Genomic DNA, 50,808 nt, shown 5'->3' with positions numbered 1-50,808 from the left:
CTCCCAGCCCATGCCTACAATTGCCTCGCTTCCGTTGCCGGAGTGTTTCGCGAGACGTTCGCGGGCAGGCGGGAGCCGGCGCTTTCATCGGAACCGTAACGTGCGGGAAAGGTGGAAGAGGTGAAAGCCATGGCGGCGATGTCTTCGGATGGAGCCGCCTATCAAGCCTCCCCCGGACAGCCATGTCCGGTTCGGTTGAGCCGTGCAAGTGGCATGATTTCCCGAAAGGAAGTCGCGAACAAAGCCACGCAGCGAGGCGAGATGATCACCTGTAGGGGCCGGAAGCCCCGAAAGAACGCCGAAGGCCACGCGAATGCGGGCCATACTATTATTTTACTATGAGGTTCCGCATTCGTGTGGGCTCTCCGATCTTTGAAAACCACGGCAGGCGACTGCGCGGGGCTCCGGAATGTTGGCCGAAGGCTTTTGATCCTCGGTGATCGGATCCTCGGGTCAAGCCCGAGGATGACGAGTGTGTGTGGCTGTCTCTCACAAAAGCACCGTTTCAGCCCACTGCACTGCTTACTTTGGCACACCTCTCCGTCGTCATCCTCGGGCTTGACCCGAGGATCCAATCACCGACGACAGGCTTGTGCCGACTGCAAAACAAGAAACCCGGCCCCAAATGGGACCGGGCTTCTCTTTCCTGCTTGGGAGGCAGAATAAACGGTTCACTCGACCAGGTTGGCGTTGATGAACTCGAAGTTGATGTCTTCGCCCATGCCCGGCTTGTCGGAAATATGAACGAAACCGTCTTCGTCCATCGGGTCGACGAGGGCGTTCAGGTATTCGAAGCCGTCGTCATATTCGAGGAACGGGTGCAGCAGGCCGCGCTCGTACCATTTCGCGTTCTTGGTGCAGGCCGCGACGATCAGGTTCGGAGCGCCATTGCCGTGGATTTCGCAGTTCATGCCGAAGGATTCGGCCAGATGCATGGTCTTCATTGCCGGGCTGATGCCGCCGACGTCATGGACGCCTGTCCGCAGGATGTCGCAGGCCTTCGAGGTGATCCATTCGGCGCGGCTGAAATGCTTGCCGCCGGCGCTTTCCGGACCGAGGACCGGAATGTCGAGGTTTTCGGCAAGCCAGGCGTAGGAAGCCGAACTCTGCTCGTCCATCGGCTCCTCGATCCAGTCGAAGCCGAGCTTTTCGAGGCCCCTGCCGAGTTCCAGCGCTTCCGTCCGGGTATACCAGTGGAAGGCGTCGATCATCAGGTGGATATCCGGGCCGACCGCCTCGCGGACTGCGGCGCAGGCCTTGAGATCCATCTTGACATCAGGCGCCCAGGAGACCGGCGGCATCCAGGTGTGCAGCTTGATGCCCTTGTAGCCGCGCTTGACGAGCTTTTCGCCGAACCGGCCGTAATCTTCCGGCGTGGCGAGGCCGTTCTCCAGTTCGTCGCCACACATGATCGAGCCATAGGCCGGGATCTTTTCGCGGTAGCTGCCGATCAGTTTGTGAACCGGCATGTTCAGCTTGCGACCGGCAAGGTCCCACAGGGCGCAGTCGACGATCGCGAGCGCCCGGTCGGTCAACTGCATCGCGCTGCCGCGCTGCCAGTGAGCGAGGTCCTGCCACAGCCTTTCGCGGGCGAACGGATCTTCGCCGATCAGCACCTTCTTGACGAACTTGTCGATCACATGCGGGCGAACGACTTCCGGCGGGGCAAAACAATAGCCTTCCGCACCGTCGTCATCGACGATGGTCAGCAGCGCCAGGTTGACCTTGTGCGGCGGGCCCGGATGGGCATGGCCGGCGGTATCCTGGTGGCGGCGCGTGGTGTGGGAGAATACGCGCACATTGACGTCTACGATCTTCACGAAATTCCTCCTGTCAGAAGCAGAGGGACGACCCTCCACCATTTCATTTCGAGACCCGGCGAGGGCCGGATCGGAGCCGCCCGTCGGGCGGCGGAAGTCTGTCTTTCACGCATCGTCCGGATGGCCGGCCGATGCGAAGGCGCCGCCTTGATAGATGACGGCGGGATCGGTCGGGTCTTGCCTGCCGGCTGCCGCTTCCACTTCGACGCGCCACCTTGCGGATGTGTCCTCGGGTTTCCAGCCGAGGAAAGCGGCATTGCGATTGTCCCACCACTGCTCGTCGTTGGCAGAGGTGCCGTAGACGATGGTGTGGGCGATCCGCGGTGCAGCAAAGGCGCGCCGGCAGAGGGAAAAGAAATCACGGTAGCTGAGCCAGGTCGCCAGCATGCGCGTGTTGGCCGGCTTTTCGAAGCACGAACCGATGCGGACGGACAAAGTCTCCTGTCCGAATTTCTCGAAATAGAGGCTGGCAATCGCCTCTCCGAAGACCTTCGAAGCCCCGTAGAGCGAGTCCGGCTTCGGCACGACCGTGTTGTCGAGCCGTTCATCGCACCGATAGTAACCGACGACGTGGTTGGAGCTTGCGAAGACGATGCGCGGCAGGCCGTTGTGGCGGGCGGCTTCGTAGAGATTGTAGAGGCCGACGATATTGCCCTGGACGATGAGGTCGAACGTCTTTTCGAGGGAAATGCCGCCGAGATGAATGATGCCGTCGACGCCCTCGACCAGTTTGGCGACACCCGCGGCATCCGCCAGATCGCATTGAACGAAGGTTTCGCCGGCGCCCGTATCGGCGATCTCACCGATATCCGACAGCACGACATGCTCGGCGATCTCCCTCAGCATCGGCCGGATTGCCCGGCCGACACCCCCCGCGGCGCCGGTTAAAAGCAGTCTCTTGAGCATTCTTCCCTCATGGGCGGGCCGTCGGTGAATATGCGCCGGTTCGCCTTGTCATCATACCTCATAGGTCATCTCATACTATAGGTCCATGGCTGGGCGTCAATAAAATTCTTGCTCGGCGCTTGACAACTAGGGCAGGTTTTACCCCTCTAAGTAGCTGAAATGGCAAAGCGAGAGAGCGGGCTGACATTGAAGAGAGCAGATAACATCACCGGGGAGGCACCCTCGCGAAAAGGCCGCAATCTGGTCGAGACGGTTGGCCGGCGGATGCGGGATGCGATCGCGAGCGGCGCGTTGAAGCCTGGTGACAAACTGCCCACCGAAAGCGGGCTGACGCTGCAATACGAGGTCAGCCGCACGGTCATCCGCGAGGCGATCGCTTCGTTGCGGGCCGATAATCTCGTCGAGGTCCGCCACGGCGTCGGCGTCTTCGTTCTGGCGCCGCAAGGCGGGCTGCAGGCGGGCTTCCGCACCGTGGATGCCAATCGCGTTTCCTCCATCATCGAAATGCTGGAAGTCCGCGCTGCCATCGAGATAGAGGCTGCGGGTCTTGCTGCGATCCGTTCGTCGCCGGCGCAGCAGGAACTGATCTTCGAATGTCTCGAGACGATCAAGCGGCAGATCGCTGCCGGTGCGGCAACGGTTGAAAGCGACCGGGCTTTCCATTTGGCCATCGCGGACGCGACCAACAACCCGCGTTTCCGGGAACTGCTGGAGGCGATCGGCAAGCAGATGATTCCGCGATCGCTGCTGCAGGAGGGTGAAGTGGAGATTTCGCCGCCTGAATACCTGGCCCAGATCCAGGATGAACATGCCCGTATCGCCCGCGCAATCACGGATGGCGATGATTCGGCTGCTCGCGACGCCATGCGCATGCATCTCAAGGGGAGCCAGCAACGCTATCGCTCGCTGATACGGCGGCCCTGATGTGCCCTTAAAGATAATACAAGTCTTGACAGTCATAATATGACTTGGTAGCCTTCTGGAAATCAACCAGGAAGGGACTGCCATGTCTATGGATCCAAATGAACTGAAGCATGCGCTCGGCGCCGGCCTCCTGTCGTTCCCCGTCACGCCGTTCGGGAAAGATGGCCTCTTCAACCGCAAGGCTTACGAGCAGCATGTCGGCTGGCTGGCCGGTTTCGATGCTTCGGTGCTTTTTGCCGCCGGCGGCACCGGCGAGTTCTTTTCACTGGAGCCTTCCGAAATTCCGGAGATCATCGTCGCCGCCAAGGCTTCGGCCGGCAGCACGCCGATCGTTGCCGGCTGCGGTTACGGCACGCGCATCGCGGTCTCGATCGCCAAGTCTGCCGAAAAGGCAGGCGCCGACGGCATCCTCCTGCTGCCCCACTACCTGATGGATGCCAGCCAGGAAGGCCTTTACCAGCATATCAAGACCGTCTGCCAGTCGGTCGGCATCGGCGTGATGGTCTATAACCGCGACAATTCGATCCTGACGGCGGAAACGCTGGCGCGCCTTTGCGAGGCCTGTCCCAATCTGGTCGGCTTCAAGGACGGTTCCGGCGATATCGGCCTGGTGCGCAAGATCACCGCCGTCATGGGCGACCGCCTGACCTATCTCGGCGGCATGCCGACGGCCGAACTTTTTGCCGACGCCTATCTCGGCGCGGGCGTCAGCACCTATTCGTCGGCGGTCTTCAACTTCGTCCCGGCGCTGGCTCAGAAGTTCTACAAGTCGCTCCGGGCCGGGGATACGGCCGCCACCAACCAGATCCTTATCGACTTCTTCTATCCGTTCATGGAGATCCGCAACCGCCAGAAGGGTTACGCGGTTTCCGCCATCAAGGCCGGCGTGCGGCTGATGGGCTTCGATACGGGTCCGGTTCGCGCGCCGCTGACCGACCTGAATGCCGAAGAAGTCAAGATGATGGAGGCTCTCTGCGAGCCCTACCGCAATGACGCTCTCGGGGTGCAGGCGGCCGAATAGGCGTCCTCCTCTCCAACCCTCTCCCCGAGTGCATCAGCCGGCAGGTCCATCCTGCCGGTTTTTTCGTGTCCGCGGCCGAGCATTGGCGGCCCATAAAAAACGCCCGCAACCGAGGTTGCGAGCGCTCGTCCTGGGAGGGACTTATCGCTTGATCGGTCAGCGCTGCTTGGACACGCTGCGCAGACGAACCGTCCAGCCGTAGTGGTTCACGTAACCCTTGACGTCGGCGCGATAGACGACGCTGTCGATGACCGCCGAGATTGGCTGCAGCGCGGGAACGAGTTCCTCGTATCGCTTCTGGATGTCTTCATAGGCCGTCTTCTGCTTCGCCTGATCGCGCTCCACCAGTGCCTTGGCGGACATGTCGTTCAGCTGCTGGTCGAAGAAGGACGTGCGCCAGCCAATGATGCCGCTGAGCTTGGCGTCGTCGGCGTTGTTCGGGTTGATGACGAGGGCGCGCAGGTTGGAATGTGGATGCGGCTCCTGGCCGCCGCCGCCGCGACCGACGAGCATTTCGAACTTGCGCTCGCGCATCGGACCATAGATCTGGTCACCGGCGCCCTGGACGATTTCGGCCTTGATGCCGGCCTGGGCAAGGGTTGCCTGGATCGCGGTGGCGGTGTCCGTGAAGGGCGGCTCGTTGAGCGTCAGCAGCCTGACCGGGAAGCCGTCGGGATAACCTGCCTTGGCGAGCAGTTCCTTTGCCTTTGCGACATCGAGCTTGTAGTCCGGATCGGCCAAGCTGCCGATGACGCCGTCGGCGACCGGGCGAAGACGCTTCGTGCCGTAGTTCGGCATGATCGACTTGTTGATGCCGTCGTAGTCGATCAGATGGCGGATCGCGAGGCGCACATCCGGGTTCTTGAAGCGCTCGTCCTTCATGCTCACGGCGAGGAAGTAGAAGCCCGAGCTCGGCGTGCTCTGCACCTCGACGTCCTTGTTCTTGCCGAGCGCGGCGATATCGGGAACCGAAAGGCCGACCGCGACGTCCACGTCGCCCTTTTCCAGCATCAGCCGCTTGGTCTGGGATTCCGGCATGTGCCGGAAGATCACGCGCTTCATCTTGGGCTTCTCGCCCCAGTAATCGTCGAACCGCGTCAGGATGAGCATTTCGTTGGAGGACCAGCGCGTCAGGCTGAAGGCGCCGGAACCGGCGACATTGATCTTCAGCCAGGCCGCGGCCTTGTCGCCGTTCGCCTCGTGGCTCATGGCGGTCTTCATGTCGATGACCGCGCTGGCGTCCGGCTTGCCAAAAATGTCGAGCGTGAGCTGCGGATCGGTCGGCTGAGCCGGCTTGAGGGTGATCTTGTTGCCATCGGCCGTCAGCAGCTGGTCGATATTGTTGGCCTTGTAACCGAAGGACGACCAGACGCCCGCGCCGACCAAGCCAAGGCTGATGTTGCGTTTGATCGACCAGACGACATCTTCGGCCCGGACCGGGTTGCCGGACGTGAACTTCGCGCCTTCCCTCAGTATAAAGGTGATCGAGCCGTCATCCGCGACCGTCCAGGCGCTGGCGAGACCTGGATTGACGGTCTTCTTGTCCGGCGCGAGTTCCACGAGCGTATCATAGAGATTGGCGATGACGCCCGTCGCCTCGCGGCCCGAAATCGCCGCCGGGTCGAGTGTCAGGATATTGTTCATGCTGAGGCCGACGATCAGCTGGTCTGCGGGGGTATCGGCGTATGCGCCGACCGGCGCAGACAGCGCCAGAGCCGTGGCCAGAGCCACATGCTTCATCCATTTCATCTGGGGTTCCTCCATTCCAGGCACTCAAGTGAGTATGACGTCACATGACTGCTGCGTTGCATGAAGACGGAAAAGATACCCCTCGTCAACTGAGGCGGCCCCAGAAAATAATGCGTCTCGGTCCATTTTTGACCTCGGAGTGGCGCGGCCGATGCCTTTATATCCTATTTCGAGCTTGCAGTCATATTATGAGTTGACGTGCATTCGAGGCGCCTTCTAGATTGAAGGCAGCATGTCGAGGAGGAACGGGGATGAAGCGGCTTCTGATCACCGGGGCGGCCGGCAACATGGGCAAGGCCATGCGCCAGCGGCTGGGGCACCTGGCGGAGGTCATCCGCGTTTCCGACATCTCTCCTCTGGACGACGTCGGGGCCAATGAGGAACCTTTTGTCTGCGACCTGGCGGATTCCGATGCCGTCCTGCGCATGGTGGAAGGGTGCGACGGCATCCTGCATTTCGGTGGCATTCCTTCCGAGAACACCTTTGCCAGCATTCTCGACAGCAATATCCGCGGCCTGCACAATCTCTACGAAGCGGCGCGAAAGCACGGAAAACCGCGCATCCTGTTTGCCAGCAGCAACCATACGATCGGCTTCTATCGGCAGGACCAGTTCATCGGGGTCGATCGGCCTGCGAAGCCGGACGGCCTTTATGGCGTCTCGAAATGCTTCGGCGAGGGATTGGCGCAGATGTATTTTCACAAATTCGGCCAGGAGACGGCGATCGTCCGCATCGGTGCCTGCTGGCCGAAGCCGACGACGGTGCGGATGCTGTCCATCTGGCTGAGCTTCGACGACATGGCTTCACTTGCGGAGAGGGTCTTCAAGGCTCCCTATCTCGGTTGCCCGACGATCTGGGGCGTTTCGGACAATCAGCCGAAATGGTGGGACAACTCCGCTTCCGCCTATCTGGGCTGGGTGCCGAAGGACAGTTCCGAGATCTATCGCTCGGAGGTGGAACGCAATCCGGGCATTCCGGACAAGGGATCTTCACAAGCCAAGTGGCAGGGCGGCGGTTTCGTCGACGATCCCATCTACACCGAACCTCCCCGTTCCCTGAATCGGTAACGACCCCATGAAAATCACCGACCTCACCACCACCGCCGTCAGCCTCCCGCTTGCAGAACCGCTCGGCAATGCCACGGCGACCATCCATCAATTCTCCTGCATCGTGATCGATCTCGTCACCGACGAGGGATTGCGGGGTGAAAACCTGATATTCACCATCCGGCCGGAGCAGTTGAAGCTTCTGGACAGCATGGTGCATGTGCTGCGGGATGCGGTGATCGGGCGCGATCCGGACGATACGGGCGCCTTCTGGCAGGACGCCTGGCGACGTATCAACTTCATCGGTTTCACCGGCGTCTCGATCATGGGCATTTCGGCCATCGATGGCGCCATGTGGGATCTGAGAGCCAAACGCGCCGGCCTTTCGATCTCGCGGACGCTGGGACGGTGCCGTGAGACGATCCCGGCCTATGCCAGCGGCGGTCTATGGCTCACTCAGGATATTCCCTCGCTCGTCCGGCAGGCGGAAGGTTTCGTCGCGGCCGGCTTCAAGGCGATGAAGCTGCGGCTTGCCGGGCGGATCGATGTCGACCTGCCGCGTGTGAAGGCCGTTCGGGCAGCGATCGGCAGCGATATCGGGCTGATGATCGATGCCAACCAGGTGCTCGACGTCGATGCGGCGATCAGGCTCGGCGATGCGCTGGCGCCGTTCGATATCGCCTGGTTCGAGGAGCCGGTGTCGGCCCACGCATTGGAGGATTCGGCCAAAGTGGCAAAAGCCCTGCGGATGCCGATCGCGTCCGGTGAGAACGAATATACGCGCTACGGTTTCCGGCGGATGATCGAGACGGGTGCCGCCTCCATTCTCATGCCGGATCTCCAGCGGGTTGGCGGCGTCACCGAATTTTCCCGCGTCGGCGCACTGGCGGCAAGCTTTGACCTGCCGATCTCGTCGCATCTTTTCCCCGAAATGAGCCTGCAGTTGCTGGCGCATGTCCCGACCGCCCATTCCCTGGAATACGTGGAATGGTTCACGCCGCTCTACGAGGAGAAGATAAAGCTCGTTGACGGGACGGCCCAGATCCCGGATGCCCCCGGCTGGGGGATGTCCTTGGACCGGGATGCGATCCACCACCACGCTCTTTAGGTTGAAACCCGCATAGGACTAGATTTGCCCCGTTTTCTTGCGAAAGCGCAAGCAAATGCCCATGCCCTGTTTGTTTCACGTCAAAGAGAAGAAGTTGGTGTGGACATAAATTCTATTTCCAGAGGACGGCGATTTACTCCGCCCCTTGTTCCGAAGGAAAGAAACCATGACCGACAAGATTCAGATGACCAGACGCTCGATCCTTGCGGGGGCAGCCTTTGTTGGCGCGATCGCACCGGTCGTGCAGGCTTCCTTTGCCCATGCAGACGAAGCGCCCCCCGCAAAGATGAAGCCGGGCGACCTCTCGCGCCTCCGCCGCGAGAAGGTCGAGCTCGTGAAGCCGCCTTTCGTCCATGCCCATGCTCAGAAAGCCGATGGCCCGCCGAAGGTCGTCGAATTTACGCTGACCATCCAGGAGAAGAAGCTCGTTCTCGACAAGGAAGGCACCGAAATCAATGCGATGACCTTCGATGGGTCGGTTCCGGGTCCGCTCATGGTCGTCCATCAGGACGACTACGTCGAACTCACCCTCATCAACCCCGATACAAACGAACTCCAGCACAATATCGACTTCCACTCGGCCACCGGCGCCTTGGGCGGCGGAGCGCTGACGGTGGTGAACCCCGGCGAGAAGACCATTCTCAGGTTCAAGGCAACCAAGGCCGGCGTCTTCGTTTACCACTGCGCACCTCCCGGAATGGTGCCGTGGCACGTTACCTCGGGCATGAACGGCGCCATCATGGTGCTCCCGCGCGATGGCCTCAAGGACGGTAACGGGAAACCGCTGACCTACGACAAGATCTACTACGTGGGTGAACAGGATTTCTACGTCCCGCGCGACGAGAACGGCAAGTTCAAGAAATACGCTAGCGCCGGCGAAGCTTATGAGGACACCCTAAAAGTCATGCGGACGTTGACCCCGACGCACATCGTCTTCAACGGAGCCGTCGGCGCTTTGACGGGCCAGAACGCCATGACCGCCGCAGTCAACGAGAAGGTGCTGATCGTCCATTCGCAGGCGAACCGCGATACGCGGCCCCACCTCATCGGGGGCCACGGCGACTATGTCTGGGCTACGGGCAAGTTCGCCAACCCTCCGGAGATCGACCAGGAAACATGGTTCATCCCGGGCGGTGCGGCAGGCGCTGCATTCTACACCTTCCAGCAGCCCGGCATATACGCCTACGTCAACCATAACCTGATCGAGGCCTTCGAGCTGGGCGCTGCGGCGCATTTCAAGGTCACCGGTGATTGGAACGACGACTTGATGACGTCGGTCCTGGCGCCGAGCGGCACCTGATCCGAAACGGCCGGGAGCATGAGCTATGCATGCCCCCGGCCGACCTTCATCCCCCTGCAAGCTGGATTTCGCCTCGGGAGGCGAACATGCGATGGACATACGACAGGCCAAAGCTCTCGCTCCTCCATACCGGGCTTCCGATCACGCTGATCGCCGTGCTGGCGGCGGGTATCTTCCACCAGGTGGGTTTCATGAAGCCTGCGCCCCCAGAGGGCGCGGTCTATGAGCCCGCGACGGTCGTTGTTCCTCCCCGCAGCTACAGCTACAGGAGCGACGGAGAGTTCCTGAAGGGCACGGCGCCCATCGATCCGCCGATGAAGACGGTGGTTGCGGCGTCGAGCCTGACGATCACGAAAAATCACGTCACCGCCTCGGAATACCGGGAGTGCGTCGCCGCGCGCGCCTGCAAATCCTCTGAAGCGACCTCGTCGAGGCGGGACGTTCCCGCCACGGGCGTGAGCTTCGACGATGCCGCGGCTTACGCCCGCTGGCTCTCGGATGTGACCGGCGAATACTGGACCTTGCCAACCGACGAACAATTGGCTCAGGCCGCGGGCAAGCGGTTCCCGGACGATGCTCTCGGCCTCGATCCGGACAGCAAGAACCCCGCGCTGCGATGGCTCGCCGACTACGAACGCGAAGCGCGTGAGCGGGCGACAGGCGATCCGGTGCCGCGGCCGACGGGAAGTTTCGGGGAGAACGAATATGGCCTGGCCGACTTTGGCGGCAACGTCTGGGAATGGACGTCCACCTGCCATCGCAGGGTCCATCTCTACGTGAACGGGTCCGTTCGCGCCTCCGAGGAGATTTGCGGCGTCTACGTGACCGTGGGTCCGCATCGCTCGCCGATGAGTTCCTTCGTCCGCGATCCGAAAGGCGGTGGCTGCGCGGTCGGGACGCCGCCGGACAATCTGGGCTTCCGCCTGGTCAAGTCCACCCGGTGGTATGCGCCGCTTCTCAAGACGCTTCGCCAAGCCGGTTGGACAGCGTGATCGTGATCACGCCGACCGGGTCTAGGCCGACGTCAAAGCGGGCCGCGAGCAAACTCCGAACCGTTTGTCGTAGGTCAAAGAGGACCGGCTTTTTTGCCCTAGTGTGAATTCAACGAAGCCGAGGGCTTTCGAGAAAAGGAGTAAGGAAATGAAGAAGATTTTGGCATCCCTGGTCGGCGCGGCAATCGCTACGGCTGTCTGCGCAACGGCGGCTTCTGCTGCCGATTTCCAAGTGCAAATGCTCAACAAGGGCAAGGACGGCGCGATGGTATTCGAGCCGAGCTCCCTCAAGGTCGCCAAGGGCGATACCGTCACCTTCGTTCCGACCGATAAGTCCCACAACGCCGAAACCATCGACGGGCTGATCCCGGAAGGCGCAAAGCCTTTCAAGGGCCAGATGAACGAAAGCGTCAAGATCACGTTCGACGTCGAGGGTGCCTATGCCGTGAAATGCGCGCCGCATGTCGGCATGGGCATGATCGGCCTCATCGTTGTCGGCAATGCTCCCGCGAACCTGGAAGCCATCAAGACCGCGAAACTGCCCAAGAAGGCTCGCGAACGTCTCGACGCGGATATTGCTGCTTCCGGCGTTTGAGCCGGAGCGCCCGGCGGCGGCCATTCCCTCTCCCCCTGGCCGCCGCCGCGCTTACCGTCCCAGCCTCATCTTGCGCGAAATCCGGCACAGTTGGTCAGCGCATCAGGCCAGCCATACGAAGCGCATTCTCGATGATCTGCTGGATGCCTTCAGGTTCTTTTGCCTTTTGGGAAGAAGCGGATGCCCGCTTGGCGCCGTCGCCCTTCGCCCGCAGTGGCTCGACGCCTTCGCGAAGCAGGCCCCAGCTTTTTGCCGAATGAAGCGTCGACGATATGCCGACATCCAGCAGATAAGGCGCGGCATTCTCGTCGCCGAGCGCGGGGTCGATCGGCGTTCCGTGGCCCATTCCGGCAATGCTGTAATATTCGATTGCCCGCCGGCCGCGGACGTCTTTCCACACGGTTCTCGACTGGCCGTCGACCGTTTCCGACAAGTCGGGCCGTGCGTCGACGTCGTGAACGGCCCGCCACTGGTCGATGATCGCCTGCGCATTCGCCTCTGCGACCGTCTTGTCCTGGGTGCCCTGCCACACCGAGACGGTCGGCCATGGCCCCTGATGGGTGGAAGCGGCCCTCAGCCGCGACTGAAGCGTCGGTGGTGCCGGCAGGCCGTGACCGCGCATCCGGTCGAATGCTTCGGGCACCGTCGAGGTGACGCCATAGGGCAGGCCTGCGATGATCGCTCCGCCGGCGAAGACCTCCGGATAGGTGGCGAGCATCGTATTGGCCATCGCACCACCCGCGGACAGGCCGCTGACATAGACGCGCAACGGGTCGACCCCGTGTCGGGAGACCACCGCCTCGATCATCTGGCGGATCGAGTGCGCTTCGCCCTGGCCGCGGCGCGTGTCGCCCGGAAGGAACCAGTTGAAACAGAGATTGCCGTTATTGGCGCGGACCTGTTCCGGCAAGAGCACCACGAACCCGTGCCGCTCAGCGAGTTTCGACCACCCGGTGCCGTGGTCATAACCGGAGGCGGTCTGCGTGCATCCGTGAAGAACGACGACAAGGCCGGGGTTCTTGGGAAGCAGGGAGGGCACGTAAACCTTGGCTGCCAGCGCTCCGGGGTTGGATCCGAAACTTTCAAGCGCCTCCAGATGGCTGGGCGCGTCGGTCTGCTCTCGACCCAGTGATTTCAAGCGGGCGAGCCGCTCCAGCGTATCCGACAACGATCTCATCATGCCTCCTGGCAATCATTGCCGGGGTGGCAGTGATCAACGACAACGTCCCCTATATGGGAAGCGTTGCTGCACTGCACAATTATTTTTTTGGTAAGGTATGTTTGATCACGAGCCGGCGGGCTTGTTGCCGGTCCGCCAATTTCATTTGGCAGTGTCGGAAATCCTGTAGCTCGAAGACCGGACGATCAGTTCTCCGGGGAGCCGTTTGATCGTGATCGGCCGCCCGGGATAACAGGAGCCATCCTCGATCATTCCGACGGCGACCGCTATGATCTCGTCGACGGGCTGGCGGAATGTGGTCAGTGCGTAATGTGGCCAGCTGGCGAGCGCGATGTCGTCGAAACCGGCGACCGCGATATCGTCGGGCACGCTGAGCCCGGCCTCTTCCCGCAGGGCGTCGAGGCCGCCTGCCGCGAGAATGTCGTTGGCGAAGAAGATCGCATCCGCGCCGCCGCGATCGACGATTTCTATCGCGGCCCGCCGGCCGGCCTCATAGCTGTATTCGCCGGCATCGACGCGGGCGCAAAGCACCATGCCGAGTTCGGCAACACGCGTCACGAAGGCGTTCTGTCTTTCGCGATTGGTGGTCGTGTGGCTGAGGCCGGACACATAGGCGACGCGACGCCGGCCGGTCTCATAGAAATGGTCTGCGATCGCCCGGCTGCCCGCGACATTGTCGCAGATGACGCAGCTTAAGTCCGCATCCTCGACGACGCGGTTGATCAGCAGTGCGGCGCGGCCCTCGGTTGCCCAGCGCAAGGTCTGGCCGGAGAGGATCGTGGCGGAAATAATGATCACGGCATCGACGTTGTAGCGGCGCAGGGCCGAAAGCTGCTCTTCGAGGTTGGAACCCTTGGTGATGTTGAAGAGCAGGCTCTGCAGCCCGACGCGCTGGAGGCTGCGGGAGAGCTTTTCGATGAGCGCAGGGTAGAAGGGGTTCTGCATGTCGGAGACGACGATGCCGACGATATTGGTGCGGCTCTTCGACAACATGCTGGCTATGGCGTTCGGGTGGTAATCCACCTCTTCCGCAAACTGCTTGATCCTGTCGCGCAGGTCCGGGGCGATGCTGGCGCCCGGGGTGAACGCGCGGGAGACGGCGGACTGGCTGACGCCGAGCATACGGGCGAGCTGGCGCGCGGTGATCGGCCGACGCTTCGCCTTGTCATCCGGTATTTCTGGCTTGTCCAAGAAACTCTCCAACTCCCTGCCGGCGGTCGGCGCTGCTGTCGATACCCCTGGCGCAGTCACGGATCAATATCATCAAATGCGTATCCGTGTCTTGCATCCGTATGCAATGGCGTCTAGTCTTTCTTTCAGGATCGGGAGGAGAGCCGTCGATCATGCTTTTGAAGGAAATGGCCGAGCCAGGCGTCTCGGCCGTGGACGATCTTCGCGTGCTGGATTTGTCCGACACGTTTTCAGGCCAATACTGCGCGCGGCTTCTGGCGGACTATGGCGCGGAGGTCATTCTCGTCGAGCCGCCGGCGGGATCGGCGATCAGGCGAATGCCGCCGTTCTCGGTGACCGATCCACAATTGTCCTTGCCGTTCTGGCATCTGAACACCGGAAAGAGGTCCGTCATCCTGGACCGGTCGACGGAGGCCGGGCGGGAGGAAATGAAGGCGCTGATCGCTGGCGCGGATGTCGTTATTCCGCCTGCGGACCTAACGTTCGACGAAGTCGCGGACATCAATCCGCGCTGCATCACCGCTTCCGTCACCCCTTTCGGGACCGACGGGCCTCTTGCCGATTGGAAGGGGCCGGAGATCGTGCTGCAGGCGCTTTCCGGGATGATGTACAATAACGGCCAGATCGGGCGAGAACCCCTCTATGGTGTCGGCGATAGGGCATCCTATGCCGCAGGGCTCGCCGCCTATATCGGCGTTATCACCGCTCTGATTGACCGACGCACGACCGGGCTTGGTCAGGCTGTGCGGGTGGATTCGGCCGAGACCGCAGTATCGATGTGTTTCCCCTATGTGCTGCGCCATATCTACAACGGCTCGGTCCATAGCCGGCGGGACCAGACGATCCCGGCAGGGCAGGTGAAATGCCGTGACAGCTGGGTCTGCATCTGGATCTACAATCATCGCTGGGAAGCTCTCTGCACGGCACTGGATCTTCCGGATATCCAGCACGATCCCCGCTTCGCCGAGCCGGGCCCGCGCCGGCAGCACTGGGATGTGCTCTACGAGATCATCCAGGCGAAGGTCGCGGAGATGGACGCGGAGGACCTGGTCGACCGGCTGCAGCGCGCCCAGATCATCGCGGCCAAGGCCTATCGTCCCGCCGAACAGGTCCGCAACGGCCACCTCACCGCCCGCCATTATTGGGAAACCGCCGACGACCGGCTCATTCTTGGGCCACCCTTCCGGATGAGTGCGACACCTCGCAGGGTTCGAGGTGGAGCGCCCCTTCCTGGCGAGGCGCAGGGGCGGATTCCGCCGCGACGAACCGAACCATTCGAGACGCCAAAACCGGCTGCGCCCGGCCGGCCGCCACTCGAGGGGCTGCGGGTCATCGAGATTACCACCGCCTGGGCCGGGCCCATGGCCGGACGGGTGCTTGCTTATTTCGGAGCCGAGTCCATCCATGTGGAATCGCCCAACCGGGTGAATTCCTGGCGGTTGAACAAGGAAAGGCCAAACCCGGTCAATTTCCCCGGCGGCGAGCCGGGCGAGCGGCCATTCGACCGGTCTTTCCTGTTCAATTCTCAGAACGTCAACAAGCTCTCCTGCATCCTCAACCTGAAGACCCAGGAAGGGCGAAAGACACTGGAGCGGCTGGTTGCGAAGGCCGATGTGCTGATCTGCAATTTCCGGCCGGGCACGCTTGCGAAGCTGGGCCTGGATTACGAGCGGCTTTCGGCAATCAAGCCGGATATCATCGTCGCGGAGCTTCCCGCCTTCGGGCGCGACGGGCCGATGTCGGGATATGCGGCCCTCGGTCCGACCATGGAAATGGCGACCGGAATGTCGGCGATGATGAGTTATCCGGACGGGCAGCCGGAAAACAGCGGGCCTTCCTATCTCGACCCGATCGGCGGGTTCAATGCGGCGGCGGCGATCCTGACCGCACTCTACTGGCGGGAGCGGACCGGCCGCGGCCAATATGTCGAGGTGCCTCAGGTCGAAGCGGCGATGCAGTTCATCGGCGCCGAACTGCTCCTGGCGGCAGAGACGGGAAAAGACCCGGTGCCGAACGGAAACCGGCTCGCGGGCATGGTGCCCCACGATGCCTTTCCGGCCCTCGGGGAAGACCAATGGGTCGTCATCGCAGCGCAGGATGAGGCGCAGTGGCAGGCATTGTGCGAAACGATCGGCATGCCGCAACTCGCCTCCGACCGGCGTTTTGCGACGCTCGAGGCGCGCCGGCGGAACGAGGATGCGTTGACGGAAATTCTCTCGGATTGGACGCGCGGCCGCGACAAGCACGATATCGCCCGGTTGCTCCAGGGCAGGGGAGTTGCCGCGGCTCCGGTCAACGACGCCGGCGATCTGGCACGCAGCGACTATCTTGCTCATCGCCGGTTCTTCACCGAACTCGAACATCCGGATGCCGGGTTGCACCCCCATCCCGGCCTGCCGATCCACTTGAGCCGGACGCCTGGAGGGCAGCGCAGGCCGGCGCCCCAGTTCGGCGGCGATAACCGGTTCGTGCTCGAGCGAATCCTGGCGCTGCCGCCGGAAGAGGTCGCCCGCATCATGGTCAGCGATGCGATGACCACCGTTCCCTTTCCGGATGGATAGACCGATGAAAACCGAGACAGAAGCGCTGTTTCCGCGAAGCCTTGTCGTCGATATCCGCCTCGACGACGACCCGCGATACAGGGGCAGCATCCACGACGACGCAGTGGCGCGGGCGCGGGGTTACAAGGCAGCACTGGTTCCCGGCGCCTTCGTTTATGGCCATGTGGGCCGCGTGGCGGTGGAAGCCTGGGGTCTCTCCTGGCTGGAGCGCGGCGGCATGGGCGCGAGTTTCCGGCGCCCGGTCTACAATGGCGACCGGCTGACGATCCGCGCCTCGGCGCTGTCGGGCGATGCCGATATGCGCAAATCCGCCATCGTCGCGACAAACACGGACGGCGAGGAGGTCGCGAGCGGCTGGATCGGCCTGCCGGACCTGTCGCTGTCGGTTCCGGACCTTTCAGCCTTCGCGGTGCTGTCGCGTCCTGATCCGCCGCTGACAGTCTCGATCGGCCAGCTGAAACCCGGAATGCCGTTGACGACCGCCGACAGGGTGCTGACCGAAGAGGAATTCAGGCGATCCCTCTCTGCCTTCGACGAGCAGCATGCCCTGCATGTGCGAGACGGGATCGTGCATCCGGGGTGCCTGATGCGGCTCGCCATGGGCGATACGCACAACAGTTTCCGGTTCCCGTCCGCGATCGTGCTGACCGCTGTCGAGGCGCAGCATTTCGGCTGCGTTCGGCCGGGGCAGAGGCTGATGACGGTGGGCAGAATAGCGGACGCCTGGGTCAGGAACGGCAAGCACTATTTCCAGAGCGAGGAATTTCTTCGCGCCGACGGACGTCTCGCGGCGCGCTTTTTGCGGACGCAGATCTACGGCTACGAAAACGTTTAGGGGCGGTGGCGTGGCGCCTTTTCGCGGCGGTCCAAAATTTAACGGCAAAGTTGCTTGCATACGGATGCAAAGTGAGTGATGCTTTGGTCGGAGGAAGGGGCGCTTTCAAAGTGCCTGATAGGAAGAGGGAGGATTTCGAGGATGTCAGAGACGCGAGCGTTTAGCGCCTAGCGTGCCGGCTCCCGCCATGGCGGGTTTTCGCGGCCCCGTGGGGCATCTTTTTCCAGGTTTGTGGATACCTAATCGTGCCAATGCCGACGACGATCAAATCAGTCGAAGCTTTTCAGGTCATGTGGGAACCGAACGAGCCGCCGGGGCGCCGAAGCGCCATCGTGCGGGTGACGACGGTGGAGGGCATTGTCGGTTACGGCGAGGCATCCCCGATGATGGGCGGTGAGCATTCCCTCGGCGTCGTCAGGGATTTCGCGCCGTCGCTTATCGGTGCCGATGCGCTCGATCACGCGGTGCTCTATGACAAGCTCCTGCATAAATACGTGAAGCTCGGCCCGGAAGGGGCGGTCACCGGGGCGTTGGCGGCGCTTGATATCGCGCTCTGGGACATCCGGGGCAAGGTCTTCAACCAGCCGATCTACAAGCTGCTCGGTGGCGCCTGGCGCACCGAGCTGCCCTTCTATTCCTCGATCGGCGGCAATGCCGGCCGCACCGTGGACGAGACCGTCAAGGCGGTCGAAGCACGCTGGAAATCGGAAACGCCGGCGGCGATCAAGATCCGCTGGGACGGCGCCCGCACCCGGCAGGACGACGACATCCCCGGAGATATCGCCAAGGCGAAGGCGGTACGCAAGCTGGTCGGCGACGACTTCCCGCTCGCCTTCGATGCCAACAATCAATATTCGGTCGGCGGTGCGATCCGGGTCGGCCGGGCTTTGGAGGAGCTCGGCTACATCTGGTTCGAGGAGCCGGTACAGCACTACAACGTTCGCGCCATGGGAGAAGTGGCGCAGCGGCTCGACATCACCGTCTCGGCGGCCGAGCAGACCTACACCACGCAGGCGGTGGTCGACATGATCAATGCCGGCGTGCGGATGGTGCAGCCGGACATCATCAAGATGGGTGGCATTACCGGCCTGATGCAATGCGCCGCGATCTGCTTTGCGCACGGCGTCGAACTCGTCCCCCATCAGACCCAACCGACGATCGCCCACACGGCCAACCTGCAGGTGCTGGCGACGCTGATGCACAATACCAAGCCGGCCGAATTCGCAGATCCGTCGACACGGATGCACGTGGCCTTCGAGAACCCGCCAAAGCCTGAAAACGGCAAGTTCAAGGTGCCGGGAGGCCCGGGTCTGGGCCTCATGATCAAGGATGCCGAGTTGGACAAGCGGCGAACGTAACTTGTCTTTGGGAGGAGATGATGAACGTGAACAGAAGAGAATTCCTGGAGCTCGCCGCTGCGGCGACGGCTCTGAGCGTCGTGGGAACGGGTGCTGCCCGCGCAGCGTCGAGCGCCGACGTGGTGCGGATCGGCATTGCCGCCAACGGGCCGCGCACCAGCGATCCGAACCAGACGACGCAGGGCTCGGACAACTGGGCCACCGAACAGATCTACGAACAGTTGGTGCGCCCCGAAGACGGTGATTTCGCCACGACGCCGGACAAATACGTGCCGACGCTGGCGACCGAATGGTCCGCATCGCCGGATGCGAAGACCTGGACATTCAAGCTTCGCCAGGGTGTCCAGTTCCACAAGGGTTACGGCGAGATGACGTCGGACGACGTGGTCTTTTCCTTCAAGCGGGCAATCACCGACGGCACCAACAAGACGATCATGGCGAATGTCGCCGACGTGGTCGCCAAGGGTCCCTACGAGGTTGCCGTTCAGCTCAAGTCTCCGGACGTGAATTTCCTCGGCACGACGGGCTTTTCCAACAATACCTCGATCGTCTCCAAGAAGGCCTTCGACAAGATAGGCGCCGAAAAGTTCATGACCGACGCGGTCGGCACCGGGCCTTACGAGCTCACCCGTTTCGACGCCGAATGGGGCACGGCGATGAAACGCCATGAGGGTTACTGGGGCCAGAAGGCCAAGATCGCCGGCGTGGAATGCGTCTATATTGCCGATACCACGGCCCGGACGCTGGCGCTCCTTTCCGGCGACGTCGATCTGATCGAGGCGGTGCGTGCGCCCGGCTGGGTGGATTCCATGCTGCAGCGCGATCCGACCCTGAAATTCGACATGACGATACCGGGATCCTTCAACACGCTGCACATCAACCTGACCCGCAAGCCTTTCGACAACCTGAAAGTTCGCCAGGCGGTGATGTATGCGATCGATCGGCAGGCGGTCGCCGATGCCCTGAAGCCGATGGGTGGTTTCATGGCTGGTTTGCAGCCGGATTTCTTCCCCGCCGGTTTCAAGACCGCCGACCTGCCGCCCGAACTGCAGTACAAGTACGATCCGAAGAAGGCCAAGGCGCTGCTCGCCGAGGCGGGTTTTCCGAACGGCTTCGATTTCGACAGCAATTGCAGCCAGCGCGAGGACTATTCCTCGACCATGCTGATCGTGCAGGAACAGCTTCGCGCCGTCGGATTGCGCATGAACCTGAAGATCGGCGACCACACGGCCTATCACGCCGACAATCGCAGCGACAAGAATACGCTTGCCATGCATTCGTCGAGCTATCCGCCGATCCCGACGCAGCTCTATTTCCAGCAGCTTTCGTCGAAATCGGAAGTGAAGTCCGACGGCAAGGGCGGCGGCAACTACAGCCATTACGGGGTCGCCATGCCGGGGATCGACGCGCTGCTCGACAAGGCGTTGATGGCAACCGACTACAAGACCTATGTCGACACCTGCAAGCAGATCGAGCTGCAGGCGCTGCGAGACCTGCCCCTGATCGGGCTTTCCACCCTGTCCTTCACCGTGGCTCGCAACGCGCGGCTGGACATGGGCTACAAGGTCAAGAGCGGTTACGCCCGTTGGCGTTTCCATCGCGCCACGAAAAAAGCCTGACGGCTTCAAAGCACGGGTGACAGGCCAATGGGCAGGTACATGCTTTACAGGCTAGCCGACGCCATACCAACCATATGGTTGGTCCTGACGCTCGTGTTCATCGCCATGCGCATTCTCCCGGGAGATCCGGCAATCGCTGCTCTGGGAGACGGTGCTCTCCCGGAGCAGCTTGCCGAGTTCCGGGAGAAAATGGGACTGAACGTCCCGATCTGGCAGCAATATTTCAACTTCCTGATCGGCACGCTGACGCTCGATTTCGGGAAGTCCTACATGAACGGCGCGCCGGTCCTCGATCTCATCGCCCGCAATCTGCCCTACACGATCCAGCTCACGGTGGCGGCGATGATCCTCGGCACGGTGATCGGCATACCGTTCGGGGTGCTCGCGGCCGTCAAGCGGGGGAAGCTGCCGGATTCCGGCATGCGGGTCTTTTCTCTGGTGGGGTATGCGGTCCCGGATTTTTATCTGGGCGCGCTGTTTCTGATCGGGTTTGCGCTGAACCTCAGATGGTTTCCGATCAACGGGGCCGGCAGCGGGTTTTTCGATGTCCTCCACCACCTCTTCCTGCCGGCGCTGACGCTTGCGCTTGTCAAGGCTGCGTTCATCGGGCGCCTGACGCGAACCTCCGTGCTCGAGGTTCTCGGCAAGGACTATGTGCGCACCGCCCGCGCCAAGGGAGCGCGCGAAAACCGCGTCATCTACCGCCATGCGCTGCGCAACGCCCTGCTACCGCTTGCGACAGGCATGGGATTGAGCCTGCTCGCAACCCTGTCGGGATCCGTCGCAGTGGAACTGGTCTTCAATCGCCCCGGCATCGGTCGGCTGCTCATCCAGTCGATTACCGAAAGGGACTACGGCGTCATCCAGGGCGGAGTGGTGGTCTTCGCGCTGATGGTGGTCTTCGTCAACCTGATGATGGACCTCCTTTATGTCGTCATCGATCCACGAATTCGGGTGAAGTAATGACAATACTCCCAGGCTCCGTCGGAACCCTGTCCGCATCCGACGATATCGAACATGCGATCGCGCCGGAACCCGGCAGGACGGCGCTGCTGAAGGACATGCTCTTCGGCCAGGCCTCGACGATCTTTGCCTTTTCCGTCGTGGTGATTTTTCTTCTGGTCGCGATCCTTGCGCCCTGGCTCGCCCCCTACGATCCGCTGGCGCAAAGCATCCTGTCGATCAACAAGCAACCGTCCTGGGCGCATTGGCTCGGGACCGACCAGTTCGGCCGGGACGTGCTGTCCCGGATGATCCACGGGTCGCGCAATTCGCTGCTGTTCGGGCTGATCTCGCCTGCCTTGGCCGCCTTTTTCGGAACCATACTCGGGGTGACGGCGGGTTATTTCGGGGGCGTCATCGACCGGGTGATCAGCCGTGTCGTCGACCTTCTTCTGGCTTTCCCGGAACTGCTTCTGGCGATCATGATCGCAGCGGTGCTCGGCGGGGCCTTCTGGAACATCATTGCCGTCATCACCGTCGCCTTCATACCGGGTTTTGCGCGGGTGGCGCGCGCCTCGACGCTCGCCGTCAAGCAGGAGCCTTACATCGAAGCCGCGGTTGCGGTCGGCCTTCGCACGCCGACGATCATCATCCGGCACGTCATCCCGAATATCGCTGCGCCGATCCTGGTGCTGATGACGCTCTGGGTCGCGTCCGCCATCCGGCTGGAAGCGTCGCTGAGTTTCCTCGGCATCGGCACCCGGGCACCCAATCCGAGCTGGGGCAATATCATCCGCGACGGGCTGAACAACCTGTTCGGATCGCCATGGCCGATCATCGCGGCGGGTTTTGCGATCACCTGCGTCGTGCTGTCGTTCAACCTCATGGGCGACGCGGTGCGCGATGTCCTCGATCCGGAGACAACGCGATGACGATTGCTCCGTCGCTTTCAAGGCAGCAGCCGGTTGCCTCCGTTCATCCCGGGCCCTTGCTGAAAGTGGAGAATCTCTCGATCGAGTTCGGCCCGAAGGGTACGGCGGTGCGTGTGGTGGAAGGTGTCAGCTTCACCATCGACGCCGGCGCCGCGGTCGGCATCGTCGGCGAGTCCGGCTCCGGCAAATCGATGACCTCGCTTGCGGTGATGGGGCTGATCCCCAGCCCTCCGGGCCGCATCGCCACCGGGCGGATCCTGTTCGAGGGCGTCGATCTGCTCGGCCTGCCGCGCTCCAGGATGCCGGAGATCCGCGGCCGCGATATCGCGATGATCTTCCAGGAGCCGATGAGTTCGCTCAATCCGGTAATGACGATCGGCGACCAGATCGGCGAGGCGATCAAGCTGCATCAGAAGATGGCCCGCGAGGAGCGGCGCCAGCGCGTTATCGAGCTGCTGAAGCTGGTCGGCATCCCCGATCCGGAACGCCGGCTCGGCGCCTATCCGCACCAGTTCTCCGGCGGCATGCGCCAGCGGGTGATGATCGCCATGGCGGTCGCCTGCAACCCGAAGCTCCTGATCGCCGACGAACCGACGACCGCGCTCGACGTCACCATCCAGGCGCAGGTGCTCGAGCTGATGCACAAGATCCGCCGCACCCTGAACACCACCATCCTGTTGATCTCGCACGAGCTCGGTGTCATCGCCGATATCTGCGAGCGGGTGATCGTCATGTATGCGGGCAAGGTGGTCGAGGATGCGGATGTCAAGACGATCTTCCGCAGCCCGAAACATCCCTACACGCGGGGCCTGCTGCAATCGATCCCGCGGTTGAAGGACGAGAATACGCGCCTTTACCAGATCCCCGGCATGGTGCCCTTGCCCGGCACGATCAAGCAAGGCTGTCCGTTCTTCCCGCGCTGTCCCGATCGCATCGACAAATGCGCGCGGGAGACGCCGCCTCTCCTCGAAATCACACCGCAACAGAAGGCGGCCTGTTGGGTCTCGGCGGGGGCGACGTCATGAATATTGCAGTGACCGGAGATGACCTCGTCGTGGTCAGAGACGTGGGCAAGACCTTTTCGGAAGCAGGAGGCCTGGTGTTTGGCCGCGCCCAGCCGAGTGTAAGGGCGGTCGACGGCGCTTCCTTCGAGGTCAAGCGCGGCGAGACGCTGGCGCTGGTGGGGGAATCCGGCTGCGGAAAATCCACCCTCGGGCGGCTTCTGCTGCGGCTGATAGATGCAAGCGAAGGCGAAATCGCTATCGACGGCGTGGATATCCTGCGTCTCAGTTCCAATGACATGCGCCAGATGCGGGCGCGCGTGCAGATGATCTTCCAGGACCCCTATGGGTCGCTCAGCCCGCGTCGCTCGGTTGCGAAGATCATTGCCGAACCGCTGGAAATTTTCGGGCTAGTCCAATCGAGGAAGCAGCGTCGCGATCGTGTCGCTGAACTGATGATCCAGGTGGGGCTGTCCCCGACTTTCATGGACCGGTATCCGCGCCAGTTCTCCGGAGGCCAGCGGCAGCGCATAGGGATCGCTCGCGCCATTGCGGTCGATCCGCAGTTCATCGTTGCCGACGAACCCGTATCCGCGCTCGACGTCTCGGTGCAGGCCCAGATCGTCAACCTGATGCAGGACCTTCAGAAAAGCCGGGGTTTCTCCTATCTGTTCATCGCTCATGATCTGTCGGTGGTGCGGCATATCGCGGATCGCGTCGCCGTCATGTATCTCGGCCGGATCGTTGAAATAGGGCCTAAAAGGCGGATCTACGATTTCCCCAGCCATCCCTACACCCAGGCGCTTCTCTCGGCGGTGCCGGAGCCCGACCCGGAAACGCGAAAATCCCGGATCATCCTGAAGGGCGACGTGCCGAGCCCGGCCAATGTTCCGACCGGCTGCAGTTTCCATACCCGCTGTCCGATCGCCCAGCCTATTTGCAGGACGGAACGTCCACCGCTTCTGGAAACCGCCAGCGGTCACCTCGCCGCCTGCCATTTCGCCAAGCCGCATCCCATCCCTTTGTAGGCCCTGTCGAGAAGCTCTCCGAGCTGTGTTCGCCATCGAATAGGTGCCGTGCCTTTACACGAGACCTTCGATGGCGGAGGCGCTCGCGCCAAGCCCATCTGCGAAAAAGTCCATAGGTACACTTGCTTTACCGAAGGTGGCAGTTAAGATTACCTTTATCCCGATGGCATTCGCAGGTAACGGCTTCATGACACGAGAATTCATCCAGGCGCTGATGCGCGAACTTGGGCCCGACGTCTTTTTCGGGGAGGACATCCCGGTTCGCTTCCATAACGATTGGGGCGGCCTTTCGCCGGTCGTACCGCTGGCGCTGGTGCGGCCGCGCACGACGGAGCAGGTCTCGGCGACGCTACGCCTCTGCAACGAGTTCAAGGTGCCGGTAGTGCCGCAGGGCGGATTGACCGGTCTCGCCGGTGGCGCGCGGCCGATCGAAAATGGCGTGGCGCTGTCGCTCGACCGCATGAACGGCATCGAGGAAGTCGATACGGTGATGGCGACGATGACGGTGATGGCGGGCACGCCGCTCAGCGTCATCCAGGCGAAGGCGGAGGAGGCGGGGCTGTTCTTCGGGCTCGATCTCGGTGCCCGCGATTCCTGCGTCATCGGCGGCAACCTCGCCACCAATGCCGGCGGCAATCGTGTCATTCGGTTCGGCATGGCGCGCGAACATGTGCTGGGCCTCGAAGTGGTGCTGCCGGACGGCACGATCGTCAAGTCGCTGAACAAGATGCTGAAGAACAATGCCGGCTACGACCTGAAGCAGCTGTTCATCGGTTCGGAAGGCACGCTCGGGGTCATCACCCGCGCCGTACTGCGCCTGCAGGCAAAGCCCGCCGAACTTGCCAGCGCCTTCTGCGGCTGCCCGGATTTTCCCGCGCTCCTGGAGCTGCTGAAGAGCGCCCGGCAGGGCATGGGCTCGGCACTGACCTCGTTCGAGGTGATGTGGCCGAGCTTTTACGATTTTATGACGGGCAGGCTTCCCGACCTGCGCCGCGCCTTCAAGGAGCCGCACGGCGTCTATGTGCTGATCGAGACTGGCGGGCGCAATGCGGAAGAGAACCGGGCGCTGCTGGAGCAGGTGCTGTCCGATGCGCTGGAAGCCGGCTGGGTTTCCGATGCAGTTCTGCCGTCCTCGGAGCGCGAGACCAAGGATCTCTGGGCAGTGCGCGAAAGCGTGTCGGAATACGGCAAGCTGATGGGGCCGCTGACCGCCTTCGACGTCGGCCTGCCGACCAGCGCGGCCGGAAGGGTGGTCGACGAGATCGAGGCGGTGATGAAGGTCCGCTGGCCGGATGCGATTGCGGTCAGCTACGGCCATATCGGCGACAGCAACCTGCATCTCGTCTGCAACATTCCGTCGGCCGGCAACGACCAGCCTCATAAGGAGATCACCGAACTTGTCTTCGGCTCGATCGCCCGCGAAGGCGGCACGATTTCCGCCGAACACGGGATCGGCCTCCTGAAAAAGCCCTATCTCAAGCTATCGCGCACCCCGGAGGAACTGGCGTTGATGGCGCGTATCAAGCTGGCGCTCGATCCCAACAACATTCTGAATACCGGCAAAGTGCTTTCCGTCTGAGGGGGTAGGAGGTGCTGGTGGACCGACACTTTCAGCCCGTCAAAGTGCTGCTTCCGAACGAAGAGGTGGCGCGCCGGCTTGCTGATGCCATCAGGGCGGGATTTTTCCGGCTCGGCTCTCGCCTTCCGTCCGAACGCAGCATCGCCGAACAGATGCAGGTGAGCCGTCCGACGGTGCGTGAAGCGGTGAAGCTGCTGGTCGAGGCGAATATTCTGACCGTCAGGCCGGGCGCCGGCGGCGGCACGTTCGTCAGCAGCGAGATCGTGCCGCTCGACATTATCGTGCCGAGGCCGGACATGCGGCCGGGCGACATCGACGAGGCGATCGAGGTGCGCCGGCTGATCCTGCCTTGGGTGGCGCAGATCGCATCGCAATATGCCGAGGATGCGGATTTCGACCGGATGCGGGAGGCAATCCGGTTCGGCCGGGATTCGCTGCCGCCGCCGGAGGTGACGAAAAGCAGCCCCGAGCATATCAGCTCGATCATCATCGCGTCGATGCGCTTCGACCTCGCCCTGGCACGGGCGACCCGCAATGGCCTCGTGCTGGAATTGATGGAACTGCTGCTGCAATGGGTGGAGCCGATGCGGCACAGGACGCTGCATAGTCGCGCCGATCTCGTGCTGTCGCTCGAACTGGTCGAGACCATGATGCAGGCGATCGAATCCGGCGACCCGGCGCAGATCGCCGAGATTACCGAGCGGCGTCTCGGCATTCTGGAAAATGCGCTTGAGGAGCAGACGGGCCGGCGCCTTCGCCGCAACCGCCGGCCGGCCAATGCGAGTTGATCACCGCCTTAGGCTTTCGTGCCAGCTGGCGCGATAGGCTTCGAGATTCCAGGTCGGCGCAGGCACGATGCGGCCGGGCTTGGATGCTGGCGAGATGCCAGCGAGAAGCGCTGCGCCCTGACTTGTGCCGGTCGAGCCCGAAAGTGCCATCACCTCGCGGCCGAGCAGTGCGGCGAGCGCCTGGAGATAGGCCAGGTTGGTCGAGAAGGGGCCTTCGACCAGAACCGGTCCCTTGGCGCCGATGAGATCGAGACAGGTCTCCGTCATCTGCGCGAGGTAGAGGCAGGCTGCCGCCCAGCGCTGGTCGATAGTGGCGCCGGTGTCGTTGATCCATTGTTGCTCGCGGCCCGGGAAGGGGCCGGAACCACCTGAAACGTTCGGCAGAAGCATCAGACCTTTTTCGATGACACGAGGAATGGCTGCGAGGGCCGCTTCCGGGGACAATGGACCAAGTTCGGCCGTCAGCATCTCGAATTCGCGGCCGCCCATGAATCGGCTCGAGGGTACGGCGCGGCCATAGGCATCGACATTGGCAAGCGCGTCGCGCTGCGGGTCGAGATGATCGAGATCGCCACCGACCGCGAAATTGATGGCCCAGGTGCCGGTGGAGACCACCGCGAACGGCGGCTCACGTCCGACCAGATGCGCCAGCAGCGATGCGTTGGAATCGTGGATGCCGCAATGGACGGGGATGGCTGCCGTGACGCCGATCCGGGCTGCGATGTCCGGCAAAAGCGGACCGAGCGTGTCAAAGGCCGAACGGACCGGCGCCATCAGATCACGGATGCCGAGCGTATCGACCAGCGGTGAATAGGTACCTTCGCGGGGCTGCCAGAGGTCCGTATGGCAACCGAGCGAGGTGACTTCGTTCGCCGCAACACCGGTCAGCCGGAACGCCCAATATTGCGGGTAGGTGAGGATGTTGCGCGTGCGGGCAAAGGCTTCGGGAAAGGCAGTCTTCTGGTAGTGGAGCTGCGCGCCGACATTCAGCCCGCCGGACAGGGCTGGCGAGAAGGTTTCCGAAAAATTCGGGCGGATCGACCGATACGCCTGGCGGATATCTTCCGGATATTCGTGTTCGTAATCGAGCACCGGCAGCGCCAGTTTGCCCTCGGCGTCGAGAAGCACCGCTGATGCGCCATGGGTGGTGATGGAGATCGCATCGAAGCCGGGGTGCTTGGCAAAGTCGGACAACGCTTGGAGCACGAAGGTCCACAGGGCGTCGATATCGTAATGCGGATAAGGTGGACCCGGCAGAACCCGGTTCGGCGTGCGCCTTTCGGCGATCTCGTCGCCGGTCGCGCAGTCGAGCACGACGAGCTTGGCATTGGTCTTGCCGATATCGAGAACGGCGATCTTTTCCGGCGTGGTCATGGCAGGTGGAAGACCGTCACCAGATCGCTCTGGACCGGCGAGGCGTCCGGATTGGTTTCCATGATGTCGGCCATATGGGCCCACCATTTCTTCATCACCGGGTGTTCCGGCAGGTTCGCCATCGTATGGTCCACTGGTCGCGTCAGCACACCGAACAGCGTGTTCGTCTCGCGGTCGAGATGGATGGAATAGTCGCTGGCGCCGGCCTGGTGGAGGAGATCGACCAGCTCCGGCCAAATCTCGTCGTGGCGCCTGCGGTATTCCGCTTCCATGCCGGGATTGAGCTTCATCTTGAAAGCGTGCTTTTCGAGCGTCATCGGCTCATTTCCTTGATGCGGCGGGCGATGATCGGGATGGCGATGGTGATGATCAACAGCAGGCCGACGAAGATAGACATGACGATGCCGGGCACGTTGAGCAGCCCCAGCCCGAAGGTGACGAGGCCCATGACGAAAGCCGCGATGACGACGCCGGCGATGGTGCCCGCGCCGCCGAGAATGGAGACGCCGCCGAGCACGACCATGGTGACGACCTCAAGCTCCCACCCTTGGGCGATCGACGGCCGGGTCGAGCCGAGGCGGGAGGTGAGGCAAACGGATGCGACACCCGCCATCACGCCGGTCAGCAGGAAGAGAATGAACTTCACCCGCTCCACCGGAATGCCGGAAAAGCGTGCGGCGAATTCGTTGTTGCCGATCACATAGACCTGCCGGCCGAAATTGGTGGCGTGCAGGAGGATGCCGAAGGCTGCGGCGAGGATGATGAACAGCACGAATTCGAAGGAAAACACCCAGGCCACGTAGCCCTGGCCGAAGAAAGCGAAACTTTCCGGGTATTTGCCATAGGCCTGGTCGCCGAGGACGATGTAGGAAATACCGCGGAAGAGGCTCATCGTGCCGATCGTCACGACGATCGAGGGCAGCCTGAGGCCGGCGACGAGCAGGCCGTTGAAGGCGCCGCAGACAAGTCCGGTGCCGATGCCGATCGCCACCAGTCCCGGCGTACCGATGCCGGCCTGGGCTGCCGCGCCCATGGCAGTCGAGGCAAGCGCGATGATCGCTGCCACCGACAGGTCGATCTCGCCGGCGATGACGAGCAGCGCCATGGCGAAGGCGATCATCGCCTTTTCGGTGAAGTTGAAGGTGGCGTCGGAGAGGTTCCAGGCGTTCAGGAAGTAAGGCGAGGCGAACGAATTGAAGACGAAGATCAACACCGCGACGCCGAACAGCAGTACTTCCCAACTCGCCAGGAGGCGCGAGGTCTTGCTGCCGAGCCTATCGGGGATCACCCGTTTCGAGGAAACGACGTCGGTCATGCGGACACCTCCTTTGCACCGCGATCGCGCAGGATGATACGGCCGGCCTTGCGCTCGGCGCGGGCGTTGAAGGCGACCGCGAGCACGATGACGATGCCTGAGATAGCCATCTGCGCGAAAGGCGAGATGCCGATGACGGGCAGCGCGTTCTTGATGACGCCGAGGAAGAGGGCGCCGAGCACCGCACCGCCGACCGAGCCGATGCCGCCGGCGATCGAGATGCCGCCGATGACGCAGGCGGCGACCGTATCCAGCTCGAAACCGGCCGCGATATCCACATAGGCGACCGCGTAACGCGACACCCAGAGATAACCGGAAAGGCCGGCGAGCGCGCCCGAAACGACGAAGGCAATGAACTTGGTCCAGCCGATATCGATGCCGGCATAGATCGCCGCGGTCGGGTTGCCGCCGGATGCATAGGCCGCCCGGCCGAAGGGCAGGCGGGTCAGCACGAACCAGGCGCCGAGCACGATGAGGATGGCGATCCAGGAGAGGATCGGCAGGCCGAGCACCGGCATTCGCGGCACATTCAGGAAGGAAGGCGCCATCTGGTGGGCGTTCACCCAGCCGCCGCCGGACAGCACGAAGGCCATGCCGCGATAGATGGTCAGCGTTCCGAGCGTCACCACGATCGGCGGGATCTGCAGCGCCCAGACGAGGTAACCGTTGATCGCACCGAGAAAGGCCCCGATGCCGACCGCCATGACGATGAGCAGAGCCAGCGGCAGATCGGGATAGGCAGCGTTGGTCATGGCGACAGCCATGCCGGTGAAGGCAAGATTGGCCGCGACGGAGAGATCGATCGACTTGGTCAGGATCACCGTCATCTGGCCGAGCGCCAGGATGATCAGGATCGAGGTGTCGTTGAAGATATTGGCGAGATTGCTGGGAGACGCAAAGCCCTGTGCGCGGGTGGAGAAGCCGGCGATCATCGCGGCGATGATGACGGTCAGCAGGATTTCGCGGTTCTTCAGGAGGCGGTTCATCTGGTTCTCCTCACTGGTTGCCGGTCGCGGCGCGGACCAGCATTTCGGCGCTCAAGGCCTCGCGCTCGAAAACGCCGGCGGCCAGGCCCTCGCGCATCACCATCACCCGGTCGGACATGCGGAGGATTTCGGGAAGCTCGGATGAGACCATGATGATCGACAGGCCCTCGGCGGCGAGTTCGCCGATGAAGGCGTGCACCGCGGCCTTGGAGCCGATGTCGATGCCCTTGGTCGGTTCGTCGAGAATGATCACCTTCGGCTGTGTCGCCAGCCATTTGCCGATGACGACCTTCTGCTGGTTGCCACCGGAGAGCGTGCCGACCGGCACCGAAAGGGCGGCGGCGCGCAGGTCCAGCCGTTCCGCATATTTTCGTGCCAGCGCCAGTTCGTTGGCGGCTTTGAGGAAACCGGAGCGGGAGGTCTTGCCGAGCGACGGCAGCGACATGTTCTGGAAGATCGGCATGGGCAGCGCCAGGCCGTGGCGGCCGCGTTCCTCCGGCACGTAGACGATGCCGGCGCGGATCGCATCGCCCGAGGAGCGGATGTCGAGCGGCTTGCCCTCCAGAACCAGCCGGCCGGATGAGGGCCGGGTGACGCCGAACAGCGACTGGCAGAGTTCCGAGCGTCCGGCGCCGATCAAGCCGTAGATACCGAGGATTTCGCCGCGGCGAAGCTCGAAGGAGATGTCCCGGAATTCCGTCGAATGGCAGTAGTTCTCGACGCGGAAAACCGGCGCGCCGATCGCGACCTCTACTTTCGGGAAAACGTCCTTGACGTCGCGGCCGACCATCAGCCGGACGATCTCGTCCTGGGGCGTTTCCTTCAACCGGCCCTGGCCGACGGCGCGGCCGTCGCGGAAAACCACGAAGTTCTCGGCGATCTCGTAGACCTCGTCGAACTTGTGGCTGATGAAAAGGATCGCCTTGCCCTGCCGCTTCAGACCTTCGACGATGCGGAAGAGATCGTCGATCTCTTTCCGCGAAAGGGCGGCGGTCGGCTCGTCCATGATGACGATGCGGGCCTCGACCGACAGCGCCCGGGCGATCGCCACGAGGTGGCGCTGGGCGATCGAGAGGTCGCGCAGGCGGATCGTCGGGTCGATATCGCTTTCGAGCTGCAGCATGAGGGCCTTGGCGCCGGAATTGATCTTCCGCCAGTCGATCGTGCCGAAACGGGTGCGCGGCGCATGGCCGAGAAAGATGTTTTCCGCGACACTCAACTCGTCGAAGAGGACGGTTTCCTGATGGATTGCGGTAACACCGGCGTCGATCGCCGCCTGCGCGCTCGTGAATGTGGTGGGCTGACCGTCGATCAGGATCTCGCCCTCGTTCGGGCGGTAGATACCGGTCAAAATCTTGACGAGCGTCGACTTGCCCGCGCCGTTTTCGCCGATCAGGGCCGTCACCTGGCCGGGGTAAAGCTTGATGCTGACCCCATCGAGGGCTTTGACGCCCGGAAAGATCTGGCTGATGCCGCGCATTTCCAGGATCGGCATTGCTTCCGTCGTCGGTGCCGGTCGGGGCGATCGGTCTTGAATTTTCGTAACGCCGTTCATCAGGGACATTTTCCGACGAGTCTTTGAGATTTACGTCTGGTTATTTTGCGGGTGCTTGCAAAGCCGATGGCTCCGAGTTTAGAGCGGCCTCCGCTCCGCTTGGCCATCTTCTCCCCAGCGGGAAGAAGATGCCGGCAGGCGGATGAGGGGGCTCGCGCCTGCCGGCAGGTCGAGTTCTTCAGATCAGAAGATCTTGGAGAACTCGTCGATGTTCTTGGCGTTGTAGACGAACGGGTCGGCCATGGCGGCTTCGCCATTGTCGCCCACCTTGATCGAGCCCATGCGGCCGGCCTTGATCGCCGAACCGGGCTTGGCGTCGGTATCGCCCTTGACGAGGTGATAGGCGATCTGGGTGGCCGAATAACCGAGGTCGATCGGGTTCCAGATGGCAAATTCCTTGGTGGCGCCCGACTTGATGGCGCCGGCCATTTCGGATGGCAGGCCAAGGCCGGTCACATAGACCTGGCCGATCTTGCCGGCATCCTTGACCGCCTGCGAGGCAGCGAGAACACCGACCGTGGTCGGAGCGACGATGACCTTGACGTTCGGCTGCGAGGTCAAGAGACCCTGTGCTTCGCGATAGGACTTGTCGGCGAGATCGTCACCATAGACTGTCGTGACGAGGTTCAGGCCCGGAAAGTCCTTGAGCTGCTTCTTCATCTCGCCGATCCAGGTGTTCTGGTTCGTCGAGGTGGTGGTGGCCGAAAGGATGGCGAAACCGCCCTTGCCACCTTCCAGGTGGTTCTTGGCAAGCGTCAGGCACATCTTACCGATCAAGTCGTTGGAAGACGGGTTCAAGTGCATGATGCGGCCTTCCTTGGCCACCGCCGAGTCCCAGGAAATGACCTTGATGCCGCGCTGAGTTGCCTTCTTGAGCGCCGGAATAACGGCATCCGGATCGTTGGCGGAGATGGCGATCGCATCCACCCCTTGAGCGATCAGCGAATTGATCACTTCGATCTGGCCTTCGGCCGTCGTCGAGGTCGGGCCGGTATAGATGACCTGGACGCCGCCGAGTTCCTTGGCAGCTTCCTGCGCGCCCTTGTTGGCCGCCTCGAAGAAGCCGTTGCCGAGCGATTTGACGACCAGCGCGATCTTCATGTCGGCAGCGCTTGCCGCCGTCGTCATTGTCGTTGTCAGGGCGGCGAAGGCGAATGCCACGCCGAGGGCGAGTTTCTTTGCAAGTTTCATGGTTGGTCCTCCCAGTTGATAGTTTAATCTTTCTCCCGCCGGTCGCTCCTCACGCGGCCGACGAAGAATCCTCCTTGGCCAGGTCCGTTGTGGCGGCACCGGCGATAATCAGTTTGACGCCCGCATCCTCGATCATCCGTGCGGCGTCGTCGGTCACACCATCATCGGTGATGACGGTCGTCACCCGGTCGAGCGGGCACAGGATGAGGCTCGATCGGCGCGAAAACTTCGACGAATCCACCATCACGATCAGTTCCTCGGCCTGGTGCATCAGCTTCTGCTCGCTCTGGATCACCAGCGCGTCGGCTTCCATCACGCCGAGCGGGCCGACCCCCTGCGCGCCGATGAACATGCGCCGTGCATAAAAATTGCGGATCGCATCATTGTCGAAGGGCGACAGGATCAGGCTCTGCTCGCGATAGATCGCGCCGCCCGGTATCGTCACCGTGTTCTTCGAATGCTTGACCAGATGTTCGGCGATCGCAAACGAATTGGTCATCACCTGCAGGCGTCGGGCCGACATGAAATGCACCATCTGGAACGTCGTCGTGCCGCCGTTGATGATGACGCTGTCGCCTTCGTCGCAGAGTTCGACTGCGCGGCGGGCGATTGCGCGCTTCTTGTCGATGTTGACCGATTCCGACACCCGGAACGATCGGGCCGAAAGCTGGCCGATCTGCGGAGGATGAACGGCTTCCGCGCCGCCGCGGACGCGCCGGAGCTTGCCTTGGACGTGCAGCGAAGCGATATCGCGCCGAATCGTCGCTTCCGACGCCTCGGTCAATTCGGCGATATCCTGCACCGTGATGACGGGCTTTTCCTGGATAGCGCTCAAGATGATGCGATGGCGTTCACGTTCGTGCATTGGCTCCTCCTCGGCGACAACTATTACCGGAAAGTTTACGTTGTCAATCATAAACGATCAAATTCGCTTTTGATGCGCTGCACAATGAAACTTTATGATCGTTTATGATTGACAGGCGACGCGACAATGCGCGATACCGGCAACAGGGAGATGGCGGCCGCCTCGTCGCCGTGAGCCGAAACACGTTGGGAGGACAAGCAATGTCGGGCCAAACCCGCCTTCTCGAAAACCGTTGGGACGATGCCCAGGCCGCCAAGCTCGATGAGCCCGGCAAGCTGCTCTATCGCTCCAATCTTCTCGGCGCCGACAAGCGCATCACCAATTACGGCGGTGGCAATACCTCGGCCAAGGTGATGGAAACCGATCAGCTGACCGGCGAAAAAGTGAAGGTCATGTGGGTGAAGGGGTCGGGCGGCGATGTCGGCACGATCAAGCTCGACGGTTTCGCCACACTCTACATGGACAAGCTGGAAGCGCTGAAGGGGCTCTATAAGGGCGTCGAGGACGAGGACCGGATGGTCGGCTTCCTGCCGCACTGCACCTTCAATCTCAATCCGCGCGCCGCTTCCATCGATACCCCGCTGCATGGTTTCGTGCCGTTCACCCATGTGGACCACATGCACCCCGACGCGATCATCGCGATCGCGGCTTCCAAAAACTCGAGAGAGCTGACGCAACAGGTCTTCGGCGCCGAAATCGGCTGGCTGCCCTGGCGGCGGCCTGGTTTCCAGCTCGGGCTCGATCTCGAAGCGTTCGTCAAGGCGAACCCGAATGCCAAGGGCGTCGTGCTGGAAAGCCACGGCCTGTTCACCTGGGCAAATGATGCCAAGGCCTGCTACGAACTGACGCTCGACATCATCAACAAGGCGATCGAATGGTTCGCCAAGGAGACCGAAGGCAAGACGATCTTCGGTGGCGCCGCGACCAAGAGCCTGCCCGCGCCGGAACGTCGGGCGATCGTCGCGAAACTGATGCCGGAAATCCGTGGCCGGATCGGCAAGCTGGAGCGCAAGCTCGGCCATTTCGACGATCAGGACGCGGTGCTGGAATTCGTCAATTCCAAGGACCTGCAGCCGCTCGGCGCGCTCGGCACCTCCTGCCCGGACCATTTCCTGCGCACGAAAATCCGTCCGCTGATCGTCGATTTCGATCCCGCAAAGCCGGATGTCGATGCGGTGATCGCCGCGCTCGACAAGGCGCTCGAAGATTATCGCGCCGATTACAGCCGCTATTACGAGACCTGCAAACACAGCAATTCGCCCGCCATGCGCGACCCCAACCCGGTGATCTTCCTGGTTCCGGGCGTAGGCCTGCTGTCGTTTGCACGTGACAAGGCGACGGCCCGTATTGCCGGCGAGTTCTACGTCAACGCCATCAACGTGATGCGCGGGGCGTCCACGGTTGCCGAATATCAGGGCCTGCCGGAGCAGGAGGCCTTCGATATCGAATACTGGCTGCTCGAAGAGGCGAAGCTGCAGCGCATGCCGAAGCCGAAAAGCCTTGCCGGGCAGGTGGCCTTCGTCACCGGCGGCGCGGGCGGCATCGGGCGGGCGACGGCCGCCAGGCTGATGGGCGAGGGTGCCTGCGTGGTGCTTGCCGATATCGACGGCGGCGCACTCGACGCGACCAAAGCCGATTTCGAAAAGTCCTTCGGCAAGGATGCGGTGCGCGGGGTCCTGCTCGACGTGACGACCGAGGACGCGGTGATCACCGCGTTTGCCGAGGCCTGCGTCGAATTCGGCGGCGTCGACATCCTGGTGTCGAATGCCGGGATCGCGTCTTCCGCGCCGGTCGAGGAAACCACGCTTGCCATGTGGAGCAAGAATATCGACATCCTGGCGACGGGTTATTTCCTCGTTTCGCGTGAGGCCTTCCGGTTGTTCCGGCGCCAGAAGCTCGGCGGCAATGTCGTCTTTGTCGCTTCCAAGAACGGGCTTGCCTCTTCTCCGAATGCGTCGGCCTACTGCACCGCCAAGGCCGCTGAAATCCATCTCGCCCGATGCCTGGCGCTCGAAGGCGCCGAGGCCGGCATCCGCGTCAATACGGTCAATCCGGACGCCGTGCTGCGCGGCTCGAAGATCTGGAACGGCGAATGGCGCGAACAACGGGCCGCCTCATCCAAGATCGAAGTGGACGACCTGGAGGAGCACTACCGCAAGCGGTCGCTGCTCAAGCTCAATGTCTTCCCGGAGGATATTGCGGAGGCGATCTATTTCCTCGCATCGGACGCATCGGCCAAGTCGACCGGCAACATTATCAACGTGGATGCCGGCAACGCCCAGAGCTTTACGCGGTAAGGCACTCTCTTCTCCCCGCTGGGGAGAAGAGACAATATCAGATGGGAGGACCGAATGGCCGAGTTAAAGATCACGACCAATGTGATCGCCGCTGAAAACGACAAACGCACAGCAGCGCTCAAATCCGACTACGATGCGCTCGGCGAGAACCTGTCGCGGCGCGGCATCGATATCGAAACGATCACCCGGGATGTCGAAAAGTTCTTTGTCGCCGTACCCTCCTGGGGCGTCGGCACCGGAGGGACGCGTTTCGCCCGCTTTCCCGGTCAAGGCGAGCCGCGCGGCATTTTCGACAAGCTCGATGACTGCGCCGTCATTCAACAACTGACCCGGGCGACGCCGACGGTTTCGCTGCATATCCCGTGGGACAAGGCGGATCCGAAGGAATTGTTGGCCAAGGGCGATGCGCTTGGGCTCGGTTTCGACGCGATGAACTCGAATACGTTTTCCGATGCACCGGGGCAGGCGCATTCCTACAAATACGGCTCGCTCAGCCATACGAACGCTGCGACGCGCGCCCAGGCGATCGAGCACAATCTCGAATGCATCGAAATCGGCAAGGCGATCGGCTCCAAGGCCCTGACGGTGTGGATCGGCGACGGCTCGAATTTTCCGGGGCAAAGCCATTTCACGCGGGTGTTCGAGCGGTATCTTGCTTCGATGGCGGAAATCTACAAGGCGCTGCCGGAGGACTGGCGACTGTTTTCCGAGCACAAGATGTACGAACCGGCCTTCTATTCGACGGTGGTGCAGGACTGGGGCACGAATTACCTGATCGCCAATACGCTCGGACCGAAGGCATTCTGCCTCGTCGATCTCGGCCACCATGCGCCGAATACCAATATCGAGATGATCGTCGCCCGCCTCATCCAGTTCGGAAAGCTCGGCGGCTTCCACTTCAACGATTCCAAATATGGCGACGACGACCTCGATGCCGGTGCGATCGAACCCTACCGCCTCTTCCTGGTCTTCAACGAACTGGTGGATGCGGAACATCGGGGGATCAAGGATTTCCGCCCGGCGCATATGATCGACCAGTCGCACAACGTTACCGATCCGATCGAGAGCCTGATTTCCAGCGCCAATGAGATTCGCCGCGCCTATGCGCAGGCATTGCTGGTTGACCGGACAGCGCTTGACGGATTCCAGCAGGAAAACGATGCGTTGATGGCGTCCGAGACGCTGAAGCGCGCCTATCGCACCGATGTGGAACCGATCCTTGCCGAAGCCCGCCGCCGCGCAGGCGGAGCGATCGACCCAGTTGCGACCTATCGTGCCAGCGGTTATCGGAAACAGGTCGCCGCGGAACGCCCGGCCTCGACCAGCGGCGGCGGCGGGATCGTCTGATCCCTCCAGCCTATAATGATGCCGGCGGATGAGCTCCGCCGGCAGCCAATTCTTGTGATCCGATCGAATGAACCGATCAGGTGTTCCGGCCGAGTGCGCGTTCCATGCGGCTCAGGCCCTCCTCGAGAAGGGCGCGCGGGCATCCGAAGTTGACGCGGACGAAGTTGCCGTAGGCCGCGCCGAAGTCCGATCCGGCATTGAAACCGACCTTGCCGTGCTCGAGGAAATAGCTCTGAGCATCCGGTTCCAGACCGAGTTCCGTGCAGTCGAGCCAGGCGAGGAACGTGCCTTCCGAGGGGATGAGCTTGATCTGGGGAAACCGGCGCGCGATTTCGGCGGACAGATAATCGCGGTTCGCCTCGATGTAGGTGAGCATCCGGGTCTTCCAGTCGCCGGCCTTCGAAAAGGCCGCCAGTGTCGCTTCAAGCCCGATGATATTGGCGTTGTCGACCATTCCGAGGCGTGCCTGGTTGAACTTTTCGCGGATCGCCTTGTTGCCGATGATCGCGAAGGCGGTCTTGAGGCCGGCGATATTGTAGGTCTTGCTGGCGGCCATCAGGGTGATCGTGCGGTTTGCGGCGTCTTCCGAAAGCGCGGCGATCGGCACGTGGCGGCGGCCGTCGAACAGGAGGTCGCAATGGATCTCGTCGGAGATGATCAGCGTATCATTCTGGCGGCAGAGGTCGGCGATCGTCTTCAGTTCCTCCGCCGTGAATACCTTGCCTGTCGGGTTCTGCGGGTTGCAGAAAAGAAGCGCCTTTGACTTCGCCAGCTCCGCGGCCAGAACGTCGGTGTCCATCACATGGCCTTCGGCGGTCGGCAAAAGCGGCGCTTCGCGGCGGACAAGGTTCCAGTCCGCCGGGGCTTCGAGGATCGGACGATAGACCGGCGGCTGAACCAGCACGCCGTCGCCGGGCTTGAGCATCGCGTGCAGCGCCATGTTGAAACCTGGAACGACGCCCGGAAGGAAGACGATCTCGTCCGGCGAGACCGTCCAACCGTATTTTTCCTGCATGTCGGCAACGATCCGAGTGCGCAACTCGTCGCGGGCGACGCCGTAGCCGAGCATCGGATGCTCGAGCCGGTTGCGGATGGCATCGACGATCTCCGGTGCCGCGGGGAAGTCCATGTCGGCGACCCACATGGGCAGCACGTCGTCCGGATACTTGCTCCACTTCGAGCTGCCGGTGCCCCGGCGTTCGTGCACCGCATCGAAATCGGTCATGCTTTCAAATCCCCTGTTATCATTCTGCCGGTCGGAGCGATCGGCCATCCTCATCTCGTCGCCGGCCGCGAACCGGGCAAGGCGCGAAATCAGCTCCCGTTGTCCCCAACCGGCCGCGCGCCTGTCAACGCCTTTCTTTGCGTAACCGGCAAGCGCAGAGCCTGGCGCTTGTCCCGGCGAGGGAGCGAGCAGCCTGCTTCGGTCATTTGGGATGAGGCGGATCGATCTGGTGGAAAGCTCAGGCACGGATCAGGATATGCGCTTCCATAGCAGCGTCGACGAAGGCCTTTCTGGCTTCTTCAGGCTTGCGCTTTCCGGCATCCACCGCGGCGCAGACTTCGAGCGCCCGGTCGAGGGCCGTGCCATCCTCTACCGGCCAGTCTTCGATCATCGCCCATGCCGCGGCCTGCGTCGTTTCGATCGCGGTTTCGGCCGGCGGCTCGCCGATCGATATGACGACCGGCTTGTTCCAAGGCGTATTCATTCTGTTCGGCGTCCCGTCTCGTCCATGCCGGTCTCATAGACCGATTTGACTGCCGTGGCGAGGGTCGGCAGTCGGCGATGCGAGAAAGAAGGAGGGCTGCTCTATCTAGAGCAACCCACGGGCAGCGAGGTTCTTCATCAGTGCCGAGATGCCGAAACTCCAGGGAGGGCATTCGGTCGAGAGGCGTACCGTGTTGCGCAGCGTGCCGAGGCCCGGAGACGAAATTTCGACGATGTCGCCGATCTTGTGGGTAAAGCCCTGGTTCGGCACGTCGCGGTCCTCGGTCGGTGCAAACAGCGTGCCGAGAAACAGCATGAAGCCGTCGGGATACTGATGATGTTCGCCGCACGTATGATTGACGAGGTCGAGCGGGTCGCGGCTGATCTGCGACATCGAGCTCTTGCCGTTGAGGACATATCCCTCCGGCCCGGTCACGCGCAGGTCGAGTTCGGCATTGCGGACATCGTCCAATCCGTAACCCTCATCGAAGAGGCGGATGAAAGGCCCGATCGAGCAGGAGGCATTGTTGTCCTTTGCCTTGCCGAGCAGAAGCGCCGAGCGCCCCTCGACGTCGCGCAGGTTGACGTCGTTGCCGAGTGTCGCTCCCTTGATTTCGCCCTGGCTGTTGACCGCCAGCACGATTTCGGGCTCGGGGTTGTTCCATGTCGATACGGGATGGAGGCCGACATCCGCGCCCCAGCCGACCGAGGAAAGCACCGGCGCCTTGGTGAAGACTTCAGCATCAGGGCCGATTCCGACTTCGAGATATTGCGACCACATGCCCTCCCTGATCAGCGCTTTCTTGACGCTTGCGGATTGCGGGGAGCCGGCCTTCAGGTCCTTGAGGCTGCCGCCGATGATCGTGCTGACGGTCTGCCGGATGGCGGCCGCCCTGTCCGGATTGCCGGCTGCCTTCTCCTCGATGACGCGCTCGATCATCGATTGCGCGAACGTCACGCCGCAGGCCTTGATCGCCTGGAGATCGACGGGCGCCAGCAGATGGGGACGCGACGGATCGGGTCTGCCCGTGCTGTTCCTGGCAAGGTCTTCCAATGTGCCGATGACCGGGCCGGCGGCGTTTCGGACAAATTCCGCAACATCGGCGCGCTCCAGAAGCGCGCTGAGGGTCGGGGCTTCCTTGCTGGTGATATCGACCAGGGCACCGTCACGCAGGGTGACGACGCTCGGGCCCGAAACAGCAGGATTCCAGACGCGGCCGACAAAAAGCCCGTTGGCAAACGTATCGATGAGATTGTCGGTCATGCTGGTGTATCTCCTCCCGTTAGATGTGGCCGAACGGGCCACTCTATCTTGTCTTGTTCTGCCGATTGGCGCGAAGCCGGTTTCCAGCTCGCAGCCAAGGCTGTGTGTTTTCGCTGTCGAAGACGCATTCGTCCAGCCCCAGGCGACAAATTAGATCGAGATTTTGTGGAGGCGCCGTCGCGTCGCACTGCCGATCGAGGAACTCCCCAAACCACCTCGGCTGAAACCTCTCGGCGTTGGAGTTGCAAATCCGGTTCTCAGCGGCGGCCGCTGCTCGTCGCTACCTCCCCATTGACAGGGCATTTGCGTTCTGTATTCTGTTATAAAACCTTATATAACATAATTGTGGAACAAAAACGGGAGACTATCATGAAGCTGAAGCTTGCATTCCTTGTTGCAACCGCGCTCGTCGCCACGCCGTCATTCCTGATGGCGCAGGAGAAGGGCGGCGTCATCAACGTCGCGACCATCGGCGAGCCGCCGACGCTCGATCCGATGACGTCGACGGCCGACCTTGTTGGTATCGTTACGCAGCACATTTTCGAGACGCTCTATACGTTCGACAAGAAGTGGGGCGTCACGCCGCTTCTCGCGGAAAGCCTGCCTGCGGTCAGCGACGACGGCAAAACCTATACGGTCAAGCTGCGCACCGGCATCAAATTCCATGACGGCAGCGACATGACCTCGGAAGATGTCGTCGCCTCGCTCACCCGCTGGACCAAGCTCGCCTCGCGCGGCAAGCAGGCCGCCGGTTTCATCGAGTCCGTCTCCGCCGCCGATCCGGCGACCGTAACGATCAAGCTGAAGCAGCCCTATGCGCCGCTCGTCTCGCTGCTCGCCTTCAACAATTCCGCTGCAATCATCATCCCGGCTGAAAAGCAGGCCGATACGATGACCGACTTTGCCGGTACTGGACCCTATATGCTGAAGGAGCGCAAGGCGGATCAGTATATCCAGCTCGTCCGCTTCAAGGACTACAAGCCGCGTTCGGGCGGGAGCGATGGTTATGGCGGCGCCCGCCACCAGTATCTCGACGAGATCCGTTTCGTGCCGGTTCCGGACCCGAACACCCGCGTGGAAGCTGCCGTTTCCGGCCAGTACGATTATATCGATTCCCTGCCGGTCGAATCCTTCGACAAGCTGAAGGCCTCAAAGGCCACCCAGCCGCTGCTCCTGAAGCCGTTCGGCTATCCAGTCTTCGTCTTCAACACCGCAGAAGGCGCCGCCAAGAGCCTTGGCGTGCGAAAGGCGATCCGCCAGGCGCTCAGCATGGAAGACATGCTGGCTGCCGCCTTCGGCAGCAAGGATTTCTACGCCCTCAACGGCAACATCTACCCGGCCTCCTTCAGCTGGAGCACGGATGCCGGCGTGAAAGGCAACTATAACGCCGCCGATCCGGAAGGTGCTGCTGCTGCCGCCAAGGCTGCGGGTTATGACGGCAAGCCGATCCGCATCCTGACCAGCCGCCAGTACGAGTTCCACTACAAGATGGCGCAGGTCGCCGCCGAGTATCTGAAGCTCGCCGGCTTTGCGGTCGACATGCAGGTGGTCGACTGGGCAACGCTTACCCAGCGCCGCACCGACAAGGCGCTCTGGGACATCTACATCACCCACAGCCCTTTCCTGCCGGAGCCGGCACTGATCGGTTCTTTGGCGCCGAGCTCGCCGGGCTGGTGGGATACACCTGCCAGAAAGGCGGCCGTTGACGCTTTCTCGGCAGAGTCGGATCCGAAGAAGCGCGTCGAGCTCTGGGCCAATGTCCAGAAGGCCCTGTATGACGAGGCGCCTTTCATGAAGATCGGCGATTTCAACGCGGTTTCCGCGATCTCGACCAAGCTTCAGGGCGTCGATCCGGCTCCGTGGCCCTATTTCTGGAATGCATCGATCAAGAAGTAATAATCCTCTTAAGGGATCGGATGCCGGTTTACGGACCGGCATCCGTCTTCGATGATGTCCGCAATGCCGGACACAGGAACACCTTCGTATGATACGCTATATCCTTCAACGCCTTGCCGGCATGATCGTGGTGATGTTCCTCGTCGTCACGATCGTCTTCGTGATCGTTCGGGTGACGCCCGGTGATCCGGCCGCGGTCATGCTCGGACCGGATGCCACGGCCGAGGACGTCGCCGAATTGCGCACGCGTCTCGGCCTCGATCAGTCGATCGCGGTTCAATATGTCTTCTATATCGGCCAGCTTCTGAGGGGTGACCTCGGCCAGTCGATATTTCTCAACATGCCGGTGACGTCAGCGCTTCTCGACCGCGCCGAACCGACATTTTTCCTGACGATTTTCTCGTTGGCGATTGCCAGCGTCATCGCGCTGCCGATCGGCATTTATGCCGCCTATCGGCGCGGGTCCTCCGTCGACCAGGCCGCGACGACGGCCGCAATGCTGGCTGCCAGCATTCCGAGCTTCTGGCTCGGTCTCATCCTGATGCAGTTCTTCGCCGTGCGGATGAATTTCTTTCCGGTTTCCGGCTATGGCGGGCCGGGCGCCAGCTTTGCAGAGCGCATGTATCACCTGACATTGCCGGCCTTCGCGCTCGGCCTCGTCTCCTCGGCGCTGATCCTGCGTTTTACCCGCGCCTCGATGCTCGACGTGCTCGGCGACGATTATATCCGCACCGCCCGCGCGAAGGGGCTGATCGAGCGGCGGGTCGTGCTGAAACATGCGCTGAAGAACGCGCTGATCCCGATCCTCACAGTGCTTGGCCTCACCGCCGCCGTGCTGATCTCCGGTGCCGTCGTCACCGAAACCGTGTTCGGCCTGCCGGGCGTCGGCAATCTGGTGGTCTCGGCGGTGCTGCGGCGTGACTACCCCGTCATCCAGGGCGCGCTGCTCGTCATCGCCGCCCTCTATGTCCTGATCAATTTCGCGATCGACATGCTCTATCTGCTGGTCGATCCAAGGGTGCGCTACTGATGGCGGAGATTGTCACCACCAAACCAGCCGCGAGCGAAGGAGCCAAGTTCTTTCGCCGTTTCCTGAAACGCAAGACGGTCGCGCTCGGACTGATCGTCATCGTGGTCTTCGTCCTGCTTGCGGTTTTCGCGCCGTGGATCGCCCCCTATTCGCCTTCGAAACTGTCGATCGTCAACCGGCTGAAGCCGCCGAGCGAGATCTACTGGTTCGGCACCGACGAGTTCGGCCGCGACATCTTCTCGCGCACCATTTTTGCGGGGCGGCTGTCGCTGCTGGTCGGCGCTGCCGTCGTCAGCCTTTCGGCGATCATCGGCGTGACGCTCGGGCTGCTGGCCGGCTTCTTCCAGAAGCTCGATACGCCGATCGCCCGGCTGATCGACGCGATGATGGCCTTTCCGGATATCCTGCTCGCGATCGCGCTGGTCGCAGCGCTCGGGCCATCGCTGGTAACGGTGATCATTGCGCTGTCGATCGTTTATTCGCCGCGGCTTGCCCGCATCGTCCGGGCCTCGACGCTGGTCATCCGCGAACTGCCTTACGTGGAGGCGGCGAAGGCGCTGGGGATCTCGACCTTCCACATCATGACCCGGCACGTGCTGCGCAATCTCATATCGCCGATCCTGGTGCAGGGTACCTTCCTGTTCGCCAGCGCCATGCTTGCCGAAGCCGGGCTTTCCTTCCTCGGCCTCGGCGTCAGCCCCGAAATTCCCACCTGGGGAACGATGATTGCCAGCGGGCGCCAATATATCGGCCAGGCCGACTGGATGACCTATTTTCCGGGCTTTGCCATCATTCTTTCCGTCCTGTCGCTGCAGATGGTCGGCGACGGATTGCGGGACATGCTCGATCCAAGACTTCGAAAGGACCTCTAAATGACCGGTGAAACAGCGGGCCAGCCGCTCCTCCTCACCAACGTGAAGCCGATGGCTTTCGGCGGCAATGCGGCCTCCGGCACGACCGATATCCTGGTCGGCGCCGACGGCAGGATTTCCGCTATCGGCTCGTCGCTCGCAGCACCTGCCGAGGCGATCCGTGTCGACGGCAAGGGCGCCTTCATCTCTCCCGGCTGGATCGACCTGCATGTGCATATCTGGCATGGCGGCACCGATATCTCGATCCGCCCGTCGGAATGCGGCGCCGAGCGCGGCGTCACCACGCTGGTCGACGCCGGTTCTGCGGGCGAGGCCAATTTCCATGGCTTTCGCGAGTACATCATCGAGCCTTCGAAGGAGCGCATCAAGGCGTTCCTGAACCTCGGTTCGATCGGCCTCGTCGCCTGCAACCGCGTCGCCGAACTGCGCGACATCCGCGATATCGATCTCGACCGCATCCTCGAATGTTATGCGGAGAACAAGGAACATATCGTCGGCATCAAGGTGCGGGCGAGCCACGTCATCACCGGTTCCTGGGGCGTCACGCCGGTCAAGCTCGGCAAGAAGATCGCCAAGATCCTCAAGGTGCCGATGATGGTGCATGTCGGCGAACCGCCGGCGCTCTATGACGAGGTGCTTGAAATCCTCGGTCCCGGCGACGTCGTCACCCATTGCTTCAACGGCAAGGCCGGTTCGAGCATCATGGAAGACGAGGACCTCTACAATCTCGCCGAACGCTGCGCCGGCGAAGGAATCCGTCTCGACATCGGCCATGGCGGCGCGTCCTTCTCGTTCAAGGTGGCGGAGGCGGCGATCGCCCGCGGCCTGCTGCCCTATTCGATCTCGACCGACCTGCACGGCCATTCGATGAACTTCCCGGTCTGGGACCTGGCGACCACCATGTCCAAGCTTCTGTCGGTCGGCATGCCGTTCGACAAGGTTGTCGAAGCGGTCACCCACGCGCCGGCTTCGGTTATCAAGCTTTCGATGGAAAACCGGTTGTCGGTCGGCGAACGCGCCGATTTCACGATCTTCGATCTCATCGATGCCGATCTGGAAGCCACCGATTCCAATGGCGACGTTTCGCGTCTCCAGAAACTGTTCGAGCCGCGTTACGCGGTCATCGGTTCGGAAGCCATCACCGCCAGCCGCTATATCCCACGGGCCCGCAAGCTCGTCCGCCACAGCCACGGTTACTCGTGGCGCTGAGGCGCATTGTTGAAATCGCATGACAGGAGTTGACGTGAACACGTCTTCAGCAAAGGCCGCCCCCGCGGCACAGACACCTTACGATCGGCTGAGCGAGCTCGGCATCAAGTTGCCGCCGCCGCCGCCGCCGATCGCCAATTTCGTCACGCATGTCCGTGAAGGCAATATGCTCTACCTCTCCGGCCAGGGGCCGCGTGAGGCGGATGGCCATCTGCATTCCGGCAAGGTGGGCGCCGATGTCAGCGTCGACCTCGCCTATCAGCATGCGCGGCTGGTGGGCATCAACCTGCTTGCCGTCATGCACGAGGCGCTCGGCGACCTTTCACGGGTGAAGCGGGTGGTGAAGCTGCTCGGCATGGTCAATGCCGTACCGGATTTCGAGGATCATCCGAGCGTCATCAATGGCTGCTCGGACCTCTTCATCTCGGTGTTCGGGGATGCGGGACAGCATGCCCGTTCGGCCGTCGGGTTCGGCTCGCTGCCGGGCAATATCACCGTGGAAATCGAGGCAATCGTCTCGCTGAACGACTGAGGAGGCAAGGTCAGTGGTTGCGCCAACCCATCAGCTTCTCGATCCGCTGGGCGGAAGCGCGGACATGTTCCGTATAGTGGTTCTCGTCGGACACGACTTTCTGTTCCGGCAGCACGATGGAAATGGTCGCAACGCACTCGCCGCTCCGGTCGCAGATTGGCGAAGCGATGCAGGCAACCGCATAATCGGACTCCGCCACCTGGATCGACAGCCGCTGCTCGAAGGCCTTGCCGGCCGAGTCGGACAGCGTGCGGGCGTCGATCTCGGCGCGGCCGGTGGGCGAGGTGCGGGCACAACGCTTGAAAAGCTCGATCCGCTCGGCCTCGGCCAAGTGCCCGACGAGAAGCCGGCCGGACGCCGTCCAGTTGAGCGGCACACGGGTGCCGACGCGCGAAGCGACCTGGTAATGGCTCGGGCCGTCTGCCATGGCGAGCACCAGCATGTAGTCCCCGTCGCGGCCGCAGACCTGCACGGTTTCGCCCGCCTGCCGGCAGAGGTCGTGCATCTCGTGGGTCGCGACGCTCATGAAATCCAGCGACCGGGCGTAGGCGAGGCCGTAATGGTAAAGCCGGGCGCCAAGCCAGATCGAGCCGTCGGCATTGCGGGCGAGCATGTTCTTCCCGACCAGATCGTCGATGATCACATAGACGGTCGACAGCGGTGCCTTGACCGCCTTGGCAATCGCATAGGCACCGGCCGGCGCACCCGTTTCGTAGAGATAGTCGATCACCTGCAGCGCCCGGTCGATGCCGCTCACGCGCGAGCGGCGCGCGCCTTTGGCTTCCGTTTCCACGTCGGAACCGGCGTTAACGGAGAGGTCTGCGGATGAAGTCTTGGCGTCCAACTCGATGTTCCCCGTGGGGCTCCTCGTGTGATTTCGAGAGGCTATTACATTACTATGGCATAACTGTCGATGGCAATTCGCAGTTGGCCGTTAATTTGGAGAACGACAATGTCCGATGATATCCGCACCCAGATCGGCCTTCGCCCGGTCATCAATGTTTCTGGCACGATGACGAGCCTCGGGGCTTCGATCGTGGTTCCGGAGGCGATCGCGGCCATGGCGGCGATCCTGCCGCAATTCGTCGAGATCAACGATCTGCAGCGCAAGGCGAGCGCGATCATCTCTCGGCTGACCGGCGGTGAGGCGGGCTTCGTGACGGCCTCTTGCTCCTCCGGCATCAGTCTCGCAGTCGCGGGCGCGATCACCGGCAACAACCTGCTGGCAATCGAGAAACTGCCCGATGCGACGCCCGACAAGAACGAAGTGCTCGTGCAGATGGGCCATGTGGTGAGCTATGGCGCACCGGTGGACCAGGCGATCCGGCTTGCCGGCGGCAAGGTCGTGCTGATCGGCCAGGCGACCTCGACGCATCGCTACCACATGGAAAACGCGATCACCGAGAAGACGGCCGCGGCGGTCTATGTCGTCTCGCATCATGTGGTCGACTACGGCCTGCTCAACCTCGTCGAGTTCGTCGAGATTGCCCATGCCAAGGGCGTGCCGGTCATCGTCGACGCGGCCTCGGAATACGACCTCAAGCTCTTCCTTTCGCAGGGTGCGGATATCGTCCTTTATTCCGGCCACAAGTTCCTCGGCGGCCCGACTTCGGGCATGGTTGCAGGCAAAAAGGAACTGGTGCGCAGTGCCTTCCTGCAGAACATGGGCATCGGCCGCGGCATGAAGGTCGGCAAGGAGAGCGTGTTCGGCGTCATGGCCGCGCTGGAAGCCTGGGAGAAGCGTGACCATGCGGGCATCCGCGAACGCGAAACCGGCTATCTCAATCTGTGGAAACGGTCGCTCGACGGCCGCCCAGGCGTCACCGCCCTGATCGAGCCGGACCCGACCAACAATCCGCTCGACCGCATGCGGGTGATCATCTCGGCACCGGAAGCGCATATCACCGCCTGGGATCTGGCAGCAGCGCTCGGCCGTGGTAACCCGCCGGTCATCGTCCGCGATCATGAGGTGGAGCATCATTATTTCTATCTCGACCCCTGCAACCTGCACCCCGGACAGGAAGCCATCGTCGCGGCCCGCCTGACGGAAGAGCTCGACAAGGCGCGGGCCTCCAACGAGATCATCGCGACCCCGATCGAAGAGCGCAGCCGCCACCGGTTCGACGGCGCGCTTCGCTGGCCGGACTGAACTGACAACAACGACAGGAAGGGAACGATCATGGCCATTTCGCAAGCACAAGCCGTCCAGTCCACTCAGCCGGTCCTCTCCGTCGAGAACCTGACCACCTCGTTCAACGTGGACGGGGAGTGGAAGTCGGTCGTGCGTGACGTTTCCTTCACCGTCGCTCCCGGCGAGACCGTGGCGATCGTCGGCGAAAGCGGGTCGGGCAAAAGCGTCACCTCTCTTTCGATCATGCGGCTTTTGCAGGAAGGCACGAGCCGCATCGAGGGCAGGATCATGCTCGGCGGGCGCGATCTTCTGGCGCTTCCCGAACACGAGATGCGCAAAGTCCGCGGTAACGATGTCGCGATGATCTTCCAGGAGCCGATGACGAGCCTCAATCCGCTCTTCACCATCGGCGATCAGATTTCCGAGGCGCTGCTCTGCCACAAGGCCATGTCGGCAGCGCAAGCTAAGGCCGAAACCATCCGGCTGCTCGAAAAGGTCCGTATCCCCTCGGCCGCATCACGTTTCGACGAATATCCGCACCGTTTCTCAGGCGGCATGCGCCAGCGCGTGATGATCGCGATGGCCTTGGCGTCGAAGCCGAAGCTGCTGATCGCCGACGAGCCGACGACGGCGCTCGACGTCACGATCCAGGGTCAGATCCTCGATCTCATCAAGCTGCTGCAGGACGAGGAGGGGACGTCGGTCCTGTTCATCACGCATGACATGGGCGTCGTCGCCGAAGTCGCCGACCGGACGATCGTGATGTATCGCGGCGAGCAGGTGGAGACGGGCGACACGCCTGATATCTTCCATCGCGGAAAGCATCCCTATACGCGGGCGTTGCTCGCCGCGGTGCCGGTGCTCGGTTCGATGCAGAAATATGAGCGGCCGCTGCGCTTTCCCGTCGTCAACACGGCGACCGGGGAGTCCGACATCCAGGTGGAGGTGGCCGATACGGTTGCCGCCAATGACCGGCCCATTCTGGAGGTGAAGAACCTCACCAAGCGGTTCGACATTCATTCCGGCCTGTTCGGTCGTGTCAGCGGCCGGGTGCATGCGGTCGAGAACGTCTCCTTCGACCTCCATGCCGGCGAGACGTTGTCGCTGGTTGGCGAAAGCGGCTGCGGCAAGTCGACGACCGGCCGCGCGATCATGCGTCTGATCGAGCCGGATGCCGGTTCGGTCGTCGTCGAGGGCCGGGACGTGCTGGCGCTCGACAAGCGGGAGATGCGCGAGATGCGCAAATCCGTGCAGATGATCTTCCAGGATCCGTTCGCCTCGCTCAACCCGCGCATGACGATCGGCCAGGCGATCGCCGAGCCCTATCTCGAACACAAGATGGGGACGGCGAAACAGGCGAAGGAGGTCGTCGCCGAGATGCTGCGCAAGGTCGGCCTGACGCCGGACATGGTGAACCGCTATCCGCATGAATTCTCCGGCGGCCAGCGCCAGCGTATCTGCATCGCCCGGGCGCTTGCGCTCGAACCGAAGGTGATCGTCGCGGACGAAAGCGTCTCGGCGCTCGACGTGTCGATCAAGGCGCAGGTCATCAACCTGATGCTCGACCTGCAACAGAGCCTCAACCTCGCCTTCCTGTTCATCAGCCACGACATGGCGGTGGTCGAACGGGTCAGCCATCGGGTGGCGGTGATGTATCTCGGCGAGATCGTCGAGATCGGTCCGCGCGCCTCCGTGTTCGGCAATCCGCAGCATGAATATACGAAGAAACTGATGGCCGCCGTGCCGGTACCGGACCCCGATCGCCGCCGCGAAAAGCGGACGGTCGCCAGCGACGAGCTCAAGAGCCCGATCCGCTCCGTCGACCATATAGTCAATCCGCTCGACTATAAGACGGTTTCGCCGGGCCATCTGGTCGCGATGTAACGGCTGCAGGCATTCTCTGCGGCAATCAGTCGATGACGGCTTCGATCAGGAACGGTCCCTTGCGGCTGAGCGCGCCGTCGAACAATTTGACGAATTCCTCGATCGTCGTCGCGCGGCCGGCTTCGACGCCGAGGCCTTTGGCGAGCGAGCACCAGTCGAGCCTCGGCGCGTCGAGATCGAGCATCCGCTGGGCGTTGCGGCCGTAGGCATTGACGCCGACATTGGTCATCTCGCCCTGAAGGATGCGGTAGGCGCTGTTGGCGAAGACGATGGTGACGACGTCGAGCTGTTCGCGCGCCTGGGTCCAGAGGCCCTGCACCGTGTACATGCCGCTGCCGTCGGCCTGTATCGCCACCACCTTGCGATCCGGCGCACCGATCGCAGCACCTGCAGCCAGCGGAATGCCGATGCCGATGGCGCCGCCGGTGATCGGAAGGTGATCGTGGGGTGGGAGCCCGGGCGCTAGAACCGGATATTGGCCGACGGAGGTCAGGCCCTCGTCGATGATGATTGCGTTTTCCGGTAGCCTGCGGCCGATCGCGAAGCTGATTGCATCCGGCGTCAGCGCGCCGGTCGGCACCTGTATATCATTCTGCGTGAACCGGTTGCGGACGAAGTCCGTTCCCTGCTTGATCCCGAGTGCATCGGCGAGAGTTGCCAGCACTTCGGCGAGATCGTGTTCGTGCTCCGCCAGCTGAATGATCTCGCAGGAAGGCGGCAGGGTGGTGCTCGGTTTCCCGGGATAGGCAAAGAAGGTAACCGGCCTCGGCCCGCCGATGCAGATGGCGACCTCGAAATCCTGGAGCGCTTCGAGGGCAAGGTCGATCTTGTAAGGCACCGGCCGGACGAGCGCGCGCCCGACGCCGCGGGCGCTGCG

The 50,808-nt window shown here is 62.3% G+C and carries 43 protein-coding genes (1 of these 43 running past the window's edge); 26 read left to right on the top strand and 17 right to left on the bottom strand.

Annotated features, from left to right (window positions below; all coding sequences use genetic code 11):
- Positions 1–671: 671 nt before the first annotated feature.
- Together C5J24_RS19285 and C5J24_RS19280 are read right to left on the bottom strand one after the other, a co-directional pair.
- Complete coding sequence (locus tag C5J24_RS19285) at positions 672–1,820, bottom strand: mandelate racemase family protein (RefSeq protein ID WP_105420112.1); 1,149 nt, start codon at positions 1,818–1,820, stop codon at positions 672–674.
- A gap of 105 nt (positions 1,821–1,925) precedes the next feature.
- Positions 1,926–2,726 (bottom strand): NAD(P)-dependent oxidoreductase, encoded by an 801-nt coding sequence (locus C5J24_RS19280; protein WP_105420110.1) that lies wholly within the window; start codon positions 2,724–2,726, stop codon positions 1,926–1,928.
- Positions 2,727–2,885: 159 nt separating this feature from the next.
- On the opposite strand from C5J24_RS19280, the gene C5J24_RS19275 reads away from it, so the two are divergent.
- A complete protein-coding gene (locus C5J24_RS19275) occupies positions 2,886–3,650 on the top strand; it encodes a FadR/GntR family transcriptional regulator (RefSeq protein ID WP_205836962.1) in 765 nt (254 codons plus the stop codon).
- An 88-nt stretch (positions 3,651–3,738) separates the two neighbouring features.
- Positions 3,739–4,671: a 5-dehydro-4-deoxyglucarate dehydratase gene (gene kdgD / locus C5J24_RS19270; protein WP_105420108.1), complete on the top strand. Its 933-nt coding sequence runs from the start codon at positions 3,739–3,741 to the stop codon at positions 4,669–4,671.
- A gap of 156 nt (positions 4,672–4,827) precedes the next feature.
- Here the strand turns inward: kdgD and C5J24_RS19265 are convergent, their stop codons facing one another.
- A complete protein-coding gene (locus tag C5J24_RS19265; protein WP_371674647.1) occupies positions 4,828–6,411 on the bottom strand; it encodes an ABC transporter substrate-binding protein in 1,584 nt (527 codons plus the stop codon).
- Between the two features lie 260 nt (positions 6,412–6,671).
- On the opposite strand from C5J24_RS19265, the gene C5J24_RS19260 reads away from it, so the two are divergent.
- The 5 genes from C5J24_RS19260 (at position 6,672) to C5J24_RS19240 (ending at position 11,461) form a co-directional block, all read left to right on the top strand.
- Positions 6,672–7,487 (top strand): NAD(P)-dependent oxidoreductase, encoded by an 816-nt coding sequence (locus tag C5J24_RS19260; RefSeq protein WP_105420104.1) that lies wholly within the window; start codon positions 6,672–6,674, stop codon positions 7,485–7,487.
- A 7-nt stretch (positions 7,488–7,494) separates the two neighbouring features.
- Entirely contained in the window at positions 7,495–8,574 is a 1,080-nt protein-coding gene (locus tag C5J24_RS19255) for a mandelate racemase/muconate lactonizing enzyme family protein (protein WP_105420103.1), read from the top strand.
- 166 nt (positions 8,575–8,740) lie between these two features.
- Complete coding sequence (gene nirK, locus C5J24_RS19250) at positions 8,741–9,874, top strand: copper-containing nitrite reductase (protein WP_105420101.1); 1,134 nt, start codon at positions 8,741–8,743, stop codon at positions 9,872–9,874.
- Between the two features lie 86 nt (positions 9,875–9,960).
- Positions 9,961–10,866, top strand: a complete 906-nt coding sequence (locus C5J24_RS19245; RefSeq protein ID WP_105420099.1) for an SUMF1/EgtB/PvdO family nonheme iron enzyme — start codon at positions 9,961–9,963, stop codon at positions 10,864–10,866.
- Between the two features lie 148 nt (positions 10,867–11,014).
- Entirely contained in the window at positions 11,015–11,461 is a 447-nt protein-coding gene (locus tag C5J24_RS19240) for a pseudoazurin (RefSeq protein ID WP_105420097.1), read from the top strand.
- Positions 11,462–11,555: 94 nt separating this feature from the next.
- Here the strand turns inward: C5J24_RS19240 and C5J24_RS19235 are convergent, their stop codons facing one another.
- Both C5J24_RS19235 and C5J24_RS19230 read right to left on the bottom strand, forming a co-directional pair.
- Positions 11,556–12,638, bottom strand: a complete 1,083-nt coding sequence (locus C5J24_RS19235) for a PHB depolymerase family esterase (protein WP_105420160.1) — start codon at positions 12,636–12,638, stop codon at positions 11,556–11,558.
- A 144-nt stretch (positions 12,639–12,782) separates the two neighbouring features.
- Complete coding sequence (locus tag C5J24_RS19230; protein WP_105420095.1) at positions 12,783–13,832, bottom strand: LacI family DNA-binding transcriptional regulator; 1,050 nt, start codon at positions 13,830–13,832, stop codon at positions 12,783–12,785.
- Between the two features lie 152 nt (positions 13,833–13,984).
- On the opposite strand from C5J24_RS19230, the gene C5J24_RS19225 reads away from it, so the two are divergent.
- The 10 genes from C5J24_RS19225 to C5J24_RS19180 all read left to right on the top strand — a co-directional run bounded on the left by C5J24_RS19225 (position 13,985) and on the right by C5J24_RS19180 (position 26,475).
- A complete protein-coding gene (locus C5J24_RS19225; RefSeq protein ID WP_172724049.1) occupies positions 13,985–16,393 on the top strand; it encodes a CaiB/BaiF CoA-transferase family protein in 2,409 nt (802 codons plus the stop codon).
- A gap of 4 nt (positions 16,394–16,397) precedes the next feature.
- Complete coding sequence (locus C5J24_RS19220; protein WP_105420091.1) at positions 16,398–17,228, top strand: MaoC family dehydratase; 831 nt, start codon at positions 16,398–16,400, stop codon at positions 17,226–17,228.
- A gap of 251 nt (positions 17,229–17,479) precedes the next feature.
- Positions 17,480–18,586 (top strand): mandelate racemase/muconate lactonizing enzyme family protein, encoded by a 1,107-nt coding sequence (locus tag C5J24_RS19215; RefSeq protein ID WP_105420089.1) that lies wholly within the window; start codon positions 17,480–17,482, stop codon positions 18,584–18,586.
- A gap of 26 nt (positions 18,587–18,612) precedes the next feature.
- On the top strand, positions 18,613–20,205 hold the full coding sequence (locus C5J24_RS19210; protein WP_172724048.1) for an ABC transporter substrate-binding protein: 1,593 nt from the start codon (positions 18,613–18,615) through the stop codon (positions 20,203–20,205).
- A 39-nt stretch (positions 20,206–20,244) separates the two neighbouring features.
- Positions 20,245–21,168, top strand: a complete 924-nt coding sequence (locus C5J24_RS19205; protein WP_205836961.1) for an ABC transporter permease — start codon at positions 20,245–20,247, stop codon at positions 21,166–21,168.
- Positions 21,168–22,079: an ABC transporter permease gene (locus C5J24_RS19200; protein ID WP_105403160.1), complete on the top strand. Its 912-nt coding sequence runs from the start codon at positions 21,168–21,170 to the stop codon at positions 22,077–22,079. Before C5J24_RS19205 ends, C5J24_RS19200 begins: the two co-directional genes overlap by 1 nt.
- Positions 22,076–23,104 carry an ABC transporter ATP-binding protein gene (locus C5J24_RS19195; RefSeq protein ID WP_105420083.1) on the top strand — a complete coding sequence of 343 codons (1,029 nt, stop codon included), beginning with the start codon at positions 22,076–22,078 and terminating at the stop codon, positions 23,102–23,104. The genes C5J24_RS19200 and C5J24_RS19195 overlap by 4 nt, the downstream gene beginning before the upstream one ends.
- A complete protein-coding gene (locus tag C5J24_RS19190) occupies positions 23,101–24,108 on the top strand; it encodes an ABC transporter ATP-binding protein (protein ID WP_105420158.1) in 1,008 nt (335 codons plus the stop codon). The genes C5J24_RS19195 and C5J24_RS19190 overlap by 4 nt, the downstream gene beginning before the upstream one ends.
- Before the next feature lie 187 nt (positions 24,109–24,295).
- A complete protein-coding gene (locus C5J24_RS19185) occupies positions 24,296–25,687 on the top strand; it encodes an FAD-binding oxidoreductase (RefSeq protein ID WP_105420081.1) in 1,392 nt (463 codons plus the stop codon).
- 17 nt (positions 25,688–25,704) lie between these two features.
- Positions 25,705–26,475 (top strand): FadR/GntR family transcriptional regulator, encoded by a 771-nt coding sequence (locus C5J24_RS19180; protein ID WP_172724047.1) that lies wholly within the window; start codon positions 25,705–25,707, stop codon positions 26,473–26,475.
- Here the strand turns inward: C5J24_RS19180 and C5J24_RS19175 are convergent, their stop codons facing one another.
- The 7 genes from C5J24_RS19175 to C5J24_RS19145 all read right to left on the bottom strand — a co-directional run bounded on the left by C5J24_RS19175 (position 26,476) and on the right by C5J24_RS19145 (position 33,761).
- Positions 26,476–27,849: an FGGY-family carbohydrate kinase gene (locus tag C5J24_RS19175; RefSeq protein ID WP_105420078.1), complete on the bottom strand. Its 1,374-nt coding sequence runs from the start codon at positions 27,847–27,849 to the stop codon at positions 26,476–26,478. It lies immediately after the preceding gene.
- Positions 27,846–28,166: an L-rhamnose mutarotase gene (gene rhaM / locus C5J24_RS19170; protein WP_105403155.1), complete on the bottom strand. Its 321-nt coding sequence runs from the start codon at positions 28,164–28,166 to the stop codon at positions 27,846–27,848. Before rhaM ends, C5J24_RS19175 begins: the two co-directional genes overlap by 4 nt.
- Positions 28,163–29,164 (bottom strand): ABC transporter permease, encoded by a 1,002-nt coding sequence (locus tag C5J24_RS19165; RefSeq protein ID WP_105420076.1) that lies wholly within the window; start codon positions 29,162–29,164, stop codon positions 28,163–28,165. Before C5J24_RS19165 ends, rhaM begins: the two co-directional genes overlap by 4 nt.
- Positions 29,161–30,150 carry an ABC transporter permease gene (locus tag C5J24_RS19160; RefSeq protein ID WP_105403153.1) on the bottom strand — a complete coding sequence of 330 codons (990 nt, stop codon included), beginning with the start codon at positions 30,148–30,150 and terminating at the stop codon, positions 29,161–29,163. The genes C5J24_RS19165 and C5J24_RS19160 overlap by 4 nt, the downstream gene beginning before the upstream one ends.
- 10 nt (positions 30,151–30,160) lie before the next feature.
- Complete coding sequence (locus tag C5J24_RS19155) at positions 30,161–31,645, bottom strand: sugar ABC transporter ATP-binding protein (protein ID WP_105420156.1); 1,485 nt, start codon at positions 31,643–31,645, stop codon at positions 30,161–30,163.
- Between the two features lie 243 nt (positions 31,646–31,888).
- A complete protein-coding gene (rhaS, locus tag C5J24_RS19150) occupies positions 31,889–32,896 on the bottom strand; it encodes a rhamnose ABC transporter substrate-binding protein (protein ID WP_105420074.1) in 1,008 nt (335 codons plus the stop codon).
- 49 nt (positions 32,897–32,945) lie between these two features.
- The gene (locus tag C5J24_RS19145; RefSeq protein WP_105420072.1) at positions 32,946–33,761 is read right to left on the bottom strand and encodes a DeoR/GlpR family DNA-binding transcription regulator; all 816 of its coding nucleotides are present in this window, start codon (positions 33,759–33,761) and stop codon (positions 32,946–32,948) included.
- Between the two features lie 200 nt (positions 33,762–33,961).
- Here C5J24_RS19145 and C5J24_RS19140 point away from each other — a divergent pair, with 200 nt between their 5' ends.
- Together C5J24_RS19140 and rhaI are read left to right on the top strand one after the other, a co-directional pair.
- On the top strand, positions 33,962–36,058 hold the full coding sequence (locus C5J24_RS19140; protein WP_105420070.1) for a bifunctional rhamnulose-1-phosphate aldolase/short-chain dehydrogenase: 2,097 nt from the start codon (positions 33,962–33,964) through the stop codon (positions 36,056–36,058).
- A gap of 54 nt (positions 36,059–36,112) precedes the next feature.
- Positions 36,113–37,405 carry an L-rhamnose catabolism isomerase gene (gene rhaI / locus C5J24_RS19135; protein WP_105420068.1) on the top strand — a complete coding sequence of 431 codons (1,293 nt, stop codon included), beginning with the start codon at positions 36,113–36,115 and terminating at the stop codon, positions 37,403–37,405.
- Between the two features lie 76 nt (positions 37,406–37,481).
- Here rhaI and C5J24_RS19130 read toward each other — a convergent pair whose 3' ends face one another.
- The 3 genes from C5J24_RS19130 to C5J24_RS19120 all read right to left on the bottom strand — a co-directional run bounded on the left by C5J24_RS19130 (position 37,482) and on the right by C5J24_RS19120 (position 40,377).
- Positions 37,482–38,630 carry a MalY/PatB family protein gene (locus C5J24_RS19130; RefSeq protein ID WP_105420154.1) on the bottom strand — a complete coding sequence of 383 codons (1,149 nt, stop codon included), beginning with the start codon at positions 38,628–38,630 and terminating at the stop codon, positions 37,482–37,484.
- Between the two features lie 238 nt (positions 38,631–38,868).
- Positions 38,869–39,114 (bottom strand): DUF982 domain-containing protein, encoded by a 246-nt coding sequence (locus C5J24_RS19125; RefSeq protein WP_046634074.1) that lies wholly within the window; start codon positions 39,112–39,114, stop codon positions 38,869–38,871.
- Between the two features lie 105 nt (positions 39,115–39,219).
- The gene (locus C5J24_RS19120; RefSeq protein WP_105420066.1) at positions 39,220–40,377 is read right to left on the bottom strand and encodes a fumarylacetoacetate hydrolase family protein; all 1,158 of its coding nucleotides are present in this window, start codon (positions 40,375–40,377) and stop codon (positions 39,220–39,222) included.
- A 369-nt stretch (positions 40,378–40,746) separates the two neighbouring features.
- Here C5J24_RS19120 and C5J24_RS19115 point away from each other — a divergent pair, with 369 nt between their 5' ends.
- The 5 genes from C5J24_RS19115 (at position 40,747) to C5J24_RS19095 (ending at position 45,916) form a co-directional block, all read left to right on the top strand.
- Positions 40,747–42,273, top strand: a complete 1,527-nt coding sequence (locus tag C5J24_RS19115; protein ID WP_105403149.1) for an ABC transporter substrate-binding protein — start codon at positions 40,747–40,749, stop codon at positions 42,271–42,273.
- Between the two features lie 88 nt (positions 42,274–42,361).
- Positions 42,362–43,303, top strand: coding sequence for an ABC transporter permease (locus tag C5J24_RS19110; RefSeq protein ID WP_172724046.1), 942 nt, complete (start codon positions 42,362–42,364; stop codon positions 43,301–43,303).
- Entirely contained in the window at positions 43,303–44,175 is an 873-nt protein-coding gene (locus C5J24_RS19105; protein ID WP_105420064.1) for an ABC transporter permease, read from the top strand. Before C5J24_RS19110 ends, C5J24_RS19105 begins: the two co-directional genes overlap by 1 nt.
- The gene (locus tag C5J24_RS19100) at positions 44,176–45,384 is read left to right on the top strand and encodes an amidohydrolase/deacetylase family metallohydrolase (protein WP_105420062.1); all 1,209 of its coding nucleotides are present in this window, start codon (positions 44,176–44,178) and stop codon (positions 45,382–45,384) included. It abuts the gene before it with no gap.
- 19 nt (positions 45,385–45,403) lie between these two features.
- Complete coding sequence (locus tag C5J24_RS19095) at positions 45,404–45,916, top strand: RidA family protein (protein WP_105420060.1); 513 nt, start codon at positions 45,404–45,406, stop codon at positions 45,914–45,916.
- Between the two features lie 10 nt (positions 45,917–45,926).
- Here C5J24_RS19095 and C5J24_RS19090 read toward each other — a convergent pair whose 3' ends face one another.
- The gene (locus tag C5J24_RS19090; protein WP_046634087.1) at positions 45,927–46,766 is read right to left on the bottom strand and encodes an IclR family transcriptional regulator; all 840 of its coding nucleotides are present in this window, start codon (positions 46,764–46,766) and stop codon (positions 45,927–45,929) included.
- A gap of 102 nt (positions 46,767–46,868) precedes the next feature.
- On the opposite strand from C5J24_RS19090, the gene C5J24_RS19085 reads away from it, so the two are divergent.
- Complete coding sequence (locus C5J24_RS19085; protein WP_105420055.1) at positions 46,869–48,065, top strand: aminotransferase class V-fold PLP-dependent enzyme; 1,197 nt, start codon at positions 46,869–46,871, stop codon at positions 48,063–48,065.
- 30 nt (positions 48,066–48,095) lie between these two features.
- Positions 48,096–49,931: an ABC transporter ATP-binding protein gene (locus C5J24_RS19080; RefSeq protein WP_105420053.1), complete on the top strand. Its 1,836-nt coding sequence runs from the start codon at positions 48,096–48,098 to the stop codon at positions 49,929–49,931.
- Between the two features lie 25 nt (positions 49,932–49,956).
- On the opposite strand, the gene C5J24_RS19075 is transcribed toward C5J24_RS19080, so the two are convergent.
- Positions 49,957–50,808, bottom strand: partial view of an acetolactate synthase large subunit gene (locus tag C5J24_RS19075; RefSeq protein ID WP_105420051.1) — the 3' portion only. The gene runs 702 nt beyond the window's last position; only the last 852 of its 1,554 coding nucleotides appear in the window; the start codon falls outside the window, past its right edge; its stop codon occupies positions 49,957–49,959.

This window comes from Neorhizobium sp. T25_27, assembly GCF_002968565.1.
In the GTDB taxonomy this organism is placed as follows: Bacteria; Pseudomonadota; Alphaproteobacteria; order Rhizobiales; family Rhizobiaceae; genus Neorhizobium; species Neorhizobium tomejilense.
This window is presented reverse-complemented; position numbering and strand designations above follow the sequence as displayed.

Bases quoted from the DNA above. Each gene is read 5' to 3' on its own strand.
- C5J24_RS19280 (WP_105420110.1), bottom strand. From the start codon at position 2,726: ATGCTCAAGAGACTGCTTTTAACCGGCGCCGCGGGGGGTGTCGGCCGG.
- C5J24_RS19275 (WP_205836962.1), top strand. From the start codon at position 2,886: ATGGCAAAGCGAGAGAGCGGGCTGACATTGAAGAGAGCAGATAACATC.
- kdgD (WP_105420108.1), top strand. From the start codon at position 3,739: ATGGATCCAAATGAACTGAAGCATGCGCTCGGCGCCGGCCTCCTGTCG.
- C5J24_RS19265 (WP_371674647.1), bottom strand. From the start codon at position 6,411: ATGAAGCATGTGGCTCTGGCCACGGCTCTGGCGCTGTCTGCGCCGGTC.
- C5J24_RS19260 (WP_105420104.1), top strand. From the start codon at position 6,672: ATGAAGCGGCTTCTGATCACCGGGGCGGCCGGCAACATGGGCAAGGCC.
- C5J24_RS19255 (WP_105420103.1), top strand. From the start codon at position 7,495: ATGAAAATCACCGACCTCACCACCACCGCCGTCAGCCTCCCGCTTGCA.
- nirK (WP_105420101.1), top strand. From the start codon at position 8,741: ATGACCGACAAGATTCAGATGACCAGACGCTCGATCCTTGCGGGGGCA.
- C5J24_RS19245 (WP_105420099.1), top strand. From the start codon at position 9,961: ATGCGATGGACATACGACAGGCCAAAGCTCTCGCTCCTCCATACCGGG.
- C5J24_RS19240 (WP_105420097.1), top strand. From the start codon at position 11,015: ATGAAGAAGATTTTGGCATCCCTGGTCGGCGCGGCAATCGCTACGGCT.
- C5J24_RS19235 (WP_105420160.1), bottom strand. From the start codon at position 12,638: ATGAGATCGTTGTCGGATACGCTGGAGCGGCTCGCCCGCTTGAAATCA.
- C5J24_RS19225 (WP_172724049.1), top strand. From the start codon at position 13,985: ATGCTTTTGAAGGAAATGGCCGAGCCAGGCGTCTCGGCCGTGGACGAT.
- C5J24_RS19220 (WP_105420091.1), top strand. From the start codon at position 16,398: ATGAAAACCGAGACAGAAGCGCTGTTTCCGCGAAGCCTTGTCGTCGAT.
- C5J24_RS19215 (WP_105420089.1), top strand. From the start codon at position 17,480: ATGCCGACGACGATCAAATCAGTCGAAGCTTTTCAGGTCATGTGGGAA.
- C5J24_RS19205 (WP_205836961.1), top strand. From the start codon at position 20,245: ATGCTTTACAGGCTAGCCGACGCCATACCAACCATATGGTTGGTCCTG.
- C5J24_RS19200 (WP_105403160.1), top strand. From the start codon at position 21,168: ATGACAATACTCCCAGGCTCCGTCGGAACCCTGTCCGCATCCGACGAT.
- C5J24_RS19195 (WP_105420083.1), top strand. From the start codon at position 22,076: ATGACGATTGCTCCGTCGCTTTCAAGGCAGCAGCCGGTTGCCTCCGTT.
- C5J24_RS19190 (WP_105420158.1), top strand. From the start codon at position 23,101: ATGAATATTGCAGTGACCGGAGATGACCTCGTCGTGGTCAGAGACGTG.
- C5J24_RS19185 (WP_105420081.1), top strand. From the start codon at position 24,296: ATGACACGAGAATTCATCCAGGCGCTGATGCGCGAACTTGGGCCCGAC.
- C5J24_RS19175 (WP_105420078.1), bottom strand. From the start codon at position 27,849: ATGACCACGCCGGAAAAGATCGCCGTTCTCGATATCGGCAAGACCAAT.
- rhaM (WP_105403155.1), bottom strand. From the start codon at position 28,166: ATGACGCTCGAAAAGCACGCTTTCAAGATGAAGCTCAATCCCGGCATG.
- C5J24_RS19165 (WP_105420076.1), bottom strand. From the start codon at position 29,164: ATGACCGACGTCGTTTCCTCGAAACGGGTGATCCCCGATAGGCTCGGC.
- C5J24_RS19160 (WP_105403153.1), bottom strand. From the start codon at position 30,150: ATGAACCGCCTCCTGAAGAACCGCGAAATCCTGCTGACCGTCATCATC.
- C5J24_RS19155 (WP_105420156.1), bottom strand. From the start codon at position 31,645: ATGCCGATCCTGGAAATGCGCGGCATCAGCCAGATCTTTCCGGGCGTC.
- rhaS (WP_105420074.1), bottom strand. From the start codon at position 32,896: ATGAAACTTGCAAAGAAACTCGCCCTCGGCGTGGCATTCGCCTTCGCC.
- C5J24_RS19145 (WP_105420072.1), bottom strand. From the start codon at position 33,761: ATGCACGAACGTGAACGCCATCGCATCATCTTGAGCGCTATCCAGGAA.
- C5J24_RS19140 (WP_105420070.1), top strand. From the start codon at position 33,962: ATGTCGGGCCAAACCCGCCTTCTCGAAAACCGTTGGGACGATGCCCAG.
- rhaI (WP_105420068.1), top strand. From the start codon at position 36,113: ATGGCCGAGTTAAAGATCACGACCAATGTGATCGCCGCTGAAAACGAC.
- C5J24_RS19130 (WP_105420154.1), bottom strand. From the start codon at position 38,630: ATGACCGATTTCGATGCGGTGCACGAACGCCGGGGCACCGGCAGCTCG.
- C5J24_RS19125 (WP_046634074.1), bottom strand. From the start codon at position 39,114: ATGAATACGCCTTGGAACAAGCCGGTCGTCATATCGATCGGCGAGCCG.
- C5J24_RS19120 (WP_105420066.1), bottom strand. From the start codon at position 40,377: ATGACCGACAATCTCATCGATACGTTTGCCAACGGGCTTTTTGTCGGC.
- C5J24_RS19115 (WP_105403149.1), top strand. From the start codon at position 40,747: ATGAAGCTGAAGCTTGCATTCCTTGTTGCAACCGCGCTCGTCGCCACG.
- C5J24_RS19110 (WP_172724046.1), top strand. From the start codon at position 42,362: ATGATACGCTATATCCTTCAACGCCTTGCCGGCATGATCGTGGTGATG.
- C5J24_RS19105 (WP_105420064.1), top strand. From the start codon at position 43,303: ATGGCGGAGATTGTCACCACCAAACCAGCCGCGAGCGAAGGAGCCAAG.
- C5J24_RS19100 (WP_105420062.1), top strand. From the start codon at position 44,176: ATGACCGGTGAAACAGCGGGCCAGCCGCTCCTCCTCACCAACGTGAAG.
- C5J24_RS19095 (WP_105420060.1), top strand. From the start codon at position 45,404: ATGACAGGAGTTGACGTGAACACGTCTTCAGCAAAGGCCGCCCCCGCG.
- C5J24_RS19085 (WP_105420055.1), top strand. From the start codon at position 46,869: ATGTCCGATGATATCCGCACCCAGATCGGCCTTCGCCCGGTCATCAAT.
- C5J24_RS19080 (WP_105420053.1), top strand. From the start codon at position 48,096: ATGGCCATTTCGCAAGCACAAGCCGTCCAGTCCACTCAGCCGGTCCTC.